Origin of the sequence: Bradyrhizobium sp. KB893862 SZCCT0404 (assembly GCF_018130885.1) — a bacterium.
Lineage (GTDB): Bacteria > Pseudomonadota > Alphaproteobacteria > Rhizobiales > Xanthobacteraceae > Bradyrhizobium > Bradyrhizobium stylosanthis.
Window position 1 is genome coordinate 446,146 of the sequence record NZ_JAFCLT010000004.1, and the last position, 57,671, is coordinate 503,816.

The 57,671-nt window shown below is 65.4% G+C and carries 49 protein-coding genes and 1 tRNA gene (2 of these 50 only partly in view); 17 read left to right on the forward strand and 33 right to left on the reverse strand.

Going from position 1 to position 57,671, the window contains the following annotated elements; genetic code table 11:
* Positions 1-40, reverse strand: partial view of a DUF1428 domain-containing protein gene (locus JQ617_RS20010; protein WP_212027791.1) — the start only. The gene continues 323 nt to the left of window position 1, outside the view; only the first 40 of its 363 coding nucleotides appear in the window; the start codon lies at positions 38-40; its stop codon lies off the left edge, out of view.
* A gap of 207 nt (positions 41-247) precedes the next feature.
* Here JQ617_RS20010 and JQ617_RS20015 point away from each other — a divergent pair, with 207 nt between their 5' ends.
* On the forward strand, positions 248-2,113 hold the full coding sequence (locus JQ617_RS20015; RefSeq protein ID WP_212027792.1) for a caspase family protein: 1,866 nt from the start codon (positions 248-250) through the stop codon (positions 2,111-2,113).
* A gap of 44 nt (positions 2,114-2,157) precedes the next feature.
* Positions 2,158-3,045, forward strand: coding sequence for a caspase family protein (locus JQ617_RS20020; protein ID WP_212027793.1), 888 nt, complete (start codon positions 2,158-2,160; stop codon positions 3,043-3,045).
* Positions 3,046-3,111: 66 nt separating this feature from the next.
* Here the strand turns inward: JQ617_RS20020 and JQ617_RS20025 are convergent.
* Together JQ617_RS20025 and JQ617_RS20030 are read right to left on the reverse strand one after the other, a co-directional pair.
* Positions 3,112-3,185: transfer RNA gene (locus tag JQ617_RS20025), tRNA-Gln, on the reverse strand.
* A gap of 188 nt (positions 3,186-3,373) precedes the next feature.
* Positions 3,374-3,694 (reverse strand): hypothetical protein, encoded by a 321-nt coding sequence (locus tag JQ617_RS20030; protein ID WP_212027794.1) that lies wholly within the window; start codon positions 3,692-3,694, stop codon positions 3,374-3,376.
* Between the two features lie 548 nt (positions 3,695-4,242).
* Here JQ617_RS20030 and JQ617_RS20035 point away from each other — a divergent pair.
* From JQ617_RS20035 to JQ617_RS20045, 3 genes are read left to right on the forward strand one after another with little or no spacing between them, the layout of a single operon-like run.
* Positions 4,243-6,297, forward strand: a complete 2,055-nt coding sequence (locus JQ617_RS20035; RefSeq protein WP_212027795.1) for a BTAD domain-containing putative transcriptional regulator — start codon at positions 4,243-4,245, stop codon at positions 6,295-6,297.
* A gap of 14 nt (positions 6,298-6,311) precedes the next feature.
* Entirely contained in the window at positions 6,312-7,289 is a 978-nt protein-coding gene (locus JQ617_RS20040; RefSeq protein ID WP_212027796.1) for a phosphatase PAP2 family protein, read from the forward strand.
* The gene (locus JQ617_RS20045; RefSeq protein WP_212027797.1) at positions 7,276-8,280 is read left to right on the forward strand and encodes a G1 family glutamic endopeptidase; all 1,005 of its coding nucleotides are present in this window, start codon (positions 7,276-7,278) and stop codon (positions 8,278-8,280) included. The genes JQ617_RS20040 and JQ617_RS20045 overlap by 14 nt, the downstream gene beginning before the upstream one ends.
* A 66-nt stretch (positions 8,281-8,346) precedes the next feature.
* Here JQ617_RS20045 and JQ617_RS20050 read toward each other — a convergent pair whose 3' ends face one another.
* The 6 genes from JQ617_RS20050 to JQ617_RS20075 are packed head-to-tail and all read right to left on the reverse strand — an operon-like array spanning position 8,347 to position 15,045.
* Positions 8,347-9,318, reverse strand: a complete 972-nt coding sequence (locus JQ617_RS20050) for a Bug family tripartite tricarboxylate transporter substrate binding protein (RefSeq protein ID WP_212027798.1) — start codon at positions 9,316-9,318, stop codon at positions 8,347-8,349.
* Positions 9,319-9,376: 58 nt separating this feature from the next.
* Positions 9,377-10,507, reverse strand: coding sequence for an iron-containing alcohol dehydrogenase (locus tag JQ617_RS20055; protein ID WP_249157264.1), 1,131 nt, complete (start codon positions 10,505-10,507; stop codon positions 9,377-9,379).
* Positions 10,508-10,520: 13 nt separating this feature from the next.
* The gene (gene pdxA / locus JQ617_RS20060; RefSeq protein ID WP_063684502.1) at positions 10,521-11,558 is read right to left on the reverse strand and encodes a 4-hydroxythreonine-4-phosphate dehydrogenase PdxA; all 1,038 of its coding nucleotides are present in this window, start codon (positions 11,556-11,558) and stop codon (positions 10,521-10,523) included.
* Entirely contained in the window at positions 11,555-12,661 is a 1,107-nt protein-coding gene (locus tag JQ617_RS20065; protein WP_212027800.1) for a four-carbon acid sugar kinase family protein, read from the reverse strand. The genes pdxA and JQ617_RS20065 overlap by 4 nt, the downstream gene beginning before the upstream one ends.
* Positions 12,662-12,663: 2 nt before the next feature.
* On the reverse strand, positions 12,664-14,103 hold the full coding sequence (locus JQ617_RS20070; RefSeq protein ID WP_212027801.1) for an FAD-binding oxidoreductase: 1,440 nt from the start codon (positions 14,101-14,103) through the stop codon (positions 12,664-12,666).
* Positions 14,104-14,124: 21 nt separating this feature from the next.
* Positions 14,125-15,045: a dihydrodipicolinate synthase family protein gene (locus JQ617_RS20075; RefSeq protein WP_212027802.1), complete on the reverse strand. Its 921-nt coding sequence runs from the start codon at positions 15,043-15,045 to the stop codon at positions 14,125-14,127.
* A gap of 106 nt (positions 15,046-15,151) precedes the next feature.
* Here JQ617_RS20075 and JQ617_RS20080 point away from each other — a divergent pair, with 106 nt between their 5' ends.
* Both JQ617_RS20080 and JQ617_RS20085 read left to right on the forward strand, forming a co-directional pair.
* Entirely contained in the window at positions 15,152-16,015 is an 864-nt protein-coding gene (locus JQ617_RS20080; protein ID WP_249157266.1) for an IclR family transcriptional regulator, read from the forward strand.
* A gap of 78 nt (positions 16,016-16,093) precedes the next feature.
* Positions 16,094-16,825 carry a DUF3750 domain-containing protein gene (locus JQ617_RS20085; RefSeq protein ID WP_212027803.1) on the forward strand — a complete coding sequence of 244 codons (732 nt, stop codon included), beginning with the start codon at positions 16,094-16,096 and terminating at the stop codon, positions 16,823-16,825.
* Between the two features lie 18 nt (positions 16,826-16,843).
* Here the strand turns inward: JQ617_RS20085 and rnz are convergent, their stop codons facing one another.
* From rnz to JQ617_RS20110, 5 genes are all read right to left on the reverse strand, one after another.
* Positions 16,844-17,749, reverse strand: a complete 906-nt coding sequence (rnz, locus tag JQ617_RS20090; protein WP_212027804.1) for a ribonuclease Z — start codon at positions 17,747-17,749, stop codon at positions 16,844-16,846.
* Between the two features lie 52 nt (positions 17,750-17,801).
* On the reverse strand, positions 17,802-18,785 hold the full coding sequence (locus JQ617_RS20095; protein WP_212027805.1) for an antibiotic biosynthesis monooxygenase: 984 nt from the start codon (positions 18,783-18,785) through the stop codon (positions 17,802-17,804).
* Between the two features lie 11 nt (positions 18,786-18,796).
* A complete protein-coding gene (gene guaD, locus JQ617_RS20100) occupies positions 18,797-20,194 on the reverse strand; it encodes a guanine deaminase (RefSeq protein WP_212027806.1) in 1,398 nt (465 codons plus the stop codon).
* Between the two features lie 15 nt (positions 20,195-20,209).
* Positions 20,210-21,427, reverse strand: a complete 1,218-nt coding sequence (locus JQ617_RS20105) for a multidrug effflux MFS transporter (RefSeq protein ID WP_212027807.1) — start codon at positions 21,425-21,427, stop codon at positions 20,210-20,212.
* A gap of 357 nt (positions 21,428-21,784) precedes the next feature.
* A complete protein-coding gene (locus tag JQ617_RS20110; protein WP_212027808.1) occupies positions 21,785-22,558 on the reverse strand; it encodes an alpha/beta fold hydrolase in 774 nt (257 codons plus the stop codon).
* A 145-nt stretch (positions 22,559-22,703) separates the two neighbouring features.
* Between JQ617_RS20110 and JQ617_RS20115 the strand changes: the two genes are divergently transcribed.
* The 4 genes from JQ617_RS20115 to JQ617_RS20130 all read left to right on the forward strand — a co-directional run bounded on the left by JQ617_RS20115 (position 22,704) and on the right by JQ617_RS20130 (position 28,175).
* Positions 22,704-23,354 (forward strand): GntR family transcriptional regulator, encoded by a 651-nt coding sequence (locus JQ617_RS20115; protein ID WP_212027896.1) that lies wholly within the window; start codon positions 22,704-22,706, stop codon positions 23,352-23,354.
* On the forward strand, positions 23,351-24,880 hold the full coding sequence (locus tag JQ617_RS20120; protein ID WP_212027809.1) for an aldehyde dehydrogenase: 1,530 nt from the start codon (positions 23,351-23,353) through the stop codon (positions 24,878-24,880). Before JQ617_RS20115 ends, JQ617_RS20120 begins: the two co-directional genes overlap by 4 nt.
* Positions 24,881-24,956: 76 nt before the next feature.
* Positions 24,957-26,324 carry an MFS transporter gene (locus JQ617_RS20125; protein ID WP_212027810.1) on the forward strand — a complete coding sequence of 456 codons (1,368 nt, stop codon included), beginning with the start codon at positions 24,957-24,959 and terminating at the stop codon, positions 26,322-26,324.
* A gap of 366 nt (positions 26,325-26,690) precedes the next feature.
* A complete protein-coding gene (locus JQ617_RS20130; protein WP_249157268.1) occupies positions 26,691-28,175 on the forward strand; it encodes an amidase in 1,485 nt (494 codons plus the stop codon).
* On the opposite strand, the gene JQ617_RS20135 is transcribed toward JQ617_RS20130, so the two are convergent.
* Positions 28,176-28,781: a TetR/AcrR family transcriptional regulator gene (locus tag JQ617_RS20135; protein ID WP_212027812.1), complete on the reverse strand. Its 606-nt coding sequence runs from the start codon at positions 28,779-28,781 to the stop codon at positions 28,176-28,178.
* A gap of 200 nt (positions 28,782-28,981) precedes the next feature.
* Between JQ617_RS20135 and JQ617_RS20140 the strand changes: the two genes are divergently transcribed.
* On the forward strand, positions 28,982-30,223 hold the full coding sequence (locus JQ617_RS20140; protein WP_212027813.1) for an efflux RND transporter periplasmic adaptor subunit: 1,242 nt from the start codon (positions 28,982-28,984) through the stop codon (positions 30,221-30,223).
* 183 nt (positions 30,224-30,406) lie between these two features.
* The gene (locus JQ617_RS20145) at positions 30,407-33,607 is read left to right on the forward strand and encodes an efflux RND transporter permease subunit (RefSeq protein ID WP_212027814.1); all 3,201 of its coding nucleotides are present in this window, start codon (positions 30,407-30,409) and stop codon (positions 33,605-33,607) included.
* On the opposite strand, the gene JQ617_RS20150 is transcribed toward JQ617_RS20145, so the two are convergent.
* The 17 genes from JQ617_RS20150 to JQ617_RS20230 all read right to left on the reverse strand — a co-directional run bounded on the left by JQ617_RS20150 (position 33,604) and on the right by JQ617_RS20230 (position 50,565).
* A complete protein-coding gene (locus tag JQ617_RS20150; RefSeq protein WP_212027815.1) occupies positions 33,604-34,332 on the reverse strand; it encodes a sulfite exporter TauE/SafE family protein in 729 nt (242 codons plus the stop codon). The genes JQ617_RS20145 and JQ617_RS20150 overlap by 4 nt on opposite strands.
* A gap of 13 nt (positions 34,333-34,345) precedes the next feature.
* The gene (locus tag JQ617_RS20155) at positions 34,346-34,579 is read right to left on the reverse strand and encodes a hypothetical protein (protein WP_212027816.1); all 234 of its coding nucleotides are present in this window, start codon (positions 34,577-34,579) and stop codon (positions 34,346-34,348) included.
* Complete coding sequence (locus tag JQ617_RS20160) at positions 34,518-34,775, reverse strand: hypothetical protein (RefSeq protein ID WP_212027817.1); 258 nt, start codon at positions 34,773-34,775, stop codon at positions 34,518-34,520. The genes JQ617_RS20155 and JQ617_RS20160 overlap by 62 nt, the downstream gene beginning before the upstream one ends.
* A 230-nt stretch (positions 34,776-35,005) precedes the next feature.
* Positions 35,006-36,124, reverse strand: a complete 1,119-nt coding sequence (locus JQ617_RS20165; RefSeq protein ID WP_212027818.1) for a helix-turn-helix transcriptional regulator — start codon at positions 36,122-36,124, stop codon at positions 35,006-35,008.
* Positions 36,125-36,233: 109 nt separating this feature from the next.
* Complete coding sequence (locus JQ617_RS20170) at positions 36,234-37,352, reverse strand: helix-turn-helix transcriptional regulator (protein WP_212027819.1); 1,119 nt, start codon at positions 37,350-37,352, stop codon at positions 36,234-36,236.
* 144 nt (positions 37,353-37,496) lie between these two features.
* Positions 37,497-40,811 (reverse strand): autotransporter domain-containing protein, encoded by a 3,315-nt coding sequence (locus tag JQ617_RS20175; protein WP_212027820.1) that lies wholly within the window; start codon positions 40,809-40,811, stop codon positions 37,497-37,499.
* A 221-nt stretch (positions 40,812-41,032) separates the two neighbouring features.
* Positions 41,033-41,281, reverse strand: a complete 249-nt coding sequence (locus tag JQ617_RS20180; RefSeq protein WP_145658623.1) for a DUF6894 family protein — start codon at positions 41,279-41,281, stop codon at positions 41,033-41,035.
* 40 nt (positions 41,282-41,321) lie between these two features.
* Positions 41,322-41,855 (reverse strand): DUF3455 domain-containing protein, encoded by a 534-nt coding sequence (locus JQ617_RS20185; RefSeq protein WP_249157270.1) that lies wholly within the window; start codon positions 41,853-41,855, stop codon positions 41,322-41,324.
* A 77-nt stretch (positions 41,856-41,932) separates the two neighbouring features.
* Positions 41,933-42,907 carry a helix-turn-helix transcriptional regulator gene (locus tag JQ617_RS40365; RefSeq protein WP_212027822.1) on the reverse strand — a complete coding sequence of 325 codons (975 nt, stop codon included), beginning with the start codon at positions 42,905-42,907 and terminating at the stop codon, positions 41,933-41,935.
* Positions 42,908-43,136: 229 nt separating this feature from the next.
* Positions 43,137-44,294: a helix-turn-helix transcriptional regulator gene (locus tag JQ617_RS20195; protein WP_212027823.1), complete on the reverse strand. Its 1,158-nt coding sequence runs from the start codon at positions 44,292-44,294 to the stop codon at positions 43,137-43,139.
* A 416-nt stretch (positions 44,295-44,710) separates the two neighbouring features.
* Complete coding sequence (locus JQ617_RS20200; RefSeq protein ID WP_212027824.1) at positions 44,711-45,223, reverse strand: hypothetical protein; 513 nt, start codon at positions 45,221-45,223, stop codon at positions 44,711-44,713.
* 94 nt (positions 45,224-45,317) lie between these two features.
* Positions 45,318-45,764, reverse strand: a complete 447-nt coding sequence (locus JQ617_RS20205; protein WP_212027825.1) for a MaoC family dehydratase — start codon at positions 45,762-45,764, stop codon at positions 45,318-45,320.
* A gap of 403 nt (positions 45,765-46,167) precedes the next feature.
* Positions 46,168-46,590: a hypothetical protein gene (locus tag JQ617_RS20210; RefSeq protein WP_063684527.1), complete on the reverse strand. Its 423-nt coding sequence runs from the start codon at positions 46,588-46,590 to the stop codon at positions 46,168-46,170.
* Between the two features lie 12 nt (positions 46,591-46,602).
* Entirely contained in the window at positions 46,603-46,824 is a 222-nt protein-coding gene (locus JQ617_RS20215) for a hypothetical protein (protein ID WP_063684528.1), read from the reverse strand.
* A 151-nt stretch (positions 46,825-46,975) separates the two neighbouring features.
* Positions 46,976-47,791, reverse strand: coding sequence for a lytic murein transglycosylase (locus JQ617_RS20220; RefSeq protein ID WP_063684919.1), 816 nt, complete (start codon positions 47,789-47,791; stop codon positions 46,976-46,978).
* Positions 47,792-47,911: 120 nt separating this feature from the next.
* Complete coding sequence (locus JQ617_RS20225) at positions 47,912-48,715, reverse strand: shikimate dehydrogenase family protein (protein ID WP_212027897.1); 804 nt, start codon at positions 48,713-48,715, stop codon at positions 47,912-47,914.
* 5 nt (positions 48,716-48,720) lie between these two features.
* The gene (locus tag JQ617_RS20230; RefSeq protein WP_212027826.1) at positions 48,721-50,565 is read right to left on the reverse strand and encodes a flavin-containing monooxygenase; all 1,845 of its coding nucleotides are present in this window, start codon (positions 50,563-50,565) and stop codon (positions 48,721-48,723) included.
* Between the two features lie 176 nt (positions 50,566-50,741).
* On the opposite strand from JQ617_RS20230, the gene JQ617_RS20235 reads away from it, so the two are divergent.
* From JQ617_RS20235 to JQ617_RS20250, 4 genes are all read left to right on the forward strand, one after another.
* Entirely contained in the window at positions 50,742-52,367 is a 1,626-nt protein-coding gene (locus JQ617_RS20235; protein WP_212027827.1) for a long-chain fatty acid--CoA ligase, read from the forward strand.
* A 220-nt stretch (positions 52,368-52,587) separates the two neighbouring features.
* Positions 52,588-53,697: a glycoside hydrolase family 172 protein gene (locus JQ617_RS20240; protein WP_212027828.1), complete on the forward strand. Its 1,110-nt coding sequence runs from the start codon at positions 52,588-52,590 to the stop codon at positions 53,695-53,697.
* Positions 53,698-53,729: 32 nt separating this feature from the next.
* Positions 53,730-54,941: an acyl-CoA dehydrogenase family protein gene (locus JQ617_RS20245; protein WP_212027829.1), complete on the forward strand. Its 1,212-nt coding sequence runs from the start codon at positions 53,730-53,732 to the stop codon at positions 54,939-54,941.
* A 59-nt stretch (positions 54,942-55,000) separates the two neighbouring features.
* Positions 55,001-56,323 (forward strand): epoxide hydrolase family protein, encoded by a 1,323-nt coding sequence (locus tag JQ617_RS20250; RefSeq protein WP_212027830.1) that lies wholly within the window; start codon positions 55,001-55,003, stop codon positions 56,321-56,323.
* A 764-nt stretch (positions 56,324-57,087) separates the two neighbouring features.
* Here the strand turns inward: JQ617_RS20250 and JQ617_RS20255 are convergent.
* A protein-coding gene (locus tag JQ617_RS20255) for an efflux RND transporter periplasmic adaptor subunit (RefSeq protein ID WP_212027831.1) crosses the window boundary here: on the reverse strand, positions 57,088-57,671 show its 3' portion. The gene runs 283 nt beyond the window's last position; 584 of the gene's 867 nt are visible here — the last part of the coding sequence; the start codon falls outside the window, past its right edge; the stop codon is at positions 57,088-57,090.

A 57,671-nucleotide genomic window follows, 5' to 3' on the forward strand; every position in this document is an offset into this window, starting at 1 on the left:
CCTTCGGCACGGCCAGCACGAAACCATCGACATAGGGCATCACGGATCTCCTTGAGTGACATGAGCCCGAAGGACGATGCGGCGCCCGCCGAGCCGACGTCCCGGGACGCCTGCGAGGTGAGGCAAACTGTCGCGAGCATTTCGTGAGCTGCTTCACATCCTGCGGTCGCAACTCGGGGACATCATCCCCAGCGTTTAGGTCTGCATTGCGGCTATTTCAAATTGTATTCGGCAGAAGGCAGTTTCCATGAGCGGCCGCCTTTCCTTGCTTTGCGTCCACGGCGTCGGTCACGCGGAGATCGACTCCGGATTTCAGGAGTCCTGGTCCAAGACGATCACGCACGCCATCGGATCGGTCGATCCGGACGTTCAGCTCACCATCGACTTTGTTCTCTACGACGAGCTGTTCGACAGAGCGCCGCTCAATCCCCTCACCTACGCCGCCGCCTCGGCCAAGCTGCTCGCCAGCGCGGTCGTTCATGGCATCGGCGACCTGCTGCCCGGTGCACGCGGCATCGGCGACATCCCTGCCGTCATCAAATGGACCGCGGGCATGGTCGCCCAATGGTCCACCGACGAGGAACTGCGCAACGATCTGCGCCGCGCCATTCTCGACAAGCTCGAGGCCAGGACCTACGACATGGTCCTCGCCCACAGCCTCGGCTCGCTGATCTGCTACGACGCCTTCCTGCACGAGGCGGATGCGATCAAGGACGCGATCTTCGTCAGCTTCGGATCGCAGATCGGCAATCCGGCGGTGCGCGACGTGTTTGCCGGCCGCATCAAGCCGCTGGCCTGCCGGAAATGGTTTCACCTCTTCAATCCCAGTGACCATGTGCTGACCTGTCCGCTCGATGTCCGGGCCGACAATTATCAGCAGGTCACGGTGGCCTTCGACGTTCCCAACGACGTGCTCAATCACGATGCGACCTGGTACCTGTCGCACACGAGTACGGTTGCGACCGTGTGGCATGACGCAGCGCCTGCGCCCGTGCCGCGCGCGATCGTGAGCGCGGCGCGCGAGATGGCGAGCCTCGCCGTCAAGCCCGGCCGCCGCGCCTTGCTGATCGGCATCAACGATTACCCCGATCCGGCCAGCCGGCTCGAAGGCTGCGTCAACGACGTCTTCCTCATGAGCTCGGTGCTCCAGGAGAGCGGGTTCGAGCCGGAGGACATCCGCATCGTCCTCAACGACCGCGCGACGACGCAGGGAATCATGGACCGCCTGCATTGGCTGCTCGACGGCGTTCGCGACGGTGACGAGCGCATGCTGTTCTACTCGGGCCACGGCGCCCAGATTCCGCGCTACAACATCCAGGGCGAGCCGGATCACGTCGACGAATGTCTCGTTCCCTATGATTTCGACTGGTCGCCGGCCCACGCGATCCTGGATCGCCAGTTCGCCGAGCTGTACTCGCAGCTGCCCTATGACAGCTATTTCGTGGCGATGTTCGATTGCTGCCATTCGGGCGGGCTGACGCGCGACGGCGGCCCCCGTGTGCGGGGCCTCAGCCCTCCCGACGACATCAGGCATCGCGCGCTGAAATGGGACGCGAAAGAGCGGATGTGGGTGCCGCGCGATTTCACGCCGCTGAACAGGAGCCTGAAGGACAGGAAGAACGGCGCCGATTTCCTCGGACAGAACGGGGCGACGCAACGGCTGGGGCGCGCCATGATGCTGCGAACCAAGCCGGACAAGGACTACGACAAGACGCGCAAGGAGCTAGATCATTTCGGGCCCTACATGCCGATCCTGCTCGAGGCCTGTCAGGAGCAGCAGCTCTCCTACGAATACCGCGACGGCGTGACGTCGTACGGCGTCTACACCTACTCCATGGCCGGCACGCTGCGCGAGCTGAGAGCCAGGGGCGAAAATCCCTCCTTCAACACGCTGAACGACCTCGTCACGGCCAAGCTGAAGCGGATGCGCTACAACCAGACGCCCAATCTGGTCGGGGCCAAAATCCGCTGCAGCGCGCCGGTGCCATGGGGCAATGCGCGGGGCGCCGACCCCGCCGCGCAAGGCGGCGCGAAAGCATCGTCCACCACACCGCGCAAGGCCGGCCGCAAGCGCGCGCCGGCAGGAAAGAAGACGACCAGAAGGAAGCGATAGCACGCATCGACTAACGAGCGATCAAGCCCTTGGAGAAATCGGTCATGGCGACAGGCATTTCCCTGCATATCGGACTGAACTCGGTCGATCCGCAGCATTACGAAGGCTGGAGCGGCCCCCTCAACGCCTGCGAAGCCGACGCCAACGACATGGCCGACCTCGCCCATACCCGCAGCTTCGCGCCGACCAAGCTTTTGACTCGCAGGGCGACGCGTGCCGCGGTTCTCGGCGGCATCGCGCATGCGGCCAAGTTCCTCAAGTCGGGCGATCTGTTCTTCCTGACCTATTCGGGACACGGCGGCCAGTTGCCGGATCTCAACGGCGACGAGCCCGATGGCAAGGACGAAACCTGGTGCCTCTACGACGGCGAGCTCGTCGACGACGAACTCTATTCATCATGGGGTGCGTTCGCAGCCGGCGTGCGCATCCTGCTGCTCTCCGACAGCTGCCATAGCGGCAGCGTGAGCAAGGCGCTGCACTATCAGGCCAGGGCGCGCGCCCTCCCCGGCACGCAGTATCGCGCCATGCCCGACGAGGTGGCGCTGCGCGTCTATCAGAGCAACAGGAAGACCTATGATCCGATCCTGAAGCGGCGCGACCTCTCCGAGGCGCTCGGCAACGTCAAGGCCTCGGTGCTGCTGATCTCCGGCTGCCAGGACAACCAGCTCTCACAGGACGGCACGTTCAACGGCCTGTTCACGGGGACACTGAAGACGGTCTGGAACGGCGGGACATTCAAGGGATCCTACCGCCGCTTCCACACCGCGATCGGCGCCAAGATGCCGCCGGATCAATCGCCCAAACTCTCGCTGGTGGGCGCCAGCAACCCGGCCTTCATGGCCGCGCGCCCCTTCACCATCGAGGACGGAAAAAGGAAGAAGACCCCTGCAAAGAAGAAGACGGCCGCGAAGAAGAAGTCGGCCCGGAGCTGACCGGGCTTACACCGGCGCGACGTGGCCGGCTGAGCCGACAATTCGCTAAGGGAGAGCGCCCGGAGATGGCTGGGGAACCTGGATTCGAACCAAGACAAACAGAGTCAGAGTCTGTTGTGCTACCGTTACACCATTCCCCAACGGAATAGTCGAACAAATTCAATATCTTACTGATTTGCTCGACTGTGGCCGGAAGCGCGTTTGGCGCAAATCACGGCTCAGGCGTGGCAGCGTTCTACCTGCTCGCATCTGGGCTGGCAAGCGCTCCGGTGGATGGCTCGTCAGCCCGGTTGTGGGACCGCATTGCGGGTCCGTTCGCGGGGGTGCGCTAGTGCGTGCGGCCGATGCGGACGACGATTTCGCCCCGGCTATGCGCGATCATGACCTGACCATATTCGTCCTGCGGCGGGCTCTCCTCGTAGCGCAGCGGGACCGTGGTCATCTCCTCCTGCGCCGTGCCGGCCGGCTGCTGCGCGTTGACATCGAGGATCAGGATCTTTGGATTGATCCCCTGAGGTGAGCGCCTGGTCAGCCGGGCCAGCGAGCCATTGTTCGGGACCCGCACGTCCCCAATCATGATCAGGCGGGGCGGCACGCCCGGTGCGCGGTCGATCCAGGCCTTGAAGGTGTCTCTCAGCAGGACAGTCATGACGCATCTCTCCCTAGCCAAGTTGCGCGATCCTTCGGTCGCAAGCGCGACATTGGCGGGCGAAGCGAATCCGAACGTGAAAGACCCGTGAATCGGACGAGACTGCGCAAGATGTCGCGGCGAACACCGCGACCTGCCACCACACGATACCGGTCAGAGACATCGGCGCCCGTTGTGCCGGCCGGCGAAGAAGTCCGATCGCGCACCCGCGTGAGTTGCCGAGGGCGTGCGGCCGCATCGCGCGCTTGGTGCAGACGCGCAAAGACTCGCCATTCACGCTCATTTCACGCTCGTCCGCTCCAAGTGAGGCGCGATTTTCATTTCGCCCGCAAGGTCGCATTTCGATCGCGCGGCAACCCTTGACCGTATGACAGCCCAAGATGTACGATTTCTGCATTGCACCAGATCCGGCGGGCTGTATTCCTGAGCTCACGAGTCGTTGGCTTCGCGCACAACGCGAACCAAACATCTACATCTCACCAAGCCACAGCTCCCGGGACCTGCCCTCCTGCATTGTCGTCGACGATGTCGACGGAGGATGGGACGAGATGTCGGGCGTTGGCGGCGACAAGGCGGCAAGCGAGAGCGAAACTGGCCGCTTGCGCCTGAATATCATCGGAGCATTTTCCGCATCCGTGAGCGGGCACGAGATCGGGCTCGGCCGAAAAGCGCAGGCGCTTCTCGGCTACATGATGCTCTCCTCCGCGCGCCAGTTGCCGAGGACAAAACTGGTCGGCCTGCTCTGGAGCGAGAAGGAAGACCCGCTCGCCAAGGGCTCACTGCGTCAATCGCTGAGCCAGATCCAGCGCGAGCTGAAGACGCACGGTTGTCCGCATTTCCATGCCGACCAGATGCACGTCGCACTCGATATCGAGCATGTGGCATGTGACCTGACGGAGATCGTCGCGGATGCCGAGCGCGGCATCGTCCATCCCACCCTGCTCGCACACGAGCGCCTCACCGACGGCATCCTGGACGATCTGGAGAATGTCGATCCCGCGTTCTCGGACTGGCTTGCGGAGACGCGGCCGCTGATCCACGAGCGGCTGATCGATGCGTTGACGCGGCTGCTGCCCGACGAAGGCCAAACCGACATCACCGCCATCGCCGAGGCTGCGGCCAAGGCCATCTACCGGCTGGATTCCGAGAACGAGCGGGCCGTTCGCGTTCTCATCAGGAGCCACATCGCGTCCGGAAGCATCGGTGCTGCGCTCGCGATCTACGCGCGACTCTGGCGCCAGCTCGAGGATACCTACGACATCGAGCCCCACAAGCTCACGCAGGACCTGATCGCCGGCCTGCGCCAGCAGCAACCTGAAATCGTCACGCGGCCGGTCGCGGCTCCCGCGGTAGCGCCCGCACTCGGACTGGCCGGATTCGCCGCCAGCCGGCCGTCAGTCGCCGTTCTCCCCTTCCGTGCGCTGTCGCCGACGCTGGAGCCTCAATTCACGATCGGGATCGTCGACAGCGTCGTCCAGGCCCTGTCGAGCCTGAAGGAGCTGTTCGTGATCTCGCGCGGCTCGACCATGATCTCGTTGTCGCAGACACCGGATTTGCGTGCCATCGGCCGCGATCTGAATGCGCAATATCTGCTGCACGGAAGCATCCAGCGGGCCGGCGACCAGATCCGGATCTCGACCGAGCTCGTTGCCGCCGAGACGGTGGAAGTCGTTCGTGCCGATCGCCTCAGCGGAACCGTCGCCGACGTGTTCGACCTGCAGGACCGCATCGCCGTCGAGGTCATCCGCTCGCTGGCGCCCCAAGTTCGCGACCGGGAGCTACATCGCGCAATGCAAAAGAGGCCGGACGATCTCGATGCCTATCAGCTGTCCCTTGTCGGCTACGACCAGATGTTCAGTCCCGACTACACGACATTCGTCACGGCTCGAACCAACTTCGAGCGCGCGCACATCCTCAGCCCGGATTGGGCGCCGCCTTTGTCCTACAGCGCCATTTGGCACATGCAGCGCGTGGCCCGCGGGTGGTCCGCGAACGCGCCGAACGAGCTCGACACCGCCCGGGCGCTGGCCGAGCGGGCGCTGGAGCGCAACTCGGCCGATCCGCTCGCCAATGCCGTCGGCGGCTACACGCTGTCGCAATGCAAGCACGACCATCCCGGCGCCCTCAGGCAACTCGATCGCGCGATCGAGATCACCCCGAATCTCGCGATCGCGTTCGCATATCGTGCCGCCGTGCATGTTCGCTGCGAGCGCTACGAGGACGCGCTCAGCGATGCCGCGATCAATCTGCGCCTGTCACCGCGAGACAGGCACGCCTGGTTCGCCGAGATGGTGTCCGCCCAGGCTCATTTTGCCATGAACGACCTGAGCGCGGCCATCGAGAACGCAGGCCGGGTCGCGACGCTGCTGCCCAGCAACCAAGTGAACCTGCGCATCCTGGTCGCAGCGCTCGTGGAAAGCGGGCGTCTCGACGACGCGAAGAGTTTTGCAGAGCCACTCATGACGGCCGGCGAGCTCGACATGAAATGGATCGCGAGGTCGCCATGGCCGAAGCCGGCGCTGGCGCGCATCGAAGCGGCGCTCTCGCGGCTGGCCTCGACAGTTCGAAACGGAACCACCCACGGCAACAGCAACAAGTCCTGACAGAGGAGGCTCATATGGCGGGCGGATACGGAGGATATGGCGGTTACGGCGGTTATGGCGGCTACGGGGGCTATGGCGGATACGGGGGTTATGGCGGATACGGCGGCGCCAGCGGATCGGGCGGCGGCGCCATGTTCGCCGACCGCGTCGACCGCCCGTTCGTCAGCGAACGCGACATCAAGGGCGCCAGGTTCGATGCCACCGGCTTCGGCATGCGCCTGTGGTCGACACGGTGGTATTCGTGGGTCGTGATGTCCGATCTCGCCAGCCGGGCAGACTGGCTCAAGCGGCTCGGCGGATTTGCCCTGCTCGGCAAGGGTCCGACCCCATGGGCGGGCGCGCTCGAGACCGACATCAGCATATTGAGGAACATGGCCGTCAACGAACGCGCGCCGGCCATGGACGAAATCGTCACCGAGGCCGACGAGTTCATCAGCAAGTTCCTGCATCTCGTGTCCGCGACGGCGACGACACATCCGGCGACGTCGCGCATGCTGATCGTCGCCGACGCGCTCACCGCGCTGATCGCGATGCACTACAAGGCGCATTTCAATCGCCCGCGGCCCACGCAGGTGGTGCCCGGTTTCATGTCGCCGATCCAGCACGGCGGACACGCGTCCTACCCGAGCGGACACGCCACGCAGTCCCACGTCTTCGCGGCGCTTCTGACCGAGGTCATGCCGAAAGATCTCGGCTTCGCCGATCCGGCTCCGGGTCTCGCGGGCCGGACAACGGTCGGAAAGACGCTCGGCGCCCTCGCCGACCGGATTTCGCGGAATCGCGAAATCGCCGGTCTTCACTATCCCTCCGATACCAAGGCAGGCGTGAAGCTCGCAGGCGCGATCCGCGACAAGATCCTTCTGGACCGGGATTACCTGCCGAAGTTCACGAAGCTCGTCGACAATGCCAAGGCCGAGTGGGAGAACACCGGCGTCTTCGAAGACGCGAAAGGCAACGGCAGCTCCACGGGAGAGAAATATGCCCGTGACTGATCAATGCGGCCTCTACGAGGTCGTGCCTGCCGGCTTCGACCTGCTCCATGCGTCCCCCGCCGAGCTCGATCGCTACGGCATCCCGCAAAAGCCGGATGCCGACACGGAGCCGGAGCTGTTGGCGTTCTGGACAGAGCTCGTCTCGGCGCCTTTTGCGGCAAAGCAGCCGGTCTTCGCCGACATCGATCCCCCGTCCACCGGGGGACCGCTTCAATCGATGCTGAACTGGTCCGGGGCGCTCATTTCCACGCCCTGGCCCCAGCAGATCGTCTTTGCGGCAGCCGGATGGAATGTGCCGGACGTGCGCCGGCCATCCGCGTCGGCCCTCGGCACGCACTCGGACGATCCAAAATCGCTGCTGTGGGTGGGACTGGACGGCCGCAACGGCGTGCTGCCGAATATCTCCCTGCCTCAGATCGGCACCGGCCACTGGCCCAATCGCAAGCCCAAGCACTTCGCGTGGTGGGACTGGTGGCACAATACGAAGCCGGACGAAGTGCCCGGCAAGTCGGAAACGTCGCCGGAGCCGCAGGCGATCACGCTGATCGACAATTTGGCCATGGAGACGGGCCACAAGATCCTCGCCGGTCTTGCGGTCCAGGTCAGCGGAGACGTTCTTTATTTCATCAAGAACCAGAGCACCGGCGAATTCCGCTCGTTTCTCTCCCCGCCACCATCCGGCGAGATCGAGCCGCTCGGGTCATCCGTGGAATGGGTGATGGAGCGGCCGACGGATCCGAAGAGCCGCGATCTGTTTCCGCTTCCGGACTACGACCCTGTGAACTTCAGGTACTGCGTGGCCCGCGCTGCGGATGGAGCGGTCGGATCGGGCCGCATGATGACGCTCGGAGACAACGCGCTCATGATCGAGATGCGAGAGAGCTTCGCCGATCCCGAGCGCACCGTCATTGTGTCACGCCCGGAGCTGCGGCAGGAGACTAAAGACGGCCCGGTCGGCGTCACCTGCACGTTCCAGGATCCCGCGGTGTGAACGGGCATTGCGCGTGAGAGGCCGGACCGCGCCGGAGCACCAGGTCGCGATCCGGCCCGCATCCACTTACTCCAGCTTGATGTTCGCCGCCTCGATCACCTTCTTCCAGCGGGCGGTCTCGGAGGCGATGTAGGCCGCGAACGGCTCGGAATCCACCGCGACCGCGGCGGCACCGAGCTCGGCCATCTTCTGGACCGTCTCCGGCTGCTGCATGAAGGCACGGATTTCGGCCGAGAGCTTCTCGACGATCGGCTTCGGCGTGCCCGCAGGCACGAAGAAGCCGTGCCAGGCGACGGCCTCGAAGCCCGGCAGGAATTCGGCCACCGCCGGGACTTGCGGATCGAAGTCGGCCCGCTTCGGCGTTGCCGTCGCCAGCATCGCCAGCGCGCCGGTCTTCACCTGCGGCAGCAGCAGCGGCACGTTGTCGAAGGCGAGATCGATCTGGCCGCTGAGCAGGTCCGTCAGCATCTGGCTGGACCCCTTGTAGGGCACGTGCACCATCTTGGTGCCGGTCATCTGCTGGAACAGCTCACCGGCGAGATGCTGCGAGGTACCGACGCCGGCCGAGCCGAACGAGACCTTGTCGGGGTTCGCCTTCAGATAGGCGATCAGATCCGGCACGGTACGCGCCTTGATCTTGTTGGGGTTGACGACGAGAACGTTGGGCACGACGCTGATCTGGGCGACCGGCACCAGATCCTTGTCCGGCTGGTAGCTGAGCTTCGGGCCATAGAGCGACGGGTTGATCGCGAGCGCGGAGGTGCTGGCAACGCCGAGCGTGATGCCGTCGGGCGCCGACTTCGCCAGACGGGTCACGCCGAGGATCGAGCCGGCGCCGCCGACATTCTCGACCACGAACGGCTTGCCCAGCTTCACCTGCAGATGGTTCGACACCATGCGCGCAAAGATGTCCGCGGTGCCGCCGGCGGCAAAGGGAACGATCACCGTCACCTGCTTGGACGGATAGCCGTCCTGCGCCTTCGCCGGCGACGTCGCCAGCAGCATCACCGAGGCAAGAACAAGCCACATCGATCTCATCGAAGTTTCCTCTACTGTTATCGTGTTGTTGATTGGCTGCCGCACATGGCGGAGATCGCTAGAACGCGACCTCGTACATGTTCAGGATCGCATCCCGGCCGAGATCGCGCGGGTTGTTGTCGAGCAGGCGGCGAATGGCGTGTGCCTCGTCGGCCATCACGCCGAGATCGTTCCTGGGCACGCCGAGCGCGGAGAGCCGCATCTCGATGCCGAGATCCCTGCAGAAGGCGTAGGTCGCGTCGAATGCGAGCTTCGCATCGTTGCGCTCCGGCAACCCGAGCGCCGCCAGCACCGCGACGGTCTTCTCCTCCACGGCGGGCATGTTGAAGGCCAGCGTGTGCGGGAAGATCACCGCACAGGCGAGGCCGTGCGCGACGTGATGGCGCGTGCCGAGCGGATAGGCCACGGCATGACCGGCCGTGGTGTTCACCGGTCCGAGGCAATAGCCGCCATAGAGCGAGGCCAGCGACAGGCCGGCGCGCGCCTCGCGGTCGCCGCCATCGGCCACCGCGCGCTTGAGGTAACGTCCGACCAGCCGCGCGCCCTCGAGCGCGTAGAGGTCGATCGTCGGATGCGCCTTGCGGCTGGTATAGGCCTCGACGCAATGCGCCAGCGCATCGACGCCGGTCGCCGCGGTGACCTCCTTCGGCACGGTCATGGTCAGGTCGGGATCGACGATGGCGATGTCGGCCAGCATGTAGCGGCTCTGCACCGCCTGCTTGTTCTGACTGACGGGATCGGTGACGAGCGCGCGGGTGCCGGCCTCGCTGCCGGTGCCCGAGGTGGTCGGGATCTGCATCAGCGCAACGCTGCGGCCGGCCACCTTCTCCGGCCCGACGATGTCGGCAAAGGGCACCTCACTCGTGCACATCACCGCGACCAGCTTGGCGAGATCCATCGCACTGCCGCCGCCGAAGCCGACGACGAGGTCGGGCTTGGCCTCCTTCGCCATCGCCACCGCCTTCTCGAGGTTCGGCAGATCCGGCTCGGGCTTGACCTCGCCGAACACCTTGACCGCGCCCGGCAGCGCCAGCGTGTCGGCGCGGCGCGCATTGAAGGGATCGGAGATCACCAGCGGCCGCCGGGCGCCGATCCGCTCGGCGAAGCGCGCCGCGGCGATGATGGTGCCGTTGCCGAACTCCAGGATGGTCGGACGTTGGATTTCGATGGGCGTGAAGGCGTTGGTCATCGTGCGTTCGATCTCATGATTTGGATGCGGAGGCGCCGGCCGACAGCCGTTCGGCATAGTCGATGGCCTCGATCAGGCTGTGCTCGTTGGCGATGCCCTTGCCGGCAATGTCGAAGGCGGTGCCGTGATCGACCGAGGTGCGGATGATCGGCAGGCCCAGCGTGATGTTGACGCCGGACAGCTCCTGCCAGCGGCCGGTCGCGGGATCGACCTGGAAGCCGAGCAGCTTGACGGGGATGTGCCCCTGGTCGTGATACATCGCGACCGCGGCATCGTACTGACCGGCACGCAGCTTGACGAAGATGGTGTCGCCCGGTACCGGCCCGACGACGTCGAGACCATCGGCAACGGCTTTCGCAATCGTCGGCGCCGATACGTCGATATCCTGCCGGCCGAACAGGCCGCCCTCGCCCGCATGCGGATTGAGCGCGGCGATCGCGATCTTGGGCTTGGCGATGCCGAGACGGAGCAACGCGTCGTTGGTGAGATCGATCACCATCCGCAGCCGCTCCGGTGTCAGACGCTTCGGCACGTCCTCCAGCGCGACATGGGTCGAGACATGGCTGACGCGCATGTTGCCGTGGGCGAGCAGCATCACCGAGCCGCGAACGCCGGTGAGATGCGCCAGCATTTCGGTATGACCGGGGAAATGATAGCCGGCCTTGTTGAGCGCTTCCTTGTTCAGCGGCGCCGTGACGATCGCAGCGGTGCGGCCGGCCTGCGTCAGACGGACGCCCTGCTCGATCGCCTTGTAGGCGAAGCGGCCGCCATCGGCGCTGAGCACGCCGGGCTTGATCGGATCGCCCTCGGCGTCGGCTTGCAGGTAACAGAGGTTCGGCCAATCGCGATCATCGGCCGTCACCTCCGGGATCGCGACGTCGGCGCCGAGCGCCGCTTTCGCGCCCTGCAGCGCCGCGCCGCTGCCGATGACGAGCAGGCGCAGATCGCCGGCCGCGATCCGGTCCTTCAACCCGACACAGGCCTTGACGATGATCTCCGGCCCGATCCCGGCCGGGTCGCCCATGGTGATGGCAAGGTGACGAGAGGTCATATCGGACTCTCCATTTTGAGCAGATGATTGTCTCGGAGCAGGTCGCGCCACAGCTCGCTGTTGCCGAACGCTCCGGACTTGGAAACGACATCGACGCCGGCCCAGCGGCCCCCTTGCAGGATCGAGCGCGGCAGTCCCGGCACGATGCGTCCTGTCACCTGGAGCGCATGTGCACCCAGGGCAACGCAGGCCGCCTTCAAGGTCTCGCCGCCGGCGACGATCAGCGTGCCCGGCGGCTCGAGCGCCGCGATCAGCGCCGTCATCTCGTGCGCGATCCGCCGCGCCGCCTCCGTGCGCGCCAGTCCTTCGGCGAGCGAGAACTTGACCATCGCGACATGATCGTCGCCGAGCTTGCGCTGGACGCGCATCGCACCCTCACCTTCCGCAAGCGCGATCGTCGCTTCGCCGCAGGCGGCGAGCTGCGACGCGGTGGCGGGCTGGTCGGAGCCGAACAGCCCCAGCACCGGCAGCTTCAACTGGCCCGGCGCATCGGCACGATGGCTGCGCGCGAGCGCGCCGGCCAGTCCGCCGCTGCCGCACCACAGCACGGGACCGGGCATGCGCCGTCCCATCTCGACGACGCGGTCGAGATCGATGTCGCTCTCGGCATCGAACACCTGGACGCCGCCCTGAGACAGCGTCTCGGCCTGCCCCTGCCGCGCAGCGATGCCTTCTTCCTGCAATTGCGCCAGGAGATTGTCCCCGACGCGATGCCACTCGCCTTGCACCGTGCGCGCGAATTGCTGGCCGCCTGCGGTGCGGCGTCCCTGATAGTCGAAAGCGGGTGCGACCACGCAGGACGCCCAGGGGCCGCTGCGCAGGCAGGCGCCGAGCTCGGCGGCCCACGCCCCGCGCAAGAGACTGTCGACCTTCTTGTAGGCGATGGTCGCGCCCTGGAGCTGCGGCGCCAGCCGTCCGACGATCTCGATGCTGTCGGCCTTCGACCGTTCACGGGTGCCGCTATCGATCGCGAGGCTCCCGGAGCCCCTTGGTGCCGACGCGTCCGGCCAGGTAACGTCGAACGGTCCACACAGGCCGACGAACTCCGCCGCGGTGTCGAGCGCGCCGGTGAGATCGTCGGCAAGCAGACGGACGCTCGTCATCGTCAGGCGGCCCCCGTGCCAAAGATCTTGCCGGGATTCATCAGGCCATGCGGATCGAGCAGGCGCTTGATGTCGCGCATCAGCGCGATGTCGAGCGGATCGGCGACGCGGGCGAGCCGGCCGCGATTGGTGATGCCGATGCCGTGCTCCGCGCTGATCGCTCCACCCTGCGCCGCGGTCTCGTCGTCGACGATCTCGTTGATTTGTGCGACCAGCTTCGCCGTCGCATCCGGATCCTGGCAATGCACCCGGTCGATCAGGGCGACGACATGGATGTTGCCGTCGCCGATATGGCCGTGCATCACGACATTCGCATGCGGCACGGCAGCCTTGATCCGCGCCTCGACATTGCTGACGAAGGCCGCCTGACGCTCCAGCGGGACCACGCTGTCATGCGACACGACGTAGCCGCTGCGCTTGTTGCCTTCCGACACGCTGTGCCTGACGGCCCAGATTGCCTTGGCCTGCGTCAGGTTCGAGGCCAGGATGACGTCCTCCGCGAGCCCCGCCTCCATCGCGTCCGCCAGCACCTCGGCCAACGGCTCGTTGAGGTCGACGCCTGCGAGCGTGTCGGTCAGCTCGACGATCAGATACCACGGTGTCGTCAGCTCGAAGGGAACGGTCACGTGCGGCACCGTCGCCGCGATCGCCTCGATCTGCGAACGCGACATGATCTCGAGGCTGCCGAGCCGGTCGCCGACCGCGCCGCGCAGACGCTGCATGATCTCGAGCGCCTGCTCGACGCCTTGCAGCTTCAAGAGCGCCAGCGCCGAGCTACGCGGCGGCGCGAACAGTTTCAGCACCGCCGCGGTGACGATGCCGAGCGTGCCCTCCGCACCGATGAAGAGCTGCTTGAGCGCATAGCCCGTATTGTCCTTGCGCAGCGCGCGCAGGCCGTTGAAGACCCGCCCGTCGGGCAGCACCACCTCCAGCCCGAGCACGAGATCGCGCGTCGGGCCATAGCGCAGCACGGCGGTGCCGCCGGCGTTGGTCGAGATGTTGCCGCCGATCTGGCAGGAGCCTTCCGCACCGAGGCTTAAGGGAAAGTAGCGGTCGACGTCGCGGGCCGCGTTCTGCACCTCGGCAAGGATGCAGCCCGCTTCCACCGTGATGGTGTTGGCGAGCGGGCTGACATCGCGCACCGCCCGCATGCGATCGAGCCGGATCACGACATTGCCCGCACGATCGTCCGGCGTCGCGGCTCCGCACATGCCGGTGTTGCCGCCCTGCGGCACGATGGCGAGCCGTCTTGCGGCGCAGAGCTTCACGACGGCGGCGACCTCGGCGGTCGAGCCGGGCTTCACCACCGCGACCGCCTGGCCGCGATAACGGCCGCGCCAGTCCACCACGTAAGGCTCCTGGTCGGCTCCGGACGCAATGACGTGCTTGTCGCCGACGATCGCGGCGAGCCCGGCCAATGCGTCCTGGAAGGAGTCGGACATCAGATCGCCTCGCGGTGCGGCCTAGAAGGCGGCAGCGAACGCCGCGGCGTTCGCGAGCAGCTCTTTCAGCTGGTCCGGCGGCAGGGACTCCAGCGGCGGCCGCAGCCGCTGCCATCCGGCATGTTTGGTGCGATCGGCCGCGAGCGCCTTCAGCGAGGCCATCTGCGGGAAGCGCGACACCAGTTCGCGAGCTTTCACGATGCGCGCCTGCGCCGCCTTGAGCGCCGGATCGTCATCGCTGTCGCCAAAGTGCTTGAAGACATAGGCCAGGCTGCGCGCCACGACGTTGGATGTCGCGGTGATGCAGCCCGCGCCGCCCTTGCGCAGCAGCGGCAGCATCAACGGATCGGCGCCGCCCAAGACTGCGAAGCCGGGGAAGCGCTCCACCATCGCGGTCATGTTGGCGAAGTCACCGGACGAATCCTTGATGCCGGTGAACGTCGCCGGATAGGCCTTGCGCAGCCGCTCGATCAGCGCGTGCGAGATCGGCTGCGCGGACATCTGCGGGTAGTGATAGAGCACGACTTTCAGGCGCTTATCGCCGATGCGCTGCACCACTTCGCTGTAGGACGCATAGATGCCGTCATCGCTGACGTTCTTGTAGTAGAACGGCGGCAGCATCACCACGGTCTCGACACCGAGCGAGAGCGCATGACGCGTCAGCGCGATGGTCTCGGTGAGCGCGGCGACGCCGGTGCCCGGCAGAAGCCGCTGCGGCGAAATGCCCGCGGCGACCACCGCTTCGAGCAGCGCGGTACGCTCCGCCAGCGAAAAGGAATTGGCCTCGCCGGTGGTGCCGAGCAGCGCGATGCCGTCGCAGCCTTCGTCGAGGAGATAGCGGCAATGCTCCACGAAGCGGGCGTGATCGGGCGCGAGCTCGGCGTCGAGCGGGGTCAGCGCGGCGGAGAACACGCCATGGGGATGGAGCGATGATGTCGACAAAACTTCCTCCGATCGGCAGAACGATGTTGTTCGGAATGCGAACATTTGTTATTTACTGACACTGTCGTAAAATCAGCCGGTCCCAGCGTCAAGGGCGATGGCTGTCATGGCAGGGCATTCGGGCATGGCCAAGGTCGAGCGGAAGACGGCGAAGCGCAAACCGGACGCTAGCCCGGGAAATCCAAAGAATAATCCAAAGAACTATGTCGCTTCCGTCGGCAAGGCATTCGCCGTGCTCAAGAGCTTCACCAGCGAGGCTTTCGAGCTGACCCTGAGTGAGATTGCCGCACGGGCCGACCTGGACCGCGGCACCGCGTTCCGGCTGATCCAGACCCTGGTCGAGCTCGGCTATCTCCAGGCGGTTCCGCAGAGCCGCCGGTTCCGCCTCGGCATCGCCTGTCTCGACCTCGGCTACACCGTGCTGTCGCACGGGTCCTTGCGGACCATCGTCGAGCCGCTGCTGCGCGACCTCGTGCCTGACGTGGGCGACGCCGCCTCGCTCGGCATTCTCGACGGCGGCGACGTGGTCTATCTCGCGCGCGTTGGGGCCGGCCTCGACCGCCACAAGATGGATCGCCGGCCGGGCACGCGCATTCCGGCCTACAGCGCGGCGCTCGGCCACGTCATGCTGGCGCATCTGGCGCGGGACGAGCAGATCGCGCGGCTCGATGCGCGCCCCCGCGTCAAGCTGTCGGAGCGCACGCTCACCGATCTCGATGCCCTGCTCGCGCGGCTCGATCAGGTGAAGAAGAAGGGCCATGCCGTCTCCGACGGCGAGAACGCCTACGGCCTGCGCACGCTGGCAACGCCGATCTTCGATGGTCAGGGTCTCGTGATCGGGGGATTGAGCGTCACCGTCGATGCGATGCGGATGGACATGGCAACCTTCCGCGACCAGGCGCTGCCGCGGCTGACGCGACTGACGACCCTCGTGCAGGATCTCGCGATCAAGTCGGGGCTGACGAGCTGAGCGTCATTGTGGAAGACCGCCCGAGACCTATATCGTCAGGGCTTCCTTCCCAAACCCGACCTGCCCTTGCGAAAAACCGTGCTCATTTTTCTCCTGCTCCTGTTCGTGCCGATCGGAATATCGGCGGCCCGCTACACTTGGGCCGGCGACGGCCGCGGCAACTGGCAGACGGCGGACCGCTCCAGCGCGGGCTTGCTGCCTCCGGCGCCCTCCCATCCCGACGCCCTGATCCGCGTCTATGCGGCGCGAACCGTGCGGTGGCGAAGCATCTTTGCTGTGCACACCTGGATCGTCGTCAAGGAAAAGGACGCCAGCAGCTACAGCCGATACGACTACACGGCGTGGGGCGAACCGATCCGGAGCAACGGGTTTGCTCCCGATGGACGATGGTTTGGCGCCCTTCCTGAAACGGTTGTAGCGGTCGACGGACCGCAGGCCGAGCTGCTCATTCCCAGGATCCGGTCCGTCATCGAGACCTACAAGTTCCGAACCTACGGCGATTACAGCGCCTGGCCTGGGCCGAATTCGAACACCTTCGTGCAAGCCGCCCTCGATGCCGTGCCCGAGCTTCGCGCCGTCCTGCCACCGACCGCGATCGGCAAGGACTATCCCTATTCCGGGCGATGGATCGGGCTGACCGCCTCCCGCTCCGGCGTCTATGCCTCGCTCTCCGGCTATCTCGGCCTCACGCTCGGCTGGGTCGAAGGTCTCGAGATCAACATCTTCGGTGCCGTGCTTGGGCTCGACATCAGGCGTCCCGCCATCAAGCTGCCGGGCATCGGCCGCCTCGGTGTTGCGGCCGGTCTATAGAGACAAGTGCCGCGGCGCCTAGATGACGATGCGGTCGAAGTCGGCCGCGATCCGGCAGTTCGGAAAGATCCTCGTCGCTTCGGTCAGGATCTCCGCGTCTTCGTAGCGTCCCGACATGTGGGTCAGCACGAGCTGCCCGACATTGTTCGCGGCAGCGAAGGACGCCGCCTCTGCCGCCGTGAGATGGCCGTAGCTTCGCGCGGTCGTCGCGTCACGATCGAGAAACGTCGCCTCGATCACCAGCAGGTCGGCATCGGCAACGTGTTGTGACAGCCCATCAGTGGTTTCGGTGTCGCCGATCACGACGAGCTTCTTGCCGCCGCTCGGCGGGCCCAGCACGTCCTCCGGATCGATCGTTTGACCGCCTTCGATCGCGATCGGTCGTCCCGCCGCCAACTCGCCGCGCAAGGGACCATCGGGAACGCCGAGTGCAGCCAGGCGATCGGGCCGAAGATGGCGGCGTGCGGGACTCCTGAACGAGAAGGCAAAGCTGTCGGTGTCGCGGTGGCGCACCCGAAAGCAGTCGACGGTGAAGTCGCCGGCGTCGATCACCGGCCCTTCGGTCAGGGCTGCGAACTCCACCGGGATCGGCGCCCTCCCCGCACCCCAGAGGCCCGCGAGCATGCGGATGACAAGGTCGAGCGTGCCTTCCCCGCCATGAATGGTCATCGCGTCGGAGGTTTGCCGCAGGCCCAGCGTTGAGAAAAGGCCGGGAATACCGAGCACATGATCGAGATGCGCGTGCGTGAGCAGAATGCGGTCGAGCCGCCGGAAGCCGGCGCCGCTGCGCAGCAGCTGGCGCTGCGTGCCCTCGCCGCAATCGACCAGCATGCGTTGGCCAGCCGCTTCCACCAGAAGGGCCGGATGGTTGCGTTCCGCGGAGGGAACGCTTGCCGAGGTCCCGAGAAATGTCAGGGCGAACATGGTCGTTGATGGTCCTGCGACCGCCCTCTTCGCGACAACACCCTGGACGGTCTCACCGTCCCCAATGCCACGCGAGCAGCAGCGCGTACAGGCCCATCGATGCCGCGTAGAGCACGGCAAGCAGCGCATAGCCCGCGATCTGGCGGCTGATCGCCGCCTTCGGCGCCACCCACCAGTCGAGCGCCCTGAAGGCGGCCGGCACCAGCCACCAGCCGAGCAACTGGGTGCTGACGAGATTGCCGATAAAGAGCGACAACCAGACCGGCACGCCGTGACTGTCGATCAGCGGCCTGCTGATGAAATAGCCCCAGAGATAGACCACGGGATAGAGCACCAGGAGAACGATCAGGTTGCTCTTCCAGATCAGGCCCGGACCTTGCTCCGGCGCCGGCGTCTTGCCGGTGGGGAACCAGAAATTGAAGCCGTAGCTTGCCCGCTTCACGTTCATGCCGGCGTTGAAGCGCTCGCCCTCCTTCAGAAGGGTCTGCCGCAGCGGCGAGTCGAGCCAGGCATTGAGATTGGCATCGCTGTCGAACGACAGGATGATGATCCACTCGTCGTGCAGGCCGGGAATCGGCCGCTCGATCTTGTGACGCAAAAATCCCTTGAACTCCGCCTCCGCCGCCTGGATGCGCTGCTGCCATTTCAGGAACGCATCCTCGAGCCCCTCAGGCACCCTGAACGAGATGACGGCGGAGACCGCACTGTCGCGCTGAACGCCGGTGTCGGGCAGGATATGGACATCCTCCGAACCGACGAAGTGACGCTGCACTTCCGCAATCAGCTTCGCCCGCACCTCGCTCTGGAGCCAGGCGCGCGCCGCGGCCGGACTGGCGAACCGCACAATCGTCACCCAGTCCACATGCGCCGGCGGCTGCGGCGGCACCACCTCCTGGCTGAGAAAGCCGGGCCACGTCTTGAGCACCTCGCCGACCTCGCCGTTCCAGCGCGCGAACGCGGCAAAGCCGTCGTCCGCGATGCGGCGCTGGATGACGAGAGCGACGGGCTGGCTGGCCGTGTCGGGAGATGCGCTCATCGGCAGCCGTCTCAGCTCTTCTTGTAGAGACGCTTGCCCATGACCCAGGTCTCGTCGACGCAGCGGTCGTCGCCGACCATCATGACGGCGAACAACATGCTCGCGGCCTCGTCCATCGTGCGCGGGCCGGCGCCGTCGGCGATCAGCGACTGATGCCACGATTGCGCGATCTGGCCGCCGTTCGGGTCGAGCGCGACGAAATCGGCTTCCTTGCCGGGCTCGAAATTGCCGAGCTTGTCGTCGATGTAGAGACCTTCGGCGCCACCGAGCGTGATCGACCAGAAGCCGCGATAGGGCGAGAGCTTGTTGCGCTCGGCCTCCGCAAGGTCCTTGCGCGTGGGATCGATGCTGCCGTCGAGCAGCGTGTTGTTGCACATGCCGACCTTGTAGGCGTCATCGAGCACGGAGATCATCGAGAAGCGGTTGCCGCCGCCGACGTCGGTACCGAATGACATCTTGACGCGATGCTCGGGATCGGTGGCGCGGCCGAGGCGGAACAGGCCGCTGCCGAGGAACAAATTCGAGCATGGGCAGAACACCACCGCGGCGCCCTTCTTGGACATGCGGCGGAACTCGTTGTTCGAGAGATAGACGCCGTGGCCGCCGGAGAATTTCGGCCCGACCAGGTCGAACTTCTCGTAGACGCCGAGATAGTCCTGGCAGTCGGGATGCTCGACCAGCACGCCGCTGCATTCGGCCGGGTTCTCGGAGATGTGGGTGTTGACCCAGCAGTCCGGATGCTCGTGCTTGAGGCGCTGGCACGCTTTCAGCAGCTCCGGCGAGGCGCCGAAGGCGAAACGCGGCGTGATGGCGTAGAGGTTGCGGCCCTTGTTGTGGTACTGCGCGATCAGCCGCTTGCTGTCGCGGTAGAAATTCTCGGGCGTATCGACGAAATCGGCCGGCGCGTTGCGATCGATGCCGGTGAGGCCCGCGATGACGCGCATGTTGCGGCGGGCCGCCTCCTCGAACAGCTCTTCGGTCGAGACCGGCGAGGAGCTGGTGAAGGCCTGGCACGTCGTGGTGCCGGACGCCAGCAGCGCGTCGAGGAAGCGCTTCACGCCCTCGCGCGCGTAGTTGCGATCGCGGTATTTGAGCTCTTCCGGATAGACCCACTTCTGGAGCCACGGCAGCAACTGCTCGCCGTAAGCACCGAGCACGCGCGTCTGCGGCAGATGGATGTGGCCGTCGATGAAGCCGGGGACGATGATGCGGTCCTTGATGTGGGTGACCGCGACGCCCGGATGCGCAGCGGCGATCCTGTCATGGGGACCGAACGCCTTGATGACGCCGTCGGTGACGATCATCAGGCCGTCCTCGTGGAAACGCGCAGCCGCCTGCTCGTTGCCAACGTGCTTCCAGGGATCGTCCACGAAATCGAAGAACGTGCCGCGAATGCCAACAGTGGTCATGAACCTGTTCCTTCCTTAGGTCTGTGTGGCCTGGCGCGCCGCGGGCAGCGAGATCGCAAGCAGTAGACCTGCGATGGCGCAGAGGCCGAGATAGAGAAATCCGATCGGCGCCTGTGTCTCTTCGGGCAGCACCGCCGCGATCGCCATGGCGCCGCTCACCGCGAGATAACAGAGCGCGCTGATGAGGCCGCCGAGCAGGCCGTGGTCGCGTTCGAACAGGCCGAGCCCCATGCCGTACATCATCGGGCACAGCACGCCGCAGCCGCCGAGCACCAGTGCGCCGCCGATCGTGATCGACACGAAATCGAGACCGACGGTCATGCCGGTCGCGGTCAGAACGACCGAACCGGCAAGAAACAGCGCGAACGCGCCGAAGCCCATGACGCGGGCCGGCATGAAGCGCGCGAAGTGCGCACAGCCAAGCTCGCCGGCGAGATTGACGCCGCCGAGGCCGAGCGCGACGAGGCCATAGATGGCAGCGGAGTAGCCGAGGCCGGTCTGGTAGAAGAACGGCGCGACGACGCCGAACGCCAGCTGAGCGCTCGCCGCCGCGGCGAAGACCAGCACGAAGGCGAGGAAGCCCGGGCGCACGAGCGCATCGCGCAGGATGCCTGCGGTGCGGCGCGGATCGAACGGCGCGCGGCGCTCAGCCGGCAACGTCTCTGGCAAGAGAAATACGACGATCGCAGCGACGATGGCCGCGGCAACGGCAATGATGACGAAGACACCGCGCCAGGACGTCAGCTCGACGATGAAACCGCCGGCCGCCGGCGCCAGCACCGGTGCGAGCCCCCAGGCCGCGCCCAGCAGGCCCGAGATCGCGGTGAGCTCACGGCCGCGAAAGCAATCGGCAGCGACCGCATAGGCGACGACGAGACAGGTGCAGCCGCCGATGCCCTGCAGGAAGCGCAAGGCGAGCAGCAGCGAGGCGCTGGTGGCGAGCGCGCAGGCGATGCTCATCGCGATGAGCACCGACAGCCCCGCGAGCAGAACGTTGCGGCGGCCGAGCGTGTCGGAGGCGATGCCGACCGGCACCAGCGCCAGAGACATGCCGAGCATGTAGGCGGTGACGGTGTTCTGCATCGATGCGGAATCGGTTGCGAGATCCACCACCATCTGCGGCAGGCCGGGCGTATAGGCATCGAGCGGAATCTGGCTGAATGGCACGACGCACAGCAGGATCGGCACGATCCCGCTCCTGGCGCGACCGGCGTCCGAAGCAAGTGCAGTCATGGCTTACGCCCCCTCGATGCCCGCTCCGTCTTTTCGTGCGCGCGATGAGACGCGACGATGCAGGTTGCGGATCTTGACGCGTGGGAAGCTGCCACAACTGTGTGTAGAAACTCTTAGGGAGTCTGCTGCAATGCGGGCGGCCGGGAAGGCTCAAACAAAAAGTGCGAAAACAACCCCATGCACAGTACAAATCATTGAGGAATTCCGTCCTCTCACGGCATGCGCCCCTCCGCGGGGGACGCTTGACGCGTCGGGCAAAACAGGCGCACGCCCGAACGTCGGCTTAACGCCGGGCCGCGTCATTAACCGTTCGGAAGCCATCGCCGGCTCGAACACGGCCGGCTTCGGCGAGGCCGGTCAGAGCAGGAAACCCTCGAGTGCGCCGAGAAACTGCCGCGGCGACTGAAGCTGCGGCACGTGCGCGCAACCCTGAATGATCTTGAGCTCGGCGCGCGGCAGTCCGGCGGCGAGCTCATGCGACATCGGCGGAGGCGTCGCCTCGTCGTGCTCACCGACGAGAACGAGCACCGGGACTTTCACCGTGGCAAGCTGAGCACGGAGATCGAGGCTCGCCAGGGCATCGCACGCGGCACGAAACACATCGGGATCGGTCCGCAGAAACGCAGCACGACGATCCTGCATCAGCTCCGGATGCTGCTCCTGGAATTCGGGCGCGAACAGGCGCCGCATGGCGACGTCGGTGATGGCCTCCAATCCCTTGTCGCGCGACACCTTCGCCATGTTGCGAAACGCCTCGCGGCCGGGCTCGGAGAACGCTGCACCGCTGTCGGCGAGAACGAGCCTGCTCGCGATCCCGGGATGGCGGATCGCCATCTGCAACGCAACGAACCCGCCATAGCCATTGCCGAGCACGATCGCGGGCGCGCCGCCCGCGGCATCGCGCACCGCCTCCGCCATGCGGTCCGCGACATCAGCAAGCCCGCCTTCGACGGCGCGTGAGCGGCCGAACCCCGGCAGCTCGGGCACGATGGTCCGGAACGCCCTCTGCAACTCCGGCACGATCGCATCGAAACTCGCGCGATCCGACAACAGCGAGTGGAAAAGGAACAACGGCGGCCCCTCGCCCGACTGCGCGGCGTTGACGGTCCCGTTGGCAAGAAGCCTGTCCATATCCGGTCTTTCCTTCACTTCCTCGGCCGCCAACGCGGCCTGAACTGCCCTGACTGATAAATCAACTGTCAAAGAATTCAAGCATTTGGCTCTTGACGTGAAATATCACGACTGAGATATTGACGCCAAGGAGACCACAAATATGATGCTTTTGCGCGAGAATATCTACGATCGGCTTCGATCTGATATTTTAGCTTGTCGTTTCGCTCCCGGCGATGAAATGCGCGAGCAGGACCTCGCCGAACGCTATGAAGTGAGCCGGCAACCGGTCCGGGACGCGCTTCTGCGGTTGCAGCGCGAGCACCTCGTGACGGTGCAGCCGCGCCAGGGCTATCGCGTCACACCGATCTCGCTCTCTGATGCCCGCGACCTCCTGCGCTTCCGCCTTGCGCTGGAGCCGGCCTGCGTCGCGGAAGCGATCGAAAGCGCGCCCGACAGCGTGCTGAAGTCGCTCGACGAGTTCCGCCGCTTCTCGGGCAACCACGAAGACTTCATCGCCTACAATCGCGGCTTCCACACCGCGCTGGCGCATGCCTCCGGCAATCGCCGCATGGCGACGGCGCTGTGCGACCTGATCGGCCAGGCCGATCGGCTGGTCCGCGTCAGCATTTCCAACCTGAAGGGCCACGATCCGGCGAAGCTCGTTGCCGAGCACGTCGCCCTGATCAACGCCATGCAACAGCGCGAGACGCGAACCGCCGCGCGCATCATCAAGGCCCATATCGGGGCCACCGAAAAACGCGTTCTGCCGGCGCTCAAGCGTAACGCCGTCATCGTGGAAGAGAGGTCGTCATGAACATCCCGTCAAAACCCGCGTCGATCGACGTTGAAATCCACGGCAATTTTGTCGATGGGCGTGAAGTCGAAGCCGGCAACGGCGCGATGCTCGACGTCCGCAATCCCGCGACCGGCGACGTGATCGCCCGGATTCCCAACTCGACCGCCGAGGACATCGACCGCGCCATGAAAAGCGCGCGCGCCGCGTTCGAGGGCAAGGCATGGGGCGGCATGGACACGCGTGCCCGTGCCCGCCTGATCAACAAGCTTGCCGACGCGTTCGAGGCCAATCTCGACAGCCTGTACCGGCTGGAGACGCTCAACAACGGCCGCCCGGTCAACGAGACCCGCGCCCAGCTCTCCCGCCTGCCCGACTTCTTCCGCTACTTCGCCGGCGTCGCGCTGTCGCGCCGCGATTCCGTGATCCCCGTCGAAGGCGCGTATCTGAACTACACGCTCCGCACCCCGATCGGCATCGTCGCCAATTGCACGCCGTTCAACCACCCGCTGATGATCCTGTGCAAGTCGCTCGCCGTGGTGCTGGCGACCGGATGCGTCACCGTGGTCAAGCCGTCCGAATACACGCCGCTGACGACCTTGAAGCTCGCGCAGATCTTCAGCGAAGCGGGCCTGCCGCCCGGCGTCTTCAATATCGTGCTTGGCCTTGGCCAGAATGCCGGCAAGATGCTGGCCGAGCATGGCGACATCAACAAGTTGGTCCTGACCGGCGGCACCGAGGCCGGCCGCATCGCCGGCAGCGCCGCCGCAAAGGTGTTTGCGCATCAGACCATGGAGCTCGGCGGCAAGACGCCGGTCATGGTGTTCGACGATTTCGACATCGACCGCGCCGTCAACTATGCCGCGTTCGGCGCGTTCATCGGCGCAGGCCAGACCTGCGTCTGCGCCTCGCGCCATATCGTCCAGGCCTCGATCTACGACGAGTTCGTCGAGAAGCTGCAGGCCAAGACCCGCACCATCCGCGTCGGCGATCCCTTCGATCCCGCCACCCAGATGGGTCCGGTGATCTCGGCCAAACAGCGCGACCGCGTTCTCAGCTATGTGGGCTATGGCCACGCCGACGGCGCGCGTCTCGTCACCGGCGGCGTTGCCGCGAAGGTGCCGGGCCACGACAACGGCTATTTCGTCGAGCCGACCGTGTTCGCCGACGTCAAATCCGACATGCGCATCTTCCAGGAGGAAGTGTTCGGCCCGTTCACCTCGGTGACGCCGTTCAAGGACGAAGCCGATGCGCTTCGGCTTGCCAACGACTCGCCGTTCGGCCTTGCCGCCGCGATCCGCACCCGCGACGTCGCCCGTGCGCATCGCGTTGCCGCATCGGTCAAGGCCGGCATCGTCTGGATCAACGATCACCACCGGCTCGACCCGGCCTCGCCCTGGGGCGGCGTGGATGATTCCGGCATCGGGCGCGAATGCGGCACCGAGAGCTTCAACGACCATTTCAACACCAAGAGCGTGATGGTCGCGACGCACGAGCAGCCGTTCGACTGGTACCGCGACACGGCCAACCAGAAGCGACTGAACTGACAGAGACCAGGAGCGGCCGATCGCCCGGAGAAGGCGGGCCGCATCAACCAGAACGAACAGTCAAGGGAGAGCGTATATGTCGACATCGGTGAACGCGGGCGGCCGTCTGGATCGGCTGCCGATCGGACCATTCCATCGCCGCATCATGCTGCTGATCGGCATCGGCATGTTTTTCGACGGGTTCGACATCTACATCGCCGGGACCGTGCTCAGCGTGACGCTGAAGACGGGCTTTTCGACCCTCGCCCAGAACGCCGCCTTCATCTCCGCGACCTTCGTCGGCATGATGCTGGGATCGTTCGGCACCGGCTTCCTCGGCGACCGCTACGGACGCCGCTTCACCTATCAATTCAATTTGCTGCTTTTCGGTCTCGCCTCCCTCGCCGCGGCGTTCTCGCCGAACATGGCCTTCCTGATCGCCTGCCGCTTCGTGATGGGCGTCGGCCTCGGGGCCGAGAACGTCGTCGGCTATTCGACGATGACGGAATTCGTGCCCGCGCGCACCCGCGGCAAATGGCTCGGCTTCACCACCGTCTGCGTCGTCACCGGCCTGCCCGTCGCGCTGCTGATTGCTTCCGTGCTGGTGCCGCAATTCGGCTGGCGCTCGATGTTCGTGCTCGGCGGCGTCGGCGCGCTCGTGGTGTGGTACATGCGCAAGTCGCTGCCGGAATCGCCGCGCTGGCTGGAGGCGGTGGGACGCACCGCTGAAGCGGAAGCGCTGATGCAGGCCATCGAGAAGGAGGCGGCGCAAGGCCAGCCCTTGCCGGCGCCCGCGCCCGTCACCTCAGTGCCCGTCGCCGCCGATCTCGGCACGCTGTTCACCTCGCCCCTTCTGTCGCGGATGATCGTCGGCTCGGTCTGCCTGATCACGATCAACACGCTCCTTTACGGCTTCGTGACCTGGCTGCCGGTGTTCTTCGTCAAGCAGGGCCTCTCGGTTGCGACCTCGTTCGGCTACTCGCTGCTGATGGCGCTCGGCGCGCCGATCGGCTCGGCCATCGGTGCGTTGACCGCCGACCGCTGGGGCCGCAAGCCGACCATCATCGGCGCCTCGCTGATCACGGTGGCGCTCGGCATCGTCTATCCCATGATCTCGGATCCGATCCTGCTGCCGGCCGTTGGCTTCGCGCTGACCGTGCCGATCTACGTCCTGGTCGCGCTGCTGTTCGGCATCTACATCCCCGAACTGTTTCCGACCGAGGTCCGCCTGCGCGCCTCCGGCATCGTCAACACGCTGGGACGCGGCGCCACCATCGTCACGCCGTTCCTCGTGGTCTCGCTGTTCGAGTCGCGCGGCGTCGCCGGCGTGATGGCGCTGATGATCGGTCTCCTGGTGGTGCAGATCATCACGGTCTGGGCGATGGGCATCGAGCCCAGGCATCGCAGTCTCGAGGAGCTGAAGGCGGAGGAAGCGGCTTCGCCGGTGCTGAAGGAAGCGTCCTGAGTCCAGCTCTCGGCAATTTGACGCGTTTCGCCACCCCAAATGAGGTCGTCATGCCCGGGCTTGTCCCGGGCATCCACGTTCTTCGTGCCGCGTAGCAAGGCGTGGATGGCCGGGACAAGCCCGGCCATGACGGCCTCCCCTAGATTACAAATATGCACGCCCCCGTCCCGACCGGCGGACAGGTCTGGTTCCCGTTCCGCCGTCTCCTCATCCCGCGCTCGACATTGCATGCTCCCGCAAATTGCGGCTTCGTAGCCCGGATGGAGCGCAGCGTAATCCGGGTCCCGCATCGCGGCGGGACCGGTCCCGGATTGCGCTGCGCTCCATCCGGGCTACGGAGTCTCAGCCGCCACAATGGAGCTCATGATGACCGCAGACGCCGCTGACCTGAACTACGGCTCGATCAGCACGCTGCTTGGCGCCCTGCACGCCCGCAAAATCTCCGCCTCGGAATTGCTCGACCACACCATTGCGCGCATCGAGGCACTCGACGGGCCCATCAACGCGATCGTCGTGCGCGATTTCGACCGCGCGAGGGACGCCGCGCGCGCCGCCGATGCCGCGCTTGACCGCGGCGAGCGGCGGCCGCTGCTCGGCATTCCCGTCACGCTCAAGGAACCGTTCAACGTCGCCGGTTTGCCGACGACGTGGGGCTTTCCGCATTTCAGGGATTTCAGGCCGGCGGAGGACGCCCTGCTCGTCTCGCGGCTGAAGGCGGCAGGCGCCGTCATCATCGGCAAGACCAACATCCCGATCGGCCTCAGGGATTTCCAGAGCTACAACGAGATCTACGGCACGACGAACAACCCGTGGGATCTCGGCCGGTCGCCGGGCGGCTCGTCGGGCGGATGCGGCGCGGCGCTGGCCGCCGGCTTCAGTCCGCTGTCGATCGGCTCGGACATCGGCGGCTCGATCCGGGTGCCCGCACATTTCTGCGGCGTGTTCGGACACAAGCCGAGCCTCGGCCTCGTCCCGCTGCGCGGCTACAGCCTGCCGCCCGCACTGCCCGTCCCCGGCCAGGGCGATCTCGCCGTCGTCGGGCCGATGGCGCGCACCGCCTCGGATCTCGCCTTGTCGCTCGACGTGATTGCCGGCCCCGATGAGACGCGCGACGGCATCGGTTATCGCCTCGCGCTGCCCGCGCCACGTCATGACCAGCTCAGGGATTTCAGGATCCTCGTGATCGACACGCATCCGCTGATGCCGACGGGGGACGCCGTACGTTCAGCCATCGGGCGGCTGGCCGACCGGCTCGACAAATCGGGCGCTCGGGTCGCACGTTCGAGCACGTCGCTGCCCGATCTTGCGGACTCCGCGCGGCTCTACATGAAGCTGCTCAACGGCGCACGCAGCCCGCGGCTGACGCCGGCCGCTCTCGCCGAGGCGCAAGGCGCAGCGGCGGCACTCTCGCCCGACGACCGCAGCCTGCAAGCCGAGCGCGCCCGCGGCTGGGGCGCGCTTCATCGCGAGTGGCTCGCGTCCGATGCCGCACGCCTGCAGCTGCAACAGAAGTGGTATCAGCTCTTCCGCGCGTTCGACGCGGTGATCTACCCGGCCGCCGCCGTGCCGGCCTTTCCGCAGGACCAGTCCGAGCCGTTCGACGCGCGGCAGCTCGACATCGACGGCACACCCTACAACTACTCGGACGCCTGCTTCATCTGGGCCGACCCCGCTTCGACCTGCGGATTGCCGGCGACCGCCGTTCCGATCGAGCGCACGCGGTCCGGCCTGCCGGTCGGGGTGCAGATCATCGGGCCGTATCTGGAGGACCGCACGACGATCGCGCTGGCCGGACTGATCGAGCGCGAGTTCGGCGGCTTCGTGCCACCGCCGTCGCTGTCTGCGAGATAGCTAGGTTCTGTCGGCCGACTGCGCTGCCACTGCCTGCACGGCGACATCGGCAACTTGCCGCAGCGCTTCGCGGTCTGCACCCGAGGAGGCCATCACGCCCATGCCGACCGACACGGCCGAGACATAGCGCGCGAGCGCTGCGGGATCGGCGCTCTCCTTGAGGTCTCCTTCCGCCTTGGCACGGACAAAGCGGTCGCGGAGCTGGTCTTCGTTCTGGGCGCGGCGGGCGGCGAGCTCGAAGGGGACGTTCTCGGAGCCGGTGCCGCAGGCGATGCCGCCCTGCACGAGCAGGCAGCCGGGCGGATTGGCGGGATCGGTCTGCTTGTCGGCGATGCCCATCAGCATCCGCTCGGCGACGTCGCGGGCGGTTGGGGCAGCGACCACCTCGTCCATCCAGGCGCCGCGCAGCTTGGTGTAACGATCGAGCGCGGCCTTCAGCAGGCCTTCCTTGTTGCCGAAGCAGGCATAGAGGCTCGGCGGGTTGATGCCCATGGCCTCGGTGAGCTGAGCGATGGTGGCGCCCTCATAGCCATGGCGCCAAAACACTTCCATCGCCTGGTCCAACGCCATTTCGGCGTCGAATTCGCGGGGGCGTCCCATGCCCATGACTTCGGTCTCCTCAGAATCGGCGCTTCGCCCCAATTAACGCCTGATGCTATCTATTTGTTCTCGCTTTATTTTCTCTTTCGCCTTCCCATTCTTGCGGTAAGCGGCTACAATTTTCTTAGTGAACGGTACATAAGTATCTTGCGCTGCGATATCCAGCTCCACATCTGTAGTGAACACTACATATCTGGAGCGCGTAAATGCCCCCCTCCCAAAATACCTCCCGCGCCGGCCGTTTCCGCCGCCTTCTCGGCGGCGCCGCCATCGTGGGCGCCCTCGCCGTAGCCGGCTCGATCGCGACCGGCCACTACTTTCATGCCGCACAGGCCACCGCGACGGCGGCCGCGGCTGAACAGGCCGTCCCCGTGACGGTCGCGCTGATCGAGCCGAAGCAGACCGTGCTGTGGGACGATTTCTCCGGCCGGCTCGAAGCCATCCAGCGTGTCGAGCTTCGTCCCCGCGTGGCGGGCGCGATCCTCTCCGCCAACTTCACCGAAGGCGCGCTGGTGAAATCCGGCGACGTGCTGTTCAAGATCGATCCGGCACCTTACGCGGCGGAGGTCGACAAGGCCGCGGCCCAGCTCGAAGCTGCCAAAGCGCGCGTCGTGTTCACCCAGAGCGAACTCGAGCGCGGTGCGCAGCTCGTCGGCAACGCCGTCGTCACCCGGCGCGACTATGACCAGCGCGACAATGCCAATCGCGAGGCGATCGCCAATGTGAAGGCCGCCGAGGCGACGCTCCAGACCGCCAAGCTCAATCTCGACTACACCGAGGTGCGTGCGCCCGTGGACGGACGCGTCGGCAAGATCGAGGTCACCGTCGGCAATCTCGTCGCCGCCGGCACCGCCTCCCCGGTGCTGACCTCGCTGGTCTCGGTCAATCCGATCTACGCCTCGTTCGACGCGGATGAGGAGGTCGTGCTGCACGCGTTGAACTCGATCGCGGACGGCTCCGGCAAGCGCGGCAATCTCGACCAGATCCCGGTGGAGATGGCGACCTCGGGCGGGCTCTCGGCCAAGGGCCACATCCAGCTCATCGACAACCAGGTCAACGGCCAGAGCGGCACCATCCGCGTCCGCGCGGTGTTCCGGAACGACGACGGGCGTCTGATCCCCGGCCAGTTCGCCCGCGTGCGCATGGGCCAGCCGGCGCAGCAGACGCTGGTGATGATCGACGAGCGTGCGATCGGCACCGACCAGGACAAGAAGTTCGTGATGGCGGTCGGTGACGACAGCCGCGCGGTCTATCGGCCGATCACGCTCGGCGGCGCGGTGGATGGCTTGCGGATCGTCACTGCGGGCCTGAAGCCCGGCGACCGCATCGTCGTCAACGGCTTGCAGCGCGTGCGACCGGGTGCCCTCCTCAAGACCGAGGTGGCGGCCATGGGCGCGCGCGGGCAGCAGGCTTCCAACCACAGCAACCAGGACGTGGTGCAACGCTGATACCTGACGTCATTCCGGGGCGCGACGAAGTCGCGAACTACGGTGCGCAATTGCGCACCTGAGAATCTCGAAGTTACTGAACTCCGACCACATCACCTCCAGATTCCGGTTCGCGCTTCGCGCGCCCCGGAATGACGGCGGAGCTGTGGGGAGACGACCACGATATTGCCCAGGGGCAAAGCCATGAATCTCTCGAAGTTCTTCATCGACCGTCCGATCTTTGCCGGCGTTCTCTCAGTCCTGATTTTCCTTGCCGGCCTGATCTCGCTGTTCGCGATGCCGATCTCGGAATATCCCGATGTCGTGCCGCCCTCCGTCGTGGTGCGCGCGACCTATCCCGGCGCCAATCCCAAGGTGATCGCGGAGACGGTGGCGACCCCGATCGAGGAGCAGATCAACGGCGTCGAGAACATGCTGTACATGTCGAGCCAGGCGACCACCGACGGCGCGATGACGCTGACGGTGACGTTCCGCCTCGGCACCGATCCCGACAAGGCAACGCAGCTGGTGCAGAACCGCGTGCAGCAGGCCGAGCCGCGCCTGCCCGCGGTGGTGCGCCAGCTCGGCATCATCACCAAGAAGTCCTCGCCCGACCTCACCATGGTGGTGCATCTGCTGTCGCCGAACGGCCGCTACGACATGACGTATTTGCGCAATTACGCCGTGCTCAACGTCAAGGACCGCCTCGCGCGGATCGACGGCGTCGGCGACGTGCAGCTCTATGGCGCCGGCGACTATTCGATGCGGGTCTGGGTCGATCCGCAGAAGACGGCCGAGCATGGGCTGACCGCGAGCGACATCGTCAAGGCGATCCAGGCGCAGAACGTCGAGGCCGCCGCGGGCGTCGTCGGCTCCTCCCCGAACGTTAGGGGTATCGACCTCCAGCTCTCGGTCAATGCCGAAGGACGCCTCGCCAACGAGGAGCAGTTCGGCGACATCGTGGTCAAGACCGGCAGCCGCGGCGAAGTCGTGCGCTTGCGCGACCTCGCGCGCATAGAGCTCGGGGCCTCCGAATACGGCCTGCGCTCGCTGCTGGACAACAAGCAGGCGGTGGCGATCCCGATCTTCCAGGCGCCCGGCTCCAACGCGCTGCAGATCTCCGACAACGTCCGCGCGACCATGGCCGAGATCAAGAAGAACATGCCGGAGGGCGTGTCCTACCAGATCGTCTACGACCCCACCCAGTTCGTGCGCTCCTCGATCGAGGCGGTGATTCACACCCTGCTGGAGGCGATCGCGCTGGTGGTGCTGGTGGTGATCCTGTTCCTGCAGACCTGGCGGGCCTCGATCATTCCGCTGCTGGCCGTGCCGGTGTCGATCGTTGGCACCTTTGCGGTGATGCACGTGTTCGGCTTCTCCATCAACGCGCTCAGCCTGTTTGGCCTCGTGCTCGCCATCGGCATCGTCGTCGACGACGCCATCGTCGTGGTCGAGAACGTCGAGCGCAACATCGAGGCCGGATTGTCGCCGCGCGATGCCACCTATCAGGCGATGCGCGAGGTGTCGGGGCCGATCATCGCGATCGCGATGGTGCTGATCGCCGTGTTCGTGCCGCTGGCCTTCATCTCCGGCCTGACCGGTCAGTTCTACAAGCAGTTCGCGCTGACGATCGCGATCTCGACCGTGATCTCCGCCGTCAACTCCCTGACGCTGTCGCCGGCGCTGTCGGCGCTGCTGCTCAAGGGACACAACGAACCCAAGGACAAGCTGACGATCGTCATGGAGAAGGGCCTTGGCTGGTTCTTCCGCGGCTTCAACAAGGCCTTCACGCGCTCCTCGGAGAATTACAGCGGCACGGTCACCAAGGTGATCTCCGGCAAGGCCGCGGTGATGGGCCTCTATGTGTTGCTCGTCGGCCTGACCGCACTCCTGTTCCAGCAGGTGCCTGATGGATTCGTGCCGGGTCAGGACAAGCAATATCTGGTCGGCTTCGCCCGCCTGCCCGATGGCGCCACGCTCGACCGCAGCGAAGAGGTGATCCGCAAGATGAGCGACATCGCGCTGACCCAGCCCGGTGTCGAGAGTTCGGTCGCCTTCCCCGGCCTGTCGATCTCCGGCTTCACCAACTCCTCCAACGCCGGCATCGTGTTCTCGACGCTGAAACCGTTCGACGAGCGCAAGGGCGCGGCCCTGAGCGGCAATGCCATCGCGGCCGACCTCAACAAGAAGTATGCGGGCATCCAGGAAGCCTTCATCGCCATGTTCCCGCCGCCGCCGGTCAACGGCCTCGGCACCATCGGCGGCTTCAAGCTGCAGATCGAGGACCGCGCCGGTCTCGGCTATGACGCGCTGAACGAGGCGACCAACGCTTTCATGGCGGCGATGCAGAAGGCGCCGGAGATCGCCGGCGTGTTCTCGAGCTTCCAGGTCAACGTGCCCCAGCTGTTCGCCGACATCGATCGCACCAAGGCGCTGCAGCTTGGCGTGCCCGTGACCGAGGTGTTCAACACGCTGCAGATTTACCTCGGATCCTACTACGTCAACGACTTCAACAAGTTTGGCCGCACCTATTCGGTCCGGGTCCAGGCCGACGCGCCGTTCCGCGCCCGCGCCGACGACATCAGGCAGTTGAAGGTGCGCTCGTCGTCCGGCGACATGGTGCCGTTGTCGGCGCTGCTGAAGATCCGCCAGAGCGCGGGGCCGGAGCGCGCGATCCGCTATAACGGCTTCCTGTCCTCCGACATCAACGCGGCGGCTGCACCCGGCTTCTCCTCGGGCCAGGCGCAGGAGGCGGCGACGCGGATCGCGGCGGAGGTGCTGCCGCCCGGCTTCGCCTTCGAATGGACCGACCTGACCTATCAGGAGTTCATCGCCGGCAATTCCGGCCTCTGGGTGTTCCCGCTGGCGATCCTGCTGGTGTTCCTGGTGCTGGCCGCGCTCTACGAGAGCCTGACCCTGCCGCTCTCGATCATCATGATCGTGCCGATGGGGCTGCTCGCCGCGATGTTCGGCGTCTGGATCTCGAAGGGCGACAACAACGTCTTCACCCAGATCGGGCTCATCGTGCTCGTCGGTCTCTCGGCCAAGAACGCGATCCTGATCGTCGAATTCGCGCGCGAGCTCGAATTCGCAGGGCGCACGCCGATCCGCGCCGCGATCGAGGCCAGCCGCTTGCGGCTTCGCCCGATCCTGATGACGTCGATGGCGTTCATCATGGGCGTGCTGCCGCTGGTGCTCTCGACCGGCGCCGGCTCGGAGATGCGGCGGGCGATGGGCGTTGCGGTGTTCTCCGGCATGATCGGCGTCACCGTGTTCGGCCTGTTCCTGACGCCGGTGTTCTACGTGCTGCTGCGGACCGTCACCGGCAACAAGCCGCTGGTGCATCACGGCAGCGACATCAGCGCGGCGCCGGTCCAGGGCTCAGTCGCCAGTCCCGGGCACTAGATCAGGGATATCCCCGAGATCAGCAACAGAACGAGCACGGTCTTGCGAAAGACCGTCTCGTTGACCCTGTGAAAGGCGATCACCCCTAACGCCGATCCCGCGAACAGGGCCGGCAGGCTGACCGCGAGATCGACGAAGACCTTCGACGACAGGTCCTGGTGTCCGACCAGCAGCGCGATCGCGAACACCTGCATCGCCGCGATGAACGGCTGCACCAGGCCGCGCTGCTCGCTCTTGGGCATGCCGCGCATGTCGCACCAGATCGTCGGGATCGCGCCCGGCATCGCCGTGAGGCCGCCGACCAGCCCTCCCCCGAATCCGATCAGCGCGACCCAGTGGCGGCCGACGGCCTCGCCCGCCGTCACCAGCGTCGGCCGCAGCAGCATGTAGGCCGCATAGAGCGAGACGATGATGCCGAAGCCGCGCCGGAGCAGATGCGTGTCGGTGGACTGCAACAGCGACACCGCGATGGGAACGCCGATCAATCCGCCGACGATCAGCAGCAGACTGCCTTCCCAGCGGATGTTGCGGCGGAGCGCCCACAGATTGGTCGCCTGCACGCCGATGCTGCACGCCATCATCAGCGGCACTGCCTCGAGCGGCTGAAACACCCGGAGCAGGATCGCGCCTGCGACCGCCGAGAAGGCGAAGCCCGAGAGACCCGAAACGAAGGCGCCGGCGAACACGGCGACGCTGAGCAGCATGAGGGTGGTGACATCGGGCACGGCCGTTCTCCGCTCAATCGTAGGGGATGTGCGAGACCGCGGCGCTGGCGCTCTCGGTGCAGACGGCGGGCTCGCGCGGAAAGGACACATGCATGGCGTGGGCGTGGGAGCGTTCCAGCATCGCCAACCCGATCAACTGAAGCGTGACGAGCGCCGCGGTGAGTGCGATCGCGACGATGTTGGCATTACGCCCGTTCGAATGTAGAGTGGCCGGCGGCGCGCTCGCACGCATCAGATCGGTTGGCATGTCCTGAAATGTCCTCTTCGTTGCTGACCGGAATGACTTCACTCAAAAGCAATGTGTCGCGCGGCTCGCCCAGCAAATGGCGATAGCGCTGCAAGGCGCGCCGCGCGTCGATCTCGCGCTGACTGCGAATGGCAGCACCAACGCGCGCGACGATGCCGCGAAACCCTGCGGTGAAACCAGCTGACGCCATTCGCATGACACTCTCCTCTCAATGGTACGAGAGACTGACGGAATTGACTTCCGCCCGCTGTGAGTTGCTTCACACGAACATCGAGACCGCCGCACAAGAAATCGTGTGACGTGTCTCTAGAAGAGAACGCCGCCAATCGCGTCATTCGATCGAATGAGGCGCGATAACTTTCAAATGATGCTGCTGATTGAACCTATCGCGCGCTGGCGCGACTCGTTTGCGACGGCGGGCGGCCGTCAGTGCACGAGCGGATTGGAAAATCCCGCGGCGAGCTTGACGAGATCGGCCTGGCGCGACACGCCGGTCTTGGCGAAGACGCGATGCAGGTGAGTCTTCACGGTGGTCTCGGCGATGCCGAGCGCGATCGCCGTCTCCGGCACGCCGCCAACCGCGACGATCGACTGCAGGACCCGTAGCTCGGCAGGCGTCAGGTCGAAGGTGCGGTCGATGAGGCCGGCGCCCGAGCGGCCGTCGAGCTCGGCCCGCCAGACGAACAGGGCGCCGACGGCCGAGCAGCGGTCCGCAGCCCCCTCGCGCAGCAGCGATGGCAGCGCGATGACGTTCGCGACATGGTAGGAACCGCTGCGCGACATCAGCGGGATCTTTCGGCCGGCAGCCGCCGCCAGGGCGACCTGCCCGGCATCACGAAAGATGTCGCGCAAATCCCGGTTCGCCTCGGACGATCGCGCCATGAGCCGGCCTGAGACCGACTGCAACACATCGGCCTCAGTCAGAAGCGCCTCCGCGGCCGGATTGCTGTGGACGATGTTGCAGGCGGCATCGAGCAGGATGACGCCGGCGGCGAGCCGGTCCACCACATCGGCAAGCGCGATCGCGCGCTGCTGCTTCCGCTCGATGGCCTTGTTGATCAGGAGGGCCCGGCTCGTATGCGCGACCAGCGACTGCATCCGCGCCCGCTTCTCCGCATCGAGCATGTCCCTGCCCGGGATCACGGTCAGCAGCATCGGACACGCCGAGGCCGACTGCTCCAGCACCACGTTGGCGACGTCGGCGCAGCCCTGGGGCCGCAGCCATTCCTGATAGAAGCGGCCGCGGCGATATTCGTCGAAGTCCACGAGGTCGGGGATGTTGCGCACCTCGCCGTAGCGCGGGAGCCTCGCCAGCGGGTCGTACTGGGCGTAGGTCTCGGCGTAGAGCTGGATGTAGTGCGGATCGACCCCGCAATAAAAATGCGTCGCGCCTGATTTGCTCACCGGATTTTTCGAGATCAGTCCGCAGGCCCGGCTGCCGATGAAATCATTAACCATGACGATCACGTCGCTCCACAACTCAGGGTGGAGACCGGCGTCATAGATGCTCTCGATCAGCTCGGAATGTTTGGGACGTCGGGGCATCGGAACAGCCAGAGGTCAAGCAGGGAGACGGCGAAATGTGTTCGTGCCCGGCGGCCTCTGTGAGTCTATCGAGAAAGCAAAAGGTTCAACTCCGGCGACGATGTGCCGCTCAGTTGACGAGCGGATTGGCAAAGCCCGCAGCGAGCTTGACCAGGTCAGCCTGCCGCGACACGCCGGTCTTGGCGAAGACGCGGTGCAGATGCGTCTTCGCGGTCGTCTCCGCGATGCCGAGCGCTGCCGCCGTCTCCGGAACGCCGCCGACCTCGACGATCGACAGGAACACGCGCAGCTCGGCCGGCGTGAGATCGAACGTCCGCGCGACCAGCTCGCCGTAGGACTGCCCCTGAAGCGAGACCTTGCGCAGCAGCAGCGCGCCGACGGCATCGGCGACCCGCTCGCTGCCGTTGCGCAGCACGGACGACAGCGGCAGGACATGCGCGACGTAGCGCTCGCCTGACGGCGCGAGCAGCGGAATCGCGTTCCCCCTCGCCGCAAGCAAGGCCGTTTCGCTATGCGCCGCGAACGCCTCGCGAAGCATCTGGTTGGCCTCCAGGCTGCAGGTCACGAGCTGCCCGGCGACGGAGCGCACGACTTCGGCGGCTGCGAGCAGATCATGTCCGGCGGAATTGGCATGCACCATCCGGCAGGACGCATCGAGCAGGAAGACGCCGGAGGCCAGATTGTCGAGGACGTCGGCCAGCGCCGTCGCCAGGGTCAATCGCGCATCGATGGCGCGGTTGATCAGCAGCGCGCGGCTGGCGTGCGGGACGATCAGCGAGAGACGGTGCTTCATCGCGGGATCGACCATGCGCCGCCCCGACAACACCGTCATCATCACCGGGCAGCTCGCGTTCGACGCGTCGAGCACGACGTTGGCAGCATCGCTGCAGCCCTGCGGCTGCATCCATTCCTGATAGAAGCGGCCGCGCCGGTACTCATCGAAATCGACGAGATCGGGGATGCTCACGATCCGTCCGTGCGGCGGCAGGACCGTCAGCGGGTCGAACTTCGAGTGCGTCTCGGAATAGAGCTGGATGTAGTGCGGATCCGCTCCGCAATAATAATGCGTGACGCCGAACTTGCTGATGGAGTCCTTGGAGAACAGCCCGCAGGCCTGACCGCCGACGAAATCACGGATGCCGGTGACGACGTTGTTCCACAACGCGGGATCGAGCCCGGCGTCGTAGATGGACTCGACCAGGTCCGGCAGCTTTCGAGGTCCTTGCATCGCTGTCAATCGCCCGAGTGATCAATGTCACCGACGATAGCACAACCACAGCATGCGCCATCCTCCGATCGGAGGAGGTGCCGGCCGGGCGGATGGTGCCCGGCCGGCGGACGCCGCGTTCAGACCGCCAGGGCTGGTGCCGGCTCAGAACGCGACGCGAACACCACCCTTCGCCGTGCCGGTGCGGCTCTGGTCGGACATCATCATGCCCTCGACCGCGCCGAACACCGACACGTTCGTGGTCGTGCGGTAGTCGAAGCCGAAGCCGGCGACGGCACCGACCGTGCTGCGGCTGCCGGGCGTGACGAAGGACAGGGTCTGGCCGAGCAGCACCGTGTTGACGGCCGTGTCGCCGACGCGCTGAAGCGCGATGACGCCGCCATGGACGTTGGCCTTCAGCTCGCCGCCCGCAGCGCTGGTCACGCGCGACAGATCCACCTCTCCTCGCTCCTCGAAATCTTGCAGCGTTCGGCCCCCGACCGACAGGCCTTGCGCAGAGCCCGTTTCGCTGTAGCCGTCGAAGCGGCCGGCGACATAACGCAGCCGCGCCGTCGGCGTCAGCACATAGCCGTTGCCGATATTGAGCCTGTAGCCGTAGGCGACCTCGGGACTCACATACCAGCCGCTGTAGTTCGCGGTCGCCGTCTCCATGCCGCCGACGACGGCGTTGTTCAACACCAGGCGGCGCGATCGGTTGTCGGCATTGCCGCCCTGGATGGTGAAGTCGAAGAACTGCGCAGCCCATTCGAAGCGGCTATAGGCGCCGGCAAACACGTAATTGGTGTCGACCGACTGCGAGTTGAGATCGACCGAGAGCGCGCCCTGCCCGCCGCCGAGGAACACGCCGGCCAGCCAGTTCGGCTGCAGCCTGCGGTCGATGCCGATCGCCCCGCCCCATGACGTCGAGCTCGCACGCAAGGTCGAAGCCGTCTCGTCCTGAATGCGTTGGCCGCCGAACGAGTTGGCCCAGACCGTGATCGGCGCCGGATCGGTCCAGAGGCTGCGCGGCGCCTTGGTAAAGGAACCGGCCCGCGCCGTCTCGGGCGCATAGGCCATCGCCATCATGTTGCTGCCAGCGGAAGCGGTGCCGCCGTTCAGGCGGCCCTGCACGAGCGAGGAGACACCACCGGTGAAATCCATCAGCGTGCGGTCGGTCTGCGCCGGCGCCGTCGGATCGAGCGTCGCCAGCGTGGTGCCGGAGGCGACCGACGGACCGTTGAAGGCGCCTCCGGACGTGATCGTGTTGATGGTGCCGTTGAAATTTCTGAAGATCGGCAGGGTGATCGTCGTCAGCGACGACACCCTGCTGGTCGGCGCGAGGTTGACGTTGACGACGTCATTGCCGAAGCCGAAGTCGACCACGCCGTTGATCTTCGAGCCCGGCAGCAGCGTCAGCGTGTCGGCCCTGTTGGAGAGCTGAATCGCGACGCCCCCGGTCCCGGTGATCGTGCCGGAGTTGGTGATATTCGATCCGTCGGACGAGGTGATCCCGCGCCGGGCGATGATGGTGCCCGAATTGTTGACATTGGCCTGCGTCGTCAGGATGCCGTCGCCATTGGCCGTCGAGGCCTGAAGCAGGCCTGTGTTGGTCACGTTGGCGGTGTTGGCATTGATGGCGGCGCTCCGGCCGATGATCGTCCCGGAGTTGTTGACGTTGCCGAGGATCGCGTTGATGCCGCGGTCTGCCATCACGGTTCCGGAATTGTCGAGGTTGACGGTGACGCCGCTCATGCCGAAGCCGATCGTCGTCGAAATCGACCCGGTGTTGATTACGTTGACGGTGTTGGCAAAGATCACCGTCGAGCCGCTGGATATGGTGCCACTGTTCACCACGTTTGCCGTGTTGCCGGCGTGGACGCCAAACTCGGTCGCGGTGATCGTGCCGCTGTTGCGCAGGGTTACGTCTCCGGCATTGGCGACAATGGCATCGCCAGTGCTGCCGTCGGCCGTAATGTTTCCTGCGTTGGTGATCGCGGCGGAGGTCGCGGCGAAGACCGCATTGTTATGTGCGGTCACGGTGCCGCCGGCGAGGTTCGTCAGCTTGACGTTCAGGCCGTCGATGCCGGCTGAGCCGCCGGCAATGGTCCCCGAATTGGTGACGTCGGCAAGATTGTTGGCGAAGATCACACCGGCAAGGGACGAGGTGGTGCGGATCACGCCGGCGTTGGCGATCGTGAGGTTGCCTTTGCCCAACGTGTTGTCGCCATCCGCCGACACCGCGTTGCCGCTGGAGGAGATGACGCTCGCGGCGCCATTGGTCAGGACCACATTTCCCGCATGTGCATCGATTGCACCTCCCCCTCCGGTGATCGTCCCGTCATTGCTGACGATCGCGTCCGTCTCCGCGCGGATGGCCACACTATTGGCATTGGTGCTGCTGATCGTTCCGCCGGCATTGTTGGTGACCGTAACGGCGCCGGTCCCGGAGGAAATCGCATGCTCCTCGCCCCGGATCGCTCCGGTGTTCGCGGTGACCTGCACCTCCCCGGCCAGAATACCGATTCCGCCGGTCGCGTCGGCCGTGATGCCGCCGGCATTCATGACGTTCGCCGTCAGCGCATTGATGGCCGAGCCGTTCACAGCGGTCGCCAGAATGTTGCCGCCGTTGCCGTTGGCGACCGTGACATTGTCGCCCTGGATGCCCATCGCGATCCCGGCGATGGTTCCGGTGTTCGAAGAAACCACCACGGTACCCGCGGCGATGCCCGCCGAAGCGGCCGAAACCTCGCCCGCATTGTCCAGCCGCACCGTGCCGGAAGCCCCGGACGAGATGGCTATGCCGCTGGCCCCGATCGCGAAGATCCTGCCGCTGAGGCCATTGACGATGGCAGCAGAGCTGTCAACGGAGATTGCGATGGCATCACCCGATATGCTCCCGGTATTCGAGGTCACGTTCAGCGTGTCCGCGTGAATTCCGATCGTGTCGGGCCCCACTCCAACGATGCCGCCTGAATTGCTCAGTGTGACCGCCCCCCTCACCTCGAGGCCACTGCCGCGTCCGCCGGCCTCGCTTTTGATCGTGCCTGCGTTGGTGAGGCTCAACGAGGACGCGACGATGGCGTGGAAGCCGGCAATCGTGGCCCCGGCGAGGTTCGATACGTTCAGATTCTCCGAGCCCTGCAGACCAACCGCGCTGTTTCCATCGATCATGCCTGCGTTGACGACGGTGCTGTTGTTCCCGCTCAGGATGCCGAAGGCATTCCCATGAACGTTCGCGCCCGCCTCGATCTGATAGTTGTTGTTTTGCTCGGTGCCCACGCCATAGCCGGTACTGGCACTCTGTTGACTGTTGCCGGAGCAGGTAATCGTCGTATTGCTGACAGGCGCCGCCGGCGTGCAGGCCGCCTCTACGCGTTCGGCCACGAGCAGCGGCGCGAGAAAAGCTGCGGGCGCGAGCACGCGCAATGATCGCCACACCGAGCTCTGTCGCACCACGTCACTCCGAACCCTCAACGTCATTGCCCTCATTCCTTCATCGAAACCACGAAGCGGCACGGACGCGACGCGGCGCGCCTCCCTCGATCGAAGGAGGCCAACTCATGCGAATTGGGATTCGCTGATCGCCAAGGTAGAAAGGAGCGTCGCTTCCGACTTGGACGGATGCGACCGGCTCTCGGCCCAGAACGAACCGAATGCGCGTCGTCAGGACCTGATGCAGACTTGCCACACGGCCTTGCCGCTCACGCCTGGTCCCAGCCCGCCTTCTCGGCGCTCTCCGCCCAGACCGCGGCACGGTAGATCTCGCGGCCGCCCGCATCACGCACGCGGATCCAGGCGTCGCGATCGCGCAGATCGTCACGCCAGACGAAGAGATGCCGCGCCATCTCGTCGGCCACGACGAACGTCGCCTTGGGCTGCTCGAAGACCATGCCGCCCGGATCGATCTTCACGACATTGTCGACCAGGAGATCAAAGAAGAAACGGCGCATTCCACACTCCAACTCAACGCACGAGACGCGGCGTCACCACTTACTCGGCGCGCCAGAACACGTAGTCGGCCGAATACGGCACGCTGCGATAGGCGCCCGGCTCGGTGCACGGCCCCGTCGCCATCCCGCCTTGCGTGTTGATGCGCTGGACGTGAGTCACGCCGTAGAACAGGCCGTTGCCGGTCTGGGTGACGACGCCGAACTTCAGCCAGGGAAGATCGTCGCCGGTGCGGCCCGCCGCGCGCGCCACGATCCTGGCTTTCACCGCACTGCCGTCCTTGTGCTCCCACACCAGCGTGCGCGCATCCACCGCGGCCCAATGCAGGGCCGCGTAGTGGCGCCCCACCGAATTGTCGCCATCCATGAGCGCGGCGGCCGGCTCGCGCGCCTGCCACACGAGCTGGTGTTCGGCATCACGCTGGCACTCGTAGATCTGCGCGCCCTCGGCGTGGAGCGCAGCGCCGGGAATCTCGCCGGGGACGCGGATCTCGTCGGGCGTTCCCGCCAGGGCAAGCGATCCGTGCAACAGGCTTGCGAGAACGAGGCTGCGATAGACCGCACGTTTCGCGGTCATGGCTCCTTGATCAAGGATCATGTCAAATCCCTTTCGCTGATTGAAATCGACGGCTGGCGGGACTTCAGTCGCAGCGGCTAGAACGCGCCGCCGCTCCTGACATCGCTCGGCGTTGCGCCGTAGGCCCGCCGGAAGCAGCGGTTGAAATAAGAGAGATCGCCGAAGCCGACGTCATAGGCGATCGAGCTCACCGGGCGCGCCGCGAAATCCGGCTCGCGCAGCATGCGATGGGCGCGCTTGAGGCGCTGCTCGGTGAGGAAGGACGAGAAGGTCTTGCCGTCGGCCTCGAACAATCGCTGGAGATAGCGCGGCGTCACGCCGAGCTCCTGCGCGACGCTGGCCACGGACAGGTCCTGCTGCCAGCAATTGTTGGCGATGAGGAACTTCGCGCGCTGCAGCCGCGCCGCCTTGACACCGCGCCGTCCGGTCACGTCCCGGGCATGATCCGTCGCACCGAGAACGAGCGCCAGCAGATCGTGCAGATGGGCGACGCCGAGCTGGCGCATCGCAGGGACCGCCAGCGCCCGCTCGTGCACCAGCGCAATGGCGTAGTCGACGAGCAGCCGCAGACCGGTCGTGTCCTCCGGAATGACCCGCATCACCGCATCGTCGACGTCGACGATCATCGGAGCCAGCACGCGTCTCGGCACACGCAGCGAGAAACCGCTTCCCAGCAACAGCCGCTCGAAGGTGGTGACGTCCTCCGCGCTCGTCAGGACCGCCTCTCCGGCGTGAAGCTTCAGATCGCGGCCTCGCTCGGATATCCCGAGAACGCCGGACCGGTTCACGATCAGGGCAAGGCTGTCGTCGCCATCGGCGATCAGCTGCTTCGTTCGAATGACCCGCGCGCCGCACATGCCTCCGATCAGCAACTGGGCTTCCGGCAGAACGTGGGAGGTGAAGCTCGCCGCGGCCGGCTTTCCGTCCCTGGCCTCGACCTCCGCCTTCAACACGCCGCGGCAGTAGAATTCGCGCAGCAGCGGCACGCGCTCGTCTTCGGGAATGTCGTCCGTTGAAACGTTGAAAATGGAAAAATCGTTCTTGCCGCTCACTGCAATATCTCCAACCGACAAACAAAGTCCGGCGATGCGCCGAGGTCCCGCCGCGCCCGCGCTCGATACGCATCGCGCATTGCCTCCGTTACGCATGCTGCTCTCCTTCGCGTGGCGCCATATACGAAAGTCCTAAGCGACCCGCGTCCTGCGTTCGGAGGACCTGGAAGCCGCGTGCATCACAATGCATTGAGATTGCGCGAGCGCACAGCTTGCGCTGTGAAATGGATCACACCACGTCGTCGCTGCTGCTGGTCGGCTGCGCGAACGGCACAGCGAAGCCGGCGGCGATCTTGACGAGATCGGCCTGCCTGCCGGCGCCGGTCTTTTCGAACAGCCGGCCGAGATGCGTCTTCACCGTCGTTTCGGCAATGCCGAGCCTGGCCGCGATGTCGGGAACGCCGCCGATCTCGACGATGGCCATCAGCACGCGCAATTCGGATGGCGTTAGCCGAAACGCGGCCGCGATCGCATCGGGCACCAGCGACGGCAGCATCGTGGCCCTCTGAACAAAGAGCACGGTCGTAGCCATATCCCGCGGCGCATGCCCTTCCCGCTTCAACGGAAAGGCATGGAGCAGATAATGATGTCCGTTGGACGACGTGACCAGATTGATCTGACGGCTACGGGCCGAGTCGTTCTCGGCGCTCGCAAAGATTTCGGAGAGGCTGCGGAATATCTTGTCGGCCTGGGTGTTGCGTGCAACGATCCTGTCGCCGATCATCGCGAAGAGATCCGCATCCGCGAAGAGCTGACGGCACGCCGCGTTGGCATGCACGACCCGGCCCTCGGCGTCGAGCAGGCAGATCGCCGTGCTCAGTCCGTCCAGCACATCAGCGAGATCGTCGACGGTATGCGAACGCGCCCTGATCTGGCGGCCCATGGCACGCGAGCGCTGGATGTGAGGCGCGAGCAGCCGCATCCGCTCGCGCATCGTCTCGTCGACGAGCCCGCGGGAACGGTGACGCAACACCTGCAGGATCGTGACGCGCGCGTGCGATCGCTCGAGCGTGACGGTCGCCAGGTCCGTCGCGCCCTGCGGCTCCACCCACTCGCGATAGAAGCTGGTCGCCACGAAGTCGGAATGGGGCATGATGTCGGTCACGCCGACAGTACGCCCGGTTGCGAGATCGAAGTGGCGGTCGAGCAGCGGATCAAGCTCGACATAGCGGTCGCGATAGAGCTGGCGGAACCTTGCATCCGCGCCGAAATGCTGGTGAATCTCGATGGAGAGCCTGGCTGAATCCCTGGACAGGATCGTCGCGGCACAGCCGCCGACGAAATTCGAAACCTGCTCCAATGCGGCGCCACGCAGCGCGGGGTCTGCCGCTGCATCGTAGATCTCGCCGACCAGCGAGGAGAACCGGCCTGCCTGCAGGATCGTCATCGGAGCGACGATGCGAACGGCACGCTGCCCCGCTGACGAGACGGGCGAGCGCATATAACAAGGATGGTGGAAGGAACAGGCCGGCCAATCGCCGCCCGGGACGAGAAAAAGATGCGACAGCGCAATGCTGGAATATCGAACATCGTCCTTGCGTAATGGCAACCGCAGGATGCGGCTTGGACGTTTTTGCCAAAGACTAGGATTAATGCGAACAGCAACCGCGCTGTGTGGACTGGATCACGCGCGCGCCGCTCGCGCGCTTTGTTGCCACCAATTCCCGTTGCGGCGAGCGCTTGCCTCGCCATCAACTCTCGCAGGATGAGCAGAGCGTAGCGTGCCCACCAATTCGGAAGATGGTGGGCACGCCGCTTGCGCGGCCTTGCCCACACTACGGCAGCTGTGCCTGAGCCGACAGTTTACTTCCGGTTCTCCTCGCAGAACTTCAGCGCGGCGAGCGCCTCGCCGGCGCGCGGGATCTGCATCTCGATGCTGTCGTCTTCGTCATCCTCGAAGTCGAGCGTGAGCCGCTTGGCCTTCGAGAGCCGATCCATGATCGACTGGTCGTATTCGAAGATGCCGCGCACGGTGGTCTTGTCCATGACCTCCCACTTCGCCTTCTTCATGATGTCGGCATCGTCGGTGCCGACATCGGCGCGGAGGATCTCGCCGACCTTGTCCCACTCCCAGCCGTCATAGATCATCACGATCACGATGGCCTTGTCGGAATAGGTGATGACGATGACGTAGTCGCGGTTCTCGTCTTCCTTGTCCTTGTAGCCCCGGCTCGCATTGCAATGCGTGTCCTGCGTGCGCTTCTCGATGGTCCAGTCGCCGACCTTCGATTGTTGCGCCAGCGCAGGTCCCCCGCTCAAGGCGGCTGCGCCCATGACGCCAGCGACTAATCCGGCGGCAAGAAAGACTCGCTTCATGTCGGCCTCCAGCGTGTTCCCCACGCCGAGATGACCACCTCTGCCGACGACCCGCAAGGGTTTCAGCCGGCGGGCAAGGCGCGCGGCTCGCGCCCTAGGCGCGCCGCGGCACGATGGCGATCGGCGTGAAGGTGTAAACCTCCTCGCCGTTCTGGTTGAACATGGTCCACTTCACCAACGCGATGCCCTGCGGCTTCGATTTCGAGGGCGTCAGGCTCATCACTTCCCCGACCAGGTGCAGGCGGTCGTTGGGCCGTACCGGCATGGTCCAGCGCAGCCCGTCGACGCCGGCACCGATCAGCGGATGCGGGCCGAAGGGGCGGGTCTGGATCGCCAGGTTCATGGCCATGGCGGCGGTGTGCCATCCAGAGGCAGCGAGCCCGTTGAACAGGGTCGCCTTGGCGGCCTCATGGTCGAGATGCATCGGCTGCGGATCGAACTCGGCCGCGAAGCGCTTGATGTCCGCTTCGGTGACCACCAATTCGGGCGATTTGAACCGCATTCCGATGGTGAGATCGTCGAACCACTCGACCTGCGCCATGATTTTGCCTCGCAATGTCATGCACCGCCCCGCCGTGCGCGGGCGGCTCAAAGATTAACTAAATGCGAGATGTAGCGGCTCTGCGGTGCACAAACCAGCCCGGGGTTCCCCGCGAAACCCCTTTCCCTGTGCGACGAAACACGCCTGAAACAGATGGCCGGTTAAGTCGTTGTCAAAATAAATACAGGGACGGCTACCATGCAATTCCTTCTCGACCTCATCTACGATTACGCCTGCTGCCAGCAACTCGTCGCCCAGCCGCTAGGGGAGGATGAGCTATGATCGAGGTGATCTCCGCCCTTCTCGCCCTTTGCAGCGTCGGCGTCTTCGCGGCGCATGCGCTGGATGCCTATCGCACCACGCATTACTGAGTGCCACGCGTTCTCGTGAGTACCCCTGCGTCCTAGAAGGGCCGCCGGTAGAAATGTTCTGAATGCGTCGCCGGCGGAAACCTGTTGGCGAGCGCGAGCGCTCCCTTTTCGTCCGTCTCGAGCGCGATCTTCTGCGCGAGCATGACGTCGCCGGGCACGAGAAAGCCCGTGGGGACAAAGCACCATCCCATTGTCGCGCGACCGGCCTCGTCGACCTCATGGACATTGGCGGCCGTGCCGTAGTGAATGCGATACCGCTTGCCGGTATCGCAACCGATGACGTCGAAATACCGGTGCTGCTCGAACTGCGCGCGCTGCTCCGGCGTCAGCCATTCGGCCAAAAGCCGGCGCCCGCGCGCATCCGGCGTATTCTCGCCGAAGAAGCGCCGGTAGAGTTCGCGCAGCGCGTGCAGACGGGCACGCGCGGGCGCGCGGAACCAGAGTGCCGCGAACATGAGCAGCTCAGATCAGCCGCCGACCAGGCGGGGATAGAACAGCGTTTCGTGCGCGGTCGGGTCGAACGATTTGATGCGGGTCACTTCGCCGGGCCCGGTGCGGTAGGCGGCGGTGAAGCCGGCTCCGGTCAGCTCCCGAAAACGCTGTTCGGCCCGCGCCAGCGCTTCGGCATTGCCAGGATCAAACTCGTGGCGCGTATCGCCAGTCTGGTCCATCACGATCTGGGTTGCCATCGTTGAGTCTCCTCATGCCCAGCCCCGAACCTGATCAAAGCAAACCTCGTGCCGTCAGTTCCTGATGGCAACAACTTTCTCGCATCGACGCATCACGCCTTGCTGAGCAGGAGCGCTTTCGAGCGAAGACGACGCTCGAAAGCGGGCTCTGTCAGCGCGAGGCGGCCGCCCCTCCACCCTCGTCGATCTGCCGGCCCATCAGGGCGATCGCCTTCTGATAGACGCCGGCGGCATTCCAGGCCTCGATGGCGGCGAAATTCGGCTCGCCCGGCTGGTAACCGGCTCCCGCACGCCAGCCATGGGCCTTCAGGAAGTTCGCAGTCGAGTTCAGCGCGTTGGCGGCGACCTCGAGATTGCCGGTGCCATAGGCCAGGATGTTCTTGGGCATGAACTGGGTCTGGCCGACCTCGCCATGCATGGAGCCGCGGGTCGATCCCGACAGCGTGCCGCGGTCGATCAGCTTCAGCGCGGCATAGAGCTGGTCGGTGAAGAACTCGGGACGGCGGCAGTCATAGGCCAGCGTCGCGATCGACGACAGCATGTTCTGGTTGCCGCGCTGGCTGCCGAAGCCAGTCTCCATGCCCCAGATCGCGATCAGCGGCCCGGGCGGAACGCCATAGCGCTGCTGGATCGAGGCGAACAGGGCGGCCTGCGACTGCTTGAGCTGCCGTCCCTTGGCGACGATGGTGGTGGCGCCGCGCTTGGCCAGGAACTGGTCGAGCGTCAGCGAAAAGCTGCGCTGGCCGCGGTCGGCGGCGATGGTGGCGCTGGCGTAATTGGTCTGCATCAGCGCCGAGAGCGCGGTCTGGCCGATGCCCTTTCCTTGCGCCTCCGCGCTGAACTCGCGCTTCCAGGCCTCGAACCCGCCGGGCCCGTTGCCGCACGTGGCGGCCTCGGCCATGGGCAGAGAGAGTAGCAGCGCGGCCGCGCCAATCACTGCTGTCGCGACTGTCCTGCCCTTGATCATTGCACGTTCCTCTTGCTGCTGCGCGACCGGCTCGCGCGGGGTGCATGATCCTACGTCAGTCGCCATCGCTCAAGTCCCGACGGCACCAATCAATCCAGGCAAGGCCCTTGACAGAAGCGGTCACGCCTCGTCCGTTCCCAGCAGGAAATCCACCATGATGCTCTGGTGCTGCTGGTACATGTCCGTGCCGGTGCCCGTGACGCAGCCGAGCTTTCGGGCTGCTGCGATGAACGGCGAGATTTCGGGCTTGGTGATGACGCAGCCGCAATAGGCCGATGGCGCAAGCCGCGCCGTATCGACCGGCAGCGGATCGCCATCCTTCATCCCCGCGGGCGTCGCATTGGCGACAAAATCGAAGCCTTGGGGATCCCCGGTGCCGGCGCGCACGGGCGCTTTGCGAAGGCCGTTGAGCCGGCCGATCAGTGCGTCGCGGCGCTCGGTCAGACTGTCATGAATGGCCAGCTCGCTGACCCCGGCCTCGACCAGCTCGAGCGCGATCGCCGAGCCCGCACCGCCCGCGCCGACAAGCAGCGCCCGCATCCCCGCGGGGTCGATCCCCTTGGCCCGCGCGGCACCGACGAAGCCGAGACCATCCACCATGTCGCCATGCCATGCGCCGTCGGGGCGCCGGCGCATCAGGTTCACCGTTTTCAGGAAATGCGCGCGCGCCGTCGCACTCGCGCAGGCCTGGTAGCAGGCGAATTTGTGCGGAATGGTCACGACGATGCCGTCGAGGTTCTTCAGCCGCGTCGCCACCGAGAGGAAGTCGGGCAGATCCACCGGTGCCACCTGAACGGGCATGAGGATGGCGTCGTGCCCCCGCGCGGCGAAGGCGGCGCTCACGCCAGCCGGCGAACGCACCTGCGCGATGGGATCGCCGACGATGACATGGAGCCGCGTGGCGCCTGATGGTGCCGGGATCATGCCGCTCAAGCCCGGGCCTCGGCCGCGGTCCCGTAGGTCAATTCCAGACCGTCCAGATTGCCCTCCTTGCGCCATTTGTCGAGCAGCCGCAGGAAGGCCACCGGACCGCGCCAGTACTGACTGTTTCTTGCCGCAATGGGATCGAACACGCCTTCGTTGTTGTAATAGCCCGGCGTGCATTCGGCGAGATAGGTCTGGCGGCCGATCGCGGCCTTGACGACCTCCTCGACCCAGGCGTTCTCGGCGGCGAGGGTCGGCTCCAGCGTCCTGGCGCCGCGCTTGCGCACCTGGTCGATGACATAGGCGATGTGCTGCGACTGCTCGTCGATGATGTGCGGGAAGTTGGCGCTCTGGCCGGCCTGAACGGTGACGATCAGGAAGCAGTTCGGAAAGCCGCGGCTGTAGAAGCCGTGCATGGTCTTGACGCCGTCGCGCCAGCGCTCGGACAGGCTCATGCCGTCGCGGCCGCGGACCTCGAAGCCCATGCGGCGGGCGTAGTCGGTGCCGACCTCGAAGCCGCTGGCATAGATCAGGCAGTCGAGCTCGTAGGCCTTGCCGTCAACGATGACGGCATTCTCCGTGATGCGGTCGACGCCCTGCCCCTTGGTGTCGACGAGATGCACGTTGGGACGATTGAAGGTGTCGAGATATTCGTCGTGGAAGCACGGCCGCTTGCAGAACGCCTTGTACCAGGGTTTGAGCGCCGCAGCTGCTGCCTCATCCTTCACCACCGCATCGACGCGGGCGCGGATCTCCTCCATCTTGCGATAGTCGGCCTGCTCGATGACCTTCAGCGCCTCCTCCATCGAGGTCACCGGCTGCGGTTGCCGTCGCGGCGCCAGCAGGATCTCGCCGAGGAGACCGGTCCAGCCGTCCTGCACCAGATCGCGCTCGAACGGCTCGCCCGAGATCACCGCCGTGAAATTGTCCATGCGCTCGCGCTGCCAGCCAGGCTTGAGGCCCTGCGCCCAGGCCTGATCCGTCGGCCGGTCGTCGCGCACGCCGATCGCCGATGGCGTGCGCTGGAAGACGTAGAGCTCCCTCGCGGAGCGGCCGAGATGCGGCACGCATTGCACCGCCGTGGCGCCTGTGCCGATGATGCCGACGCGCTTGTCGGCAAGGCCCGTGAGGCCACCCTCGGCGGTGCCGCCGGTGTAGGCGTAATCCCAGCGGCTGGTGTGGAAGCTGTGCCCCCTGAAGCTTTCAATGCCGGGGATGCCCGGCAGCTTCGGGCGGCTCAGCGGGCCGCCGGCGAGAATGACGAAGCGCGCGCGGATGCGGTCGCCGCGATCGGTCTCGACCAGCCAGCGCGCCTCCTGCTCCTGCCAGGTCATGCGCGAGATCACGGTCTGAAACAGCGCGCGCTCATAGAGATCGAAGTGGCGGCCGATGCGGCGGGAGTGCTCGTAGATCTCCGGCGCTCGCGCGTATTTGCGCACCGGCATGTAGCCGGTCTCTTCCAGCAGCGGCAGGTAGATGTAGCTCTCGGTGTCGCAGGCCGCTCCAGGATAGCGATTCCAGTACCAGGTGCCGCCGAAATCGGCGGCCTTTTCCACGATGCGAAAATCCCCGATGCCGGCTTCGCGCAGCCGCGCGCCGCAGAGCAGCCCGCCGAAGCCGCCGCCGACGATGAGAACTTCGGTGTCTTCGCTGACGGCCTTGCGCGCAAAGCCGGGATCGGCCCAGGGATCGTCGAGATAGCGGCCGAACTCTCCGGTGACCTCGACATACTGCGCCTTGCCCTCCGCGCGCAGACGGCGATCGCGCTCGTCGCGATAGCGCGAACGGAGTGCGGAAATATCGACGGTAGGTGCGCCGGCTGTACCGGTCTTGTGTCTTTCCGCTGACATCCATTTCCTCCACGGCGGACGCTGCTTCGCCGGCAGCGCACTCACTTAGCCCCGAAAAAGTGACGCACGCAATCGCGTCGCACGCTTTTTGCGTGAACGCCGCGCGGCGTTCCGCTAACCTCCAGTACAAATCACAAGCCTTAAGCCGCGCAACGACGCGGCATCCGGAGGAGACCATGCAGGGATTAATGATGGACATGCCGCTCTTGATCAGCGGCCTGATCCAGTACGCCGCCGATTATCACGGCGAAGCGGAAATCGTCGCGCGCGAGATCGAGGGCGACATCCATCGCTATACCTATGCAGACGCCCATCCGCGCATCAAGCGCATGGCGCTGGCGCTGAAACGGCTCGGCATGAAGCAAGGCGACCGCGTCGGCACGCTCGCCTGGAATACACACCGGCATTTCGAGATGTTCTACGCGGCCCCCGGCATGGGCTACGTGCTGCATACCGTCAATCCCAGGCTATTCCCCGAGCAGCTCGTCTACATCATCAACCACGCCGAAGACCGCCTCTTGTTCGTCGACCGCGCCACGCTGCCGATCGTCGAAGCGATCGCGCCGCAACTGAAAACGGTCGAGGCCTATGTCGTGATGTCCTCGCGCGAGCGGATGCCGGAGACCAAGCTCGCCAACGTGCATTGCTACGAGGAGCTGCTCGAGAAGGAGAACGACGCCGGCTTCGCCTGGCCGGAGTTCGACGAGAAATCCGCCTCCACCATCTGCTACACCTCGGGCACCACGGGCAATCCCAAGGGCGTGATCTACTCGCACCGCGCCGCGATCCTGCAGACCATGACCTGCTGCAATTTCGACTTCCTGCCCGGCCATGTCGAAGGCGTGCGCGAGGTCATGATGCCGATGGCGCCGCTGTTCCACGGCAACGGCTGGAACATGCCGTTCACCGCGCCCTACACCGGCTCCAAGCTGGTGCTGCCCGGCCGCAACTACGAGCCGGACAAGCTCTATGAATTGCTCGAAGGCGAGAAGGTGACGCTGTCGGCGGGCGTGCCGAGCTTCTGGCTGATCCTGCTCGACTGGCTCGGACGCACCGGCAACAGATTCTCCACTCTGCGCGCAACGTTGTCGTCGGGCTCGGCGCCGCCGCGTGCGATGGTCGAGAAGCTCAAGCGCGACTACGACGTCGACTACATCCAGGCCTGGGGCATGACCGAAGCGCTGGGCTGCTCGATGCCGGGCTTGAGGCCAGGCTCGGAGCATCTCGGCGACAAGGAGAAGTTCGACCGGCGCCAGGTTTCGGGCCGCGCGTGTTTCGGTACCGCCCTGCGCATCGTCGACGATGCCGGCGCTGAGCTGCCGCGCGACGGCAAGACCGTCGGCCACTTACGCGCCCGCGGGCCGTGGGTCGCCTCCGGCTACATGAAGCTCGACGAGGGCCTCGACCGCGACGGCTGGCTGATCACCGGCGACATGGCCGTGATCGACCCCCAGGGCCACGTCACGCTGACGGACCGCTCCAAGGACGTGATCAAGTCGGGCGGCGAATGGATCTCCTCGATCCAGCTCGAGGACATCGCACTGTCTCATCCCGACGTGCTGCAAGCAGCCGTCGTCGCCATCGCGCATGAAAAATGGCAGGAGCGTCCCCTGCTCCTCGTCGTACGCAAGAAGGGTGCGACGGTCGACGGCAAGACGCTGCTCGACCACATGCGCCCGAAGATCGCGAGCTGGTGGATGCCGGACGCCGTCGAATTCCTCGACGAGTTCCCGATGACCGGCACCGGCAAGGTGCTGAAGTCGGCGCTGCGCGAGAAGTTCAGGGAGTATCGCGTCGCTTGAGCCGGCTCGCAACCAGACCCGTAGCCCGGATGGAGCGCAGCACAATCCGGTGCCAAACCAACCGCATCGCACGACCGCCCGTGCGGAAAGAATCCCGGATTACGCTACGCTCCATCCGGGCTACGAACATGGACATGGCGTCTTTCCGCGCGCGGCTTCATCTTTTGGTAGATTGGAGAGCGATATATCGAGGCCTCGCTCACCCCAGGTCGAGGACATCATGAATTTTTCCGGATTGGGCATGCATCTCGGCAACCTGTCGCGCCTGTCGAATGCGCTGACGCGGTCGATCAGTCCGGAGAATTTTTCGGGCGAGAAGGGCAAGGGCGGCATGTCCGTCGACGGCACGGCCGCGCGTCAGGCGCGCGATCTCGGCCAGGGCTGGAAGGTCTCGCCCTATGTTCAGATCGAGCCCGGCACGACCTTCACGCTCGCCGACATCGAGGGCCAGGGCGCGATCCAGCAGATCTGGATGACGCTCGCGCGCGGGCGCCTGCGCCATTCGATCCTGCGCATCTACTGGGACGATCAGGAGCAGCCGAGCGTGGAATGTCCGGCCGGCGATTTCTTTGCCTGCGGCTGGGAGGAATTCGCGCAGGTCTCCTCGCTCGCGGTCTGCGTCAATCCCGGCCGCGCCTTCAACTGCTACTGGGAAATGCCGTTCCGCAAGCGTGCGCGCTTCACGCTGGAGAACCGCAGCGACGAGCAGATCACGATCTACTACCAGATCAACTACACCTTGACCGACGTGCCCGAGGACTGCGCCTATTTCCATGCGCAATTCCGCCGCACCAATCCGCTGCCCTACAAGGAGGCCTACACCATCCTCGATGGCGTCGCGGGCGCCGGCCACTATGTCGGCACCTACATGGCCTGGGGCGTCCACAACAACGGCTGGTGGGGCGAAGGCGAGATAAAATTCTTCATCGACGGCGACGGCGCGTTCCCGACCATCTGCGGCACCGGCACCGAAGACTATTTCTGCGGCGCCTACAATTTCGATCCCCATGTCGCTCATGGCGGCCAGGGACAATCGCGCTATCAGGAATTCACCACGCCCTATGCCGGCCTGCCGCAGGTGATCCGCCCCGACGGCGTCTACCGCTCGCAGCAGCGCTTCGGTCTTTATCGCTGGCACATCCCCGATCCCGTGCGCTTCCGGAGCGATCTGCGCGTCACGATCCAGGCGCTCGGCTGGCTGCCGGGCGCGAAGGACGGCAAATATCTGCCGCTGCAGGACGACATCGCCTCGGTCGCGTTCTGGTACCAGACGCTGCCGACCGCTCCCTTCCCCGCGTTGCCCGGGCCGGACTATCTCGAAATCGCGTAAGGCCGGCCGCCGTTCGATCAAGGAGACCTGAGATGCTCTATCCGATGTCGCCCAAAGTCGTCGAGCTCAAGCGCAAGCTCGAGAGCTTCATGGACCGGCACATCTACCCGAACGAGGAGCGCTTCTACCGCGAAGCGGAGGAGCTCGGACCGTGGAAGGTCTACCCCGTCGTCGAGGAGCTGAAGCCGCTGGCGCGCGCCGAAGGCCTCTGGAATCTGTTCCTGCCGAAATCGAGCCATGGCGCCGGTCTCACCAATCTCGAATATGCACCGCTCTGCGAGGTCATGGGCCGCTCGCACCTTGCGCCCGAAGTGTTCAACTGCTCGGCGCCCGACACCGGCAACATGGAGGTGCTGGAGCGCTATGGGTCGGAGAAGGACAAGGAGCACTGGCTGAAGCCGCTGCTCGCGGGCGAAATCCGCTCCTGCTTCGCCATGACCGAGCCCGCGGTCGCCTCCTCCGATGCGACCAACATCGAGAGCTCGATCGTACGCGACGGCGACCATTACGTCATCAACGGCCGCAAATGGTACACCACCAATGCGACCGACCCGCGCTGCAAGATCTGCATCTTCATGGGCAAGACCGATCCCGACAATCCGGACCGCCACAAGCAGCAATCCATGATCCTGGTGCCGATGGACACGCCGGGCATCGAGGTGAAGCGGCCCCTGCCCGTGTTCGGCTTCTACGGCGTGCCTGATCGGGCGTCGGAGGTCGTCTTCACCAATGTGCGGGTGCCGAAGGAGAACATGCTGCTCGGCGAAGGCCGCGGCTTCGAGATCGCGCAGGGCCGCCTCGGCCCCGGCCGCATCCACCATTGCATGCGCCTGATCGGCCTTTCCGAGCGCACGCTCGAAAAGATGTGCCGCCGGGTCCGCAGCCGCGTCGCCTTCGGCAAGCCCGTCTCGGAGCAGACCGTGACGCAGGAACGCATTGCCGAAGCCCGCATCATGATCGAGCAGGCCCGGTTGCTGACGCTCAACGCCGCCTATGCGATGGACACGGTCGGCAACAAGGTCGCGAAAGCCGAGATCGCCATGATCAAGGTCGCCGTGCCCAACATGGCCTGCCAGATCATCGACTGGGCGATCCAGGCCCATGGCGGCGGCGGCACGTCCAACGATTTCGGCCTGACCCAGGCCTACGCGACGGCGCGGCTGCTGCGGCTTGCGGACGGGCCGGACGAAGTCCACCGCAACCAGATCGCGCGGTTCGAATTGAAGAAATATTCGAACGTCTAGGCCGACGCCGGCGCGTCGGTATTAGTACAGGAGCGGGCTTGTAAACAAGGAGGCCGAACATGACTGCAATCTCCTCCTCACCCACCCGCCGACGCCTCCTCGCAGGGGCAGTCGCAAGTGGTGCCGTCAGCCTGCTTCCAATACATTTCGTCGCCGCACGCGCGCCATCGAAGCAAGGAGGGGCCCCGGTTGGTACGACCAAAGCCGACGCAATTCTTCCCTTCCGCGTCAATGTCCGGGGTGAAGACCTCGCTAATCTCCGCCGGCGCCTCGCGTCGACACGCTGGCCCACCAAAGAGCTCGTTGAGGATCGGTCGCAGGGTGTGCAGCTGGCGACGCTGCGGGCACTCGCCCGCTACTGGTCGACCGAGTACGACTGGCGCAAGTGCGAGGCACGGCTGAACGCGCTGCCACAGTTCACGACCGTGATCGACGGGGTGAAGATCCATTTCATCCACGTCAAGTCCCGGCATGAGAACGCGCTGCCGCTGATCATGACCCACGGCTGGCCTGGGTCGGTCATCGAGCTACTGGATACGGTCGGTCCCCTGACTGACCCGACCAAGTATGGCGGCACTCCCGAGGATGCATTCGACCTGGTGCTGCCGTCCTTGCCTGGCTACGGCTTTTCGGGTGAGCCGACCGAACTCGGCTGGGACACCGCCCGCATCGCGCGTGCGTGGGCGGTGCTGATGGATCGCCTCGGCTACACGCGCTACGTCGCCCAGGGTGGCGACGTAGGAGCCGCAGTAACGGATGCGATGGGGCGCCAGGCACCCAAGGGACTTCTCGGCATCCACGTCAACTTGCTCGCGGGTGCGGCGGCAATGTCCGACAAGCTGCCCGCAGAATCCGAGAAGGAACGCGCAGCGCAGAAGGCGGCCGCGACATTTAGGACGAGTGGCTTTGGCTACTTCCTTGAGCAGTCGACGCGGCCACAGACGATCGGCTATTCCCTGCTGGATTCACCCCTCGGGCTCGCGAGCTGGATGCTCGACCATGACACCGACAGCTACTACAAGATTTCCCGAGCGTTCGTGGAGGGTAAGCCCGCGGGCAATCTCACCCGGGACAGTATCCTCGACAACATCACGCTGTACTGGCTGACAGGCACTGGGGCCTCGGCCGCGCGGTGGTACTGGGAGGCCGGACAGGCCGCAGCCCGTGCGGCCGGCAAGTCTCCTCCGGCGGTCGCGGTTCCCGTAGGATTTACGACGTTCCCCGGCGAAATCTTTGCTGCGCCCCGAAGCTGGGTCGAGATTATGTACCCCGGTCTCGCCTACTTCAGCGAGGTCGAACGTGGCGGGCATTTCGCCGCCTGGGAGGAGCCGAAGCTGTTTTCAGATGAGGTACGCGCAGCCTTCAGATCATTGCGCAAATAACGCACCAGAGGCTCGACGCCGACGATGTTGAGCACGCGCGTCAGATTGCAGGTCAGCGCGCGCCGCGCCATCTCCGTGGCGACCTTCGGCAGCGTCTTGCACAGGAAGGGCTGGCCGCGCGTCATGAGTCCTGGAGACTGCGCCAGGGAATCGGCGTCAGTCGAAGCTTGGCGGCTCCTGGATGGGCGCAGATACATTCTGATTCGAAATCGCTTCGAGCATCGCTCCGAAAATGATGAATGGCAGATAGAACGCAAGCATGATGGTATTCCTCCTGCCGTGACAACTTTGGCTCGCAGGCCATGTTCCTCGAATTGACGCTCGCCCGCCTCGGAACATTTTCGGCGCTTACCGAACTACCGACGAAACCGAGTCGCGGGCCGTATCAAGAGCGCATCGCGTCGATCGCATGGGCGATCAGAACGGCTGCGCTTGCGGCAATGAGAAACACAAGCAACCAGCTCACGTCCGCCTCCGGTCGGAAGTGAACGCGTTCATCCATGCACAGTCAAAAACCATCGCTCTGGAACCGCTATTCCGCGGCTCGCTGATGCTTCGCAGCAACAATTGCATCCGCTATCGGCGCTATCGGCAGAACGCCAAGAGGAGCAACGCGCCGACGACACAGGCTGCTAGGACTAAAAACCAAACGCCCATACAGTCCCCCGACTCAACACACGCGAGTCAGGGTTAGCCTTACGATTTGGCATTGAAATGCTTGTTGCCGGTTTTCCCCAGCCAAGCGCGATCATCTGCTCGCTGCGTTATTCCAACACCTCCACCGTCGCCGAGCGTCCCGCGACCAGCGAGAGGTTCTCCGGCACCGGATCCAGCGCGATGCGCACCGGGACGCGCTGCGCGAGCCGCACCCAGCTGAAGGTCGGGTTGACGTTCGCGAGCATGCTGGCGCCCTCGGCGCGATCGCGGTCCTCGATGCCGGCGGCGATGCTCTCGACATGGCCCGACAGTGTCACCTTCTCGCCCATCAGGCGGACCTGCACCTTGTCGCCGATGCGGATGCGCGCGAGTTTTGTTTCTTCGAAATAGCCTTCCACGTGCAGCGTGTCGGTATCGACCAGCGCCATCACGCCCTTCCCAGCCGTGACATAGGCGCCGGGGCGCAGATCCATGTTGGTGATCACGCCGTTCACGGAGGCGCGGACCTCGCTGCGGTCAAGGTTGAGCTGGGCGACAGCGCGGTCGGCGACGGCCGCATCGAAGGCCGCTTTGGCCTGCAGCTGGGTGGCCAGCACCTGTTCTTGCTTCTGCTGCGAGACCGCATCGGTCGTCAGGGTGCTGTAGCGCTTCAGATCGGCGTTGGCCTGGTCGAGCGTCGCCTGATGACCCG

Excerpts from the sequence above, each read along its gene's own strand:
- JQ617_RS20015 (WP_212027792.1), top strand. The coding sequence starts at position 248 with ATGAGCGGCCGCCTTTCCTTGCTTTGCGTCCACGGCGTCGGTCACGCG.
- JQ617_RS20020 (WP_212027793.1), top strand. The coding sequence starts at position 2,158 with ATGGCGACAGGCATTTCCCTGCATATCGGACTGAACTCGGTCGATCCG.
- JQ617_RS20030 (WP_212027794.1), bottom strand. The coding sequence starts at position 3,694 with ATGACTGTCCTGCTGAGAGACACCTTCAAGGCCTGGATCGACCGCGCA.
- JQ617_RS20035 (WP_212027795.1), top strand. The coding sequence starts at position 4,243 with ATGTCGGGCGTTGGCGGCGACAAGGCGGCAAGCGAGAGCGAAACTGGC.
- JQ617_RS20040 (WP_212027796.1), top strand. The coding sequence starts at position 6,312 with ATGGCGGGCGGATACGGAGGATATGGCGGTTACGGCGGTTATGGCGGC.
- JQ617_RS20045 (WP_212027797.1), top strand. The coding sequence starts at position 7,276 with ATGCCCGTGACTGATCAATGCGGCCTCTACGAGGTCGTGCCTGCCGGC.
- JQ617_RS20050 (WP_212027798.1), bottom strand. The coding sequence starts at position 9,318 with ATGAGATCGATGTGGCTTGTTCTTGCCTCGGTGATGCTGCTGGCGACG.
- JQ617_RS20055 (WP_249157264.1), bottom strand. The coding sequence starts at position 10,507 with ATGACCAACGCCTTCACGCCCATCGAAATCCAACGTCCGACCATCCTG.
- pdxA (WP_063684502.1), bottom strand. The coding sequence starts at position 11,558 with ATGACCTCTCGTCACCTTGCCATCACCATGGGCGACCCGGCCGGGATC.
- JQ617_RS20065 (WP_212027800.1), bottom strand. The coding sequence starts at position 12,661 with ATGACGAGCGTCCGTCTGCTTGCCGACGATCTCACCGGCGCGCTCGAC.
- JQ617_RS20070 (WP_212027801.1), bottom strand. The coding sequence starts at position 14,103 with ATGTCCGACTCCTTCCAGGACGCATTGGCCGGGCTCGCCGCGATCGTC.
- JQ617_RS20080 (WP_249157266.1), top strand. The coding sequence starts at position 15,152 with ATGGCAGGGCATTCGGGCATGGCCAAGGTCGAGCGGAAGACGGCGAAG.
- rnz (WP_212027804.1), bottom strand. The coding sequence starts at position 17,749 with ATGTTCGCCCTGACATTTCTCGGGACCTCGGCAAGCGTTCCCTCCGCG.
- JQ617_RS20095 (WP_212027805.1), bottom strand. The coding sequence starts at position 18,785 with ATGAGCGCATCTCCCGACACGGCCAGCCAGCCCGTCGCTCTCGTCATC.
- guaD (WP_212027806.1), bottom strand. The coding sequence starts at position 20,194 with ATGACCACTGTTGGCATTCGCGGCACGTTCTTCGATTTCGTGGACGAT.
- JQ617_RS20105 (WP_212027807.1), bottom strand. The coding sequence starts at position 21,427 with ATGACTGCACTTGCTTCGGACGCCGGTCGCGCCAGGAGCGGGATCGTG.
- JQ617_RS20110 (WP_212027808.1), bottom strand. The coding sequence starts at position 22,558 with ATGGACAGGCTTCTTGCCAACGGGACCGTCAACGCCGCGCAGTCGGGC.
- JQ617_RS20115 (WP_212027896.1), top strand. The coding sequence starts at position 22,704 with ATGCTTTTGCGCGAGAATATCTACGATCGGCTTCGATCTGATATTTTA.
- JQ617_RS20120 (WP_212027809.1), top strand. The coding sequence starts at position 23,351 with ATGAACATCCCGTCAAAACCCGCGTCGATCGACGTTGAAATCCACGGC.
- JQ617_RS20125 (WP_212027810.1), top strand. The coding sequence starts at position 24,957 with ATGTCGACATCGGTGAACGCGGGCGGCCGTCTGGATCGGCTGCCGATC.
- JQ617_RS20130 (WP_249157268.1), top strand. The coding sequence starts at position 26,691 with ATGACCGCAGACGCCGCTGACCTGAACTACGGCTCGATCAGCACGCTG.
- JQ617_RS20135 (WP_212027812.1), bottom strand. The coding sequence starts at position 28,781 with ATGGGCATGGGACGCCCCCGCGAATTCGACGCCGAAATGGCGTTGGAC.
- JQ617_RS20140 (WP_212027813.1), top strand. The coding sequence starts at position 28,982 with ATGCCCCCCTCCCAAAATACCTCCCGCGCCGGCCGTTTCCGCCGCCTT.
- JQ617_RS20145 (WP_212027814.1), top strand. The coding sequence starts at position 30,407 with ATGAATCTCTCGAAGTTCTTCATCGACCGTCCGATCTTTGCCGGCGTT.
- JQ617_RS20155 (WP_212027816.1), bottom strand. The coding sequence starts at position 34,579 with ATGCCAACCGATCTGATGCGTGCGAGCGCGCCGCCGGCCACTCTACAT.
- JQ617_RS20160 (WP_212027817.1), bottom strand. The coding sequence starts at position 34,775 with ATGCGAATGGCGTCAGCTGGTTTCACCGCAGGGTTTCGCGGCATCGTC.
- JQ617_RS20165 (WP_212027818.1), bottom strand. The coding sequence starts at position 36,124 with ATGCCCCGACGTCCCAAACATTCCGAGCTGATCGAGAGCATCTATGAC.
- JQ617_RS20170 (WP_212027819.1), bottom strand. The coding sequence starts at position 37,352 with ATGCAAGGACCTCGAAAGCTGCCGGACCTGGTCGAGTCCATCTACGAC.
- JQ617_RS20175 (WP_212027820.1), bottom strand. The coding sequence starts at position 40,811 with ATGACGTTGAGGGTTCGGAGTGACGTGGTGCGACAGAGCTCGGTGTGG.
- JQ617_RS20180 (WP_145658623.1), bottom strand. The coding sequence starts at position 41,281 with ATGCGCCGTTTCTTCTTTGATCTCCTGGTCGACAATGTCGTGAAGATC.
- JQ617_RS20185 (WP_249157270.1), bottom strand. The coding sequence starts at position 41,855 with ATGACCGCGAAACGTGCGGTCTATCGCAGCCTCGTTCTCGCAAGCCTG.
- JQ617_RS20195 (WP_212027823.1), bottom strand. The coding sequence starts at position 44,294 with ATGACGATCCTGCAGGCAGGCCGGTTCTCCTCGCTGGTCGGCGAGATC.
- JQ617_RS20200 (WP_212027824.1), bottom strand. The coding sequence starts at position 45,223 with ATGAAGCGAGTCTTTCTTGCCGCCGGATTAGTCGCTGGCGTCATGGGC.
- JQ617_RS20205 (WP_212027825.1), bottom strand. The coding sequence starts at position 45,764 with ATGGCGCAGGTCGAGTGGTTCGACGATCTCACCATCGGAATGCGGTTC.
- JQ617_RS20210 (WP_063684527.1), bottom strand. The coding sequence starts at position 46,590 with ATGTTCGCGGCACTCTGGTTCCGCGCGCCCGCGCGTGCCCGTCTGCAC.
- JQ617_RS20215 (WP_063684528.1), bottom strand. The coding sequence starts at position 46,824 with ATGGCAACCCAGATCGTGATGGACCAGACTGGCGATACGCGCCACGAG.
- JQ617_RS20220 (WP_063684919.1), bottom strand. The coding sequence starts at position 47,791 with ATGATCAAGGGCAGGACAGTCGCGACAGCAGTGATTGGCGCGGCCGCG.
- JQ617_RS20225 (WP_212027897.1), bottom strand. The coding sequence starts at position 48,715 with ATGATCCCGGCACCATCAGGCGCCACGCGGCTCCATGTCATCGTCGGC.
- JQ617_RS20230 (WP_212027826.1), bottom strand. The coding sequence starts at position 50,565 with ATGTCAGCGGAAAGACACAAGACCGGTACAGCCGGCGCACCTACCGTC.
- JQ617_RS20235 (WP_212027827.1), top strand. The coding sequence starts at position 50,742 with ATGCAGGGATTAATGATGGACATGCCGCTCTTGATCAGCGGCCTGATC.
- JQ617_RS20240 (WP_212027828.1), top strand. The coding sequence starts at position 52,588 with ATGAATTTTTCCGGATTGGGCATGCATCTCGGCAACCTGTCGCGCCTG.
- JQ617_RS20245 (WP_212027829.1), top strand. The coding sequence starts at position 53,730 with ATGCTCTATCCGATGTCGCCCAAAGTCGTCGAGCTCAAGCGCAAGCTC.
- JQ617_RS20250 (WP_212027830.1), top strand. The coding sequence starts at position 55,001 with ATGACTGCAATCTCCTCCTCACCCACCCGCCGACGCCTCCTCGCAGGG.